Below are 57,671 nucleotides of genomic sequence, written 5' to 3'. Positions count from 1 at the left end.
GCGATAAGCCATGTGGGTACGGCGATGGCGCAGTTTGGCAAGGGATCGGATCGCTATGGTCTGATCCACGCCGATCTTCGACTGACCAATCTGCTGCTGCACAAGGGCGAAACGCGGGTGATCGATTTCGATGACTGCGGGCTCGGCTGGTATCTGCACGATCTGGCGGCAGCGATCAGTTTTGTGGAGCATCATCCGCGCGCGCCAGAGTGGATCGATCACTGGCTTCGCGGTTACGAGCAGGTGGCGCATATCAGTGATGCGGAGATGGCCATGCTGCCGGCACTGCTGATCCAGCGTCGCATCCAGCTCACCGCATGGGTAGGATCGCATGCCGAAACCGAAATGGCGCACAGTCTGGGTCCGGAGTGGGCCAGCCATTCGGTGCGCCTCTGCCGCCGGTATCTGGAAGGTCAGCAACTGCCGGTCGGCGTCTGATGCACCAGCGGCGGGCGTTGCTGCGCCGCCGCAGTGCCCGATGCCATGCCCGTGCGCAGCCTGACCTGCCCGCAGGCGGCGCGGCAGGCATCGGGGACCTGGTATGGAATTTGCTCTGATCTCAGGGACGGGTGATCCACCTGAATTCTGACTGAGGCGACCATGAATCCGACACTGATAAAGCCTGATGCATTTGCGGCCTGTTCTGCAGCGGCGGGAGCAGGCAATCACGGCGTGCTGGCAGCGGCGGCGACCGGCTTAAGCGACTTTATTCATACCCAGGGCGGCGATGTTGATCGCATCTTCGGCATCAGCGGTATCGATCCGGAGCGCCTGTCCAGCCCGACGCTGAGCCTGGGGCTGGTTAACTACTGTCGGGTACTGGAAGAGGCGGCGCGTCACTCCGGTTTTGATAACTTCGGTTTGCACTACGGCAGGCAGTTTAAACCGCAGTCATTAGGCCTGATCGGCTACATCGGCTTGTGCTCCGACACGCTGGAGCAGGCGCTACACAATGTGGTCAATGCCTTTCCCTGGCATCAGCACGACACCTTAACCCGGCTGGTGGATAAGGGAGAGTGCTGGCGGCTCGACTATCAGGTGCGACATGGGGCTATTCTGTCGCGCCGTCAGGATGCAGAGCTGACGCTGGGGATGTTTATGAATCTGATCCGCCATGTAGCGGGCAGGCACTGGGCACCGCGCGAAGTGCATTTTGAGCATCCGCGTCCCGGCCAGTGGCACGATCACTGCAAAGTGTTTGATGCGCCGGTCTGGTTCGATCAGCCGTTTAATTCGCTGGTGATCCCGAAGCGCGATCTGCTGCGCGCGATGCCGGAGAGCGATCCGATCCTGTTGATGGTGATGCAGGATGCGATCCGGCGGCTTAACCGTGGAACGTCGCAGCAAAGCATGATTGAGCAGGCGCGTTCTCAGGTCAATTTATCGCTGATGCAGGGTGAGCCGGTGCTGGAGGAGGTGGCTGATAAACTCGGGCTATCGAGCTGGTCACTGCAGCGGCGGCTGCGCGAGGAGGGCAGCAGCTTTACCGCGCTGGTGGATCAGGTGCGCTGCGAAATGGCGACGCACTATCTGCAGCAGAAGCAGCTGCCGATCTCAGAGATGGCGCTGCTGCTGGGCTACTCTGAAGTCAGTGCGTTCTCACGCGCATTTCGCCGCTGGTTTGGCATCAGTCCACGCCAGTGGCGCCAGGAAGGACTGGCCAGCTAACCGCGCGGCGCAAAGCCGAACCACGCCGGTTGCCCAGGCTCCGGTGGCGGCGGCAGATCGCGGGTCTGCGCCACCAGCTGCCAGGCACGCAGGCAGAGCGCTTCATCACCCTGAGTCTGAGTCACCGCATAACGTCTGCTGTGTTCCTGCCACTCCATCCGTACCAGACATTGCTGACCGGCATAACGCGTCGCATCCGTGAACTGCCTGTTAAGCACCGGCTGCATTTGATAAGTCCAGTGACAGGATTTGCTGTCCGGATCTTTTGCAGGCTGACACAGGTTTGCCACGCTACCCCGTTGCTTTATAACAGATTGCTGACAGGCGCTGAGCGATATTGCAATAATCACCCCCAGCAATATTCTCATATTTATATTAATTAAATTCATTTAACTGGCCAACTTTCCTTAAAGATCTTCCGGTCTGCTGCTGACAGTCTACAGACCGGCATCATGAATGCTATGGCATTACTCCGACTGTCGACAGAACCAGAATTTGCCGCCCCAGCGCCCGTTATCCCTGCGGCAGTTCCAGCTGGCTGTAACCTAATCCATTCATCTTGCGCACTTTAATCTGCACCGGAATACGCTCTTTCATCGCTTCCACGTGGCTGATTACCCCAATGGTTTTGCCGCTGGCGTTAAGCGCGTCGAGAGCATCCAGCGCGGTGTCCAGCGTCTGGGCATCCAGCGTGCCGAACCCCTCATCCAGAAACAGCGATTCGATGCGCGTTTTGTGGCTGACCAGATCCGATAACGCCAGCGCCAGCGCCAGACTCACCAGGAAGCTCTCGCCTCCCGACAGCGTGCGGGTATCGCGCGCTGCATCGGCCTGCCAGGTATCGACCACATCCAGCTCCAGCAAATCCTGCGCCCGGCGTTGCAGCAGATAGCGGCCATGCAGCCGATCGAGCTGACGGTTAGCCAGCGCCACCAGGTGATCCAGCGTTAAGCCCTGGGCGAAGCGCCGGAACTTATCGCCGGTCGCAGAGCCGATCAGGTCGTTGAGCCGGCTCCACTGCGCCAGCACCACACCATCCTGTTCAATCTGCGTTATCAGGCTCTGCTGCCGCGCGCGCAGACTGGCATCGCTGTGTAGCTGCTGCTGAATCTGACCCTGCTTGCTGGCGTTGTCGCGCAGTGCCAGCCGACACTGCTCCAGCTGCTGCGCCAGCGCTTCGGCGGATTCCGGCATCGCATCGGGCTTCGCCTGCTGATGAACGCTGAGCCGCTGACGCAGATCTGCCAGTCGCGCCTGCTGCTGCTGGCATTGCTGGTCGAGCTGCTGCAGGTGCTGACGCAGTTGCAACGCGGTCTGCTCATCCAGTAGCGCTGCACGCAGGCTGGCTTCGTCGGCGAATCCGGCGCTCTCCAGTGCCTGCTGAAGGGCACTTTCCGCCTCTGCCAGTTTGCCGCTGAGTGTCTGACGCTGATTTTCCAGCCCTGAAAGCTCACCCTGCAGGCGACTGACCTCGGCCTGGGCCTGCTGCAGGGCAGTGAGCTGCTGCGCCAGCTGTTCATCAGACTGCTGAACGCGAGTCTGCATCTGCTGACGGGCGAGGGTGACGTCGCGATCGCCGAACAGCGCCTGACGCTGCTGACGCATGTCACTGAGCTGCATCTGGCTCTGCTGTTGCTGCTGCTGACGGGTCGCGAGCTGCTGCTGTTCCAGGTCTGCCTGCTGTTGCAGGGCGGTGAGCTGGGTTTCGCCCTTTAACAGCTGCGGCTGCAGGTTAGCGAGCAATTGCTCACTCTCCTGCCAGCGCTGCCAGCGCCGCTGCTGTTTAGCCAGCCACGCATCGCGATCGGCGGCGTCCGGCAAAGTCAGGTTATGGGCGCTGAACTGCTGTTCCAGACGACTCTGCAATTGCGCCATGGCCTGCTGTTCCTGCTGCTGACGCTGTTGCAGCGCATCCAGCGCCTGCTGCAGGCTGGCCAGCGACTGCTGCGCCAGTTGCTCCGCCTGCAGATGTTGCTGCCAGGCCTGCAACTGCTGAAGATGGTGATCTTTTGCGGCCTGACGCGCCTGTTCGGCGGCTTCCTGCGCCTGTCGCTGCTGCTCAAGCTGGCTTTCACGTTCGCTTTGCTGCTGCTGCCACGCGGCTAAGGCCTCGCGATCGGCAAGCGGGAAGGTAAGTGCCAGCTCACCGCTCAGCGCCTGCCATTGCTGCTCAAGCTGGTCGAGCTGACGCTGATTCTCCGCGATTTCATCGTGCAGAGTCTGCTGCTGCAGTGCGGACTGCTTCAACTGTTCGCTTTTTGCCGTGCCCGCTTCGCGCAATGCCTCGGTTTGTTGCTGCAGTGCAGCCCGGCGCTGCTGGTTAGCACTCACTTCCAGTGTGCTGTAGGCCTCGACGGCAGGATGAGTGCAGGAGCCGCACAGCGGGCAGGGCTGATCGGCAGTGAGACGAGCGCGGTAATCACTGAGATCGACAATCTGCTGCTCCAGCGCGCAGATTTTTTCGACGTCATCCAACTGCTGCTTTTCACGTTTCCACGTCTCGCGCAGGGTCTGGAGTTCCGCTTCACTCTGCTGATGCGCTTTTTCCAGCGCGCTTAGCCGCTGCTGACGCTGCCCCAGCTGCTGGTGCAGCGGCTGCCACTGCGCAGAGAGCAGCAGCAGTTGCTGACGCGCCGGACGGCTGTTCTGCAACTGGCTTAATGCCAGCCGCAGTGCGGCTGGCGGATGCTGTTCCTGAAGCGAAGTTAGTGCTTGCTCCGCCTGCAACAGTGCCTGGCGGGCCTGTTGCTCCGCCTGCTGGCGAGGTTGCGCCTGTTGTGCCTGCTGTTGCTGCTTTGCAAGCTGTGCGTCGATCTGTTGCCGCTGCTGCTCGCGTTGCTGTGTCAGTCCCGCCAGCGTCGCCTCACGCTGTGTCAGCAGAGCAAAGTTCTCCTGCCATACTGGCAGTGAAGCGCCCCAATGCGCCAGATCGGCAAGCTGCTCACGTAACTGATGCTGATCAGCAATAGCCTGCTGCACTGACGTGACCTGCCGCTTCTGCTCCGTCAGGCTGGCCTGGGTCTGGTCGGCATGTTGCTGCAGACGGCTATTTTCCTGCTGCAGCTCCGCAAGATGCTGCTGCAGCGTGCTGATCCGCTGATCCAGCGGCAGAACCTGTTCCGTCAGCAGGTTCTCTTGCTGCTGCTGTTCCTGCAGCGCCTGCTGGCGGGCCATCTGGCTGGCCGCGTAATTCTGCTGATGCTGCTGCTGTTGGGTCTGCGCCTGTTGCTGCGCCGCTGTAAGTTGCTGACAGCGGCTCTCAATCTGCTGCTGTTCGGTGCGTAATGCGTCGCGCTGCTGCAGTTTTACCCGCAGCTTTTCAGCCGGTTCGCTGCGAGCCAGCCGCAGGCGGTCCGTCTCAGCCGCCTGGGATGCGGCCTGGGCCTGCTGTACTGCCACTTCAGCCTGCTCACTCTCCTGCTGTAACTGCTGCGCCTGCTGCTGCCACTGTTGCTGTTGCTGCGCCTGTTGATAGTGGGTGCTAAGCCGCTGTTCCGCGTCGGTCAGATCGGTGAGCTGCTGTTGCAGCGCGTCGCGTGCGTCGCTATCCAGCAGCGCCATCGCACCCGCCTGGCTGCGTAGCAGATCCAACTGAGTTTTCGCCTCTTTATGGCGCTCGTAGATAGCGGCGGAAATCAGGCCGTAAATTTCTGTGCCGGTCAGCTCCTCCAGCAGTTCGGCGCGCTCACTGGCTTTGGCGTTGAGGAAGGCGGCGAACTGGCCCTGTGACAGCATCATCGAGCGGGTAAAGCGTTCGAAATCAAGACCGGAGAGGGTTTCGATCATCTTCAGCTTGTCACCGACTTTATCGGCAACAATGATGTTGTCGGCGCAGCGCGCCAGCTCAACGCGCGGTGCCTGCAGCTTGCCGTCGGCGGTGCCGCGCGCACGGTTCTGGCTCCAGAAGGCGCGCCAGGCTTCGCCTTTGATCTCAAACTCTACTTCAGCCAGACATTCGGCACAGTCGCGCGTCATCAGCGCATTCTGGCTCTGGGAAATCGCGCCCAGGCGCGGCGTCTGGTGATAGAGCGCCAGGCAGATCGCGTCCAGCAGCGTGGTTTTACCCGCCCCGGTTGCCCCGGTTATGGCGAACAGGCCGTTGCTGGCAAAGGGTTCGGCGCGGAAGTCGATGAACCATTCACCGCGCAGAGCATTGAGGTTTTTAAAACGTAGGGTGAGGATCTTCATTGGGGCTCTTCCATGGCGGCCAGCGTCTGGCGGAACAGGGTGGTCATCTCGTCGATTTGCGCCGGCTGCAGCTCTTCATCCAGCGCCAGGCGGCGGGCAAAGACCTCCTCCACCTTCAGCTCACTCAGGGTTTCATTGTCGAGCCGCGCCAGGCTCTGCTGCCGTTGTTCACGGCTGCGGCGCAGCAGCAATACCTCGACCGGCAGCGTGGCGGTCAGGGTTTCGACCTGACGTTGCAGATCGCTGAGGTACTCCTGCGTGGTGACTTCGATGTCGAGCCAGGTGGGCTTCTCCTGCTCTGCCGTACTGAAGGCGTTTAACTGCTCCGCAATCTGCGCCAGCGATCCTTTCAGTACCTGCATTGGCTGCGCCTGCGGCACGACCAGCGGCGTGACCGATTTCAGGCCGCTGGCCGCCAGTTCCAGCAGGAAGACGCTCTTTTCAGTCCCCAGCTCATCAAAGCTCAGTGGAATCGGCGAGCCGCTGTAGCGGATATGCTCGCTGCCCGCGACGCGCTGGGCGCGGTGAATATGGCCCAGCGCAATGTAATCAGCCGCCGGAAAGGCGCTAGCCGGGAAGGCATCCAGCGTGCCGATATAGATGTCACGCACCGAATCGCTCTGGCTGACGCCGACGGTGGTGAGGTGGCCGGTGGCGATGATCGGCAGCGCATAACCCAGCGCCTGGGCAGCGGCGAAACGCTGCTGATAGTGATGGGCGATCGCCTCCAGCAGCAAGGTCTGTTTGTCACGTCCCGACTGACCCGCCCGGCTGCGCAGGATATCGCGCGGCCGCAGATAGGGTATGGCACACATCAGCGCCCCCGGTTCGCCCTGACGGGTGTTGAGCAGCAGCACATCCGCCTGCTCCTGCGGCGTGGCGATCACCCGGGTGTTGAGACAGGCGAGCAGCTCGCGCGACTCATTCAGCGTCGCCACGGAATCGTGGTTGCCCGCCAGCACAATCAGCTGACAGCCGGTGGGCTGCAGCGCCACCACAAATCGGTTAAACATCTCGCGGGCGTAGCTGGGCGGCGTGCCGGTATCAAACAGATCGCCTGCAATAATCAACGCATCCACCTGATGTTGTTCAATCTGGATCAACAGCCAGTCGAGAAACGCCTGATGTTCGGCTGCCCGACTTTTGTTGTAAAAGAACTGCCCCAGATGCCAGTCCGCAGTATGAATGATGCGCATGATGAGTCCCTGCCGTTGTGATTCGCCCGGCGATTATACTGGCTCTGCAGCCAAAGCAAAAAATTGTCGCTGCGCTGTCATAAATGATTACCAACGGCGTTACAGGCAGGTTATGTTTTTCATAAAAGTGTCACAAATCTGACGCATAATGGCGCCGCGAATCTCAGTGACAGCCGTCATAATCAGCAGGAGTAATAATGGCTAAGCGCATTTTGGTTGTGGAGGATGAAGCCCCCATCCGTGAAATGTTGTGTTTTGTTCTGGAGCAGAACGACTATCAGCCAATCGAGGCGGAAGATTATGACAGCGCCGTTGGCAAGCTGATTGAACCCTGGCCCGATCTGATTTTACTGGACTGGATGTTACCCGGTGGCAGCGGTATTCAGTTTATCAAGCATCTGAAACGTGAGGCGATGACGCGCGATATTCCGGTGATGATGCTCACCGCGCGTGGCGAAGAGGAAGATCGGGTGCGCGGCCTGGAAGTGGGCGCCGATGATTACATTACCAAACCGTTTTCACCCAAAGAGCTGATGGCGCGAATTAAAGCGGTGATGCGCCGTATTTCACCGATGGCGGTGGAAGAGGTGATTGAGATGCAGGGACTGAGTCTGGATCCCTCTTCACATCGCGTGATGTCCGAAACCACGCCGCTGGAGATGGGCCCCACCGAATATAAGCTGCTGCACTTCTTTATGACTCACCCGGAACGCGTTTACAGCCGCGAACAGCTGCTGAACCACGTCTGGGGCACCAATGTGTATGTGGAAGATCGCACTGTCGATGTTCACATTCGCCGTTTACGTAAAGCGCTGGAAGTCTCCGGCCACGATCGCATGGTACAAACCGTCCGTGGAACAGGCTATCGTTTCTCTGCCCGCTATTAAACGGAGCCTTTACCGTGCTGGAACGCCTCTCCTGGAAGAGATTACTGACAGAACTGCTGCTGGCCTGTCTGCCTGCGGCGCTGCTGGGCCTGCTGTTTGGCGGCTTGCCCTGGTGGCTGCTGCTGAGCGTGGTCATGGTGCTGTTATGGCATTTCCACAATCTGATGCGATTGTCGCACTGGCTGTGGCTCGACCGCACAATGACGCCACCGGCCGGGCGTGCCAGCTGGGAACCGCTGTTTTATGGCCTTTACCAGATGCAACTGCGCAACCGGCGGCGGCGACGTGAACTTGGTAATCTGATTAAGCGTTTCCGCAGCGGTGCCGAGTCGCTGCCGGATGCGGTGATCCTGACCACGGAAGAGGGCACCATTTTCTGGTGTAACGGCCTGGCGCAGCAGCACCTGGGGCTGCGCTGGCCGGAAGATAATGGCCAGAACATCCTCAATCTGCTGCGTTATCCGGAGTTCTCCCGCTATCTTCGCCAGCGCGATTTCGACAAGCCGCTGACGCTGGTGCTGAACAACAAACTTCATATGGAATTCCGCGTCATGCCCTACAGCGAGGGGCAGTGGCTGCTGGTAGCGCGTGATGTGACGCAGATGCATCAGCTGGAAGGGGCGCGCCGCAACTTCTTTGCCAACGTCAGCCATGAATTACGCACGCCGCTCACGGTGCTGCAGGGCTATCTGGAGATGATGAACGACTCGGTGATGAGCGAGCCTTCGCGCAGTAAAGCGCTGCACACCATGTCGGAGCAGACGCGCCGCATGGACAGCCTGGTCAAACAACTGCTGACGCTGTCGCGTATTGAAGCCGCGCCGGCGATCGATCTGAAAGAGAAGGTCGATGTGCCGGTGATGCTGAAGCTGCTGCAGCATGAGGCGGCGACGCTGAGTGGTGGTCGTCACGATATCCATTTCCATACCGATCCCCATCTGAAAGTGTTCGGCAACGATGAACAGCTGCGCAGCGCTATCTCCAATCTGGTTTACAACGCGGTCAATCATACGCCGGACGGTACGCGGATTGATATCAGCTGGCTGCGCGGCAAACAGGGCGCCACCTTCCGGGTGTGCGACAACGGGCCGGGTATCGCCTCAGAACATATTCCACGCCTGACCGAGCGTTTCTACCGGGTTGATAAAGCACGTTCGCGCGCCACTGGCGGCAGCGGGCTGGGGCTGGCGATTGTGAAACATGCTCTGAGCCACCATAACGCGCGACTCGATATCACCAGCGTGCCGAATAAAGAGACCTGTTTTACCTTTACACTGCCCGCGAGGTTGATTGTCAGCAGCGTGATGCAGGAGAATGCCGTTCATTAATCGCTGCCGGATCTCCCTGATGCGCCTCCTTCTTTTGTTGATCGTTACTCTGCTGCCGGGCCTGGCACTGGCCCAGCCCGTTACGCTATCCGGCAATCTCAGCAGCGTCGGATCCGATACGCTCGGCTATCTGATGACCCTGTGGGGTGAAGATTTCAGTCGCCAGGCGCCGGGCGTCAATGTGCAGGTTCAGGCCTCCGGTTCTTCTACCGCGCCGACTGCGCTGGCGGCGGGCGCCGCACAGCTCGGGCCGATGAGCCGCCCGATGCAGGCCGATGAGCGCCAGGCTTTTGAGGCGCGCTACGGTTATCTGCCTCTGGCGGTGCCGGTAGCGATGGATGCGCTGGTAGTGGTGGTGAATCAGCGTAACCCGCTGCAGCAGATTGAACCGCGTCAGCTCGACGCCATCTTCTCCGTTACCCGCCTGTGTGGTGCACACAGCGTGCCGCTGCGCTGGGGCGATCTCGGTTTAACCGGCGCGCAGTGGAACCAACGACCCATTCAGCGCTATGGTCGTAACTCTGCCTCCGGCACCTGGGGTTTCTTCAAACAGCAGGTGCTGTGCAAAGGCGATTTTCGCAGCGACGTGGCGGAATTCCCTGGCTCGGCCGCGGTGGTGCAGGCAGTGGCCGGTAATTCGCGCAGCATCGGCTACGCCAGTTTTGGCTTTCACCTCAGCGGCGTAAAAATGCTGGCGGTGATGAATGATCAGGGGCAGGCGATTGCCCCGGATGCTGATGCCATCCGCAGCGGCCGCTATCCCTGGGCACGTCCCCTCTATCTCTATGTTAATAAAGCGCCCGGCAAACCGCTGCCACCGCTGATAGCCGCGTTTCTGCAGCAGGTGCTCTCTCCGCAAGGTCAGCGGCGGGTCAGCGAAGCGGGCTATCTGCCGCTTTCAGACAGTCAGATGGCGCAGGCGCGTGCCGCGCTGCGTTAACCCCGCAAGTTGAATTTTTTTCATCATCACTGAATTTTCTTCAGTTGCAGATGAGCGCGCCTCATGCCACTCTGTATTCAGACATGTAGCCATCCAGATGGCTATTTATATCAGGATGCAATTATTTCCTGCCGTCATTACCGGCAGGAGAGACAGGAGTGATCATGCAAAGAGAAACCGCCCCTTTCCGTGCCGATACCGTTGGCAGCTTCCTGCGTCCCGCTGCGATTAAGCAGGCGCGCGAACAGTTTGCTGCCGGAGAGATTGATGCGGCAGCCCTGCAGCAGGTCGAAGATGATGCGATTCGCGATGTGGTAGCGAAGCAGCGTGAAAATGGCCTGAAAGTGGTCACTGATGGTGAGTTTCGTCGCGGCTGGTGGCACTTCGATTTCTTCTATGGCCTTGACGGCGTCGAGAGCTATGAAGCGGAGCAGGGTATCCAGTTTAATGGCGTGCAGACCAAAGCGCATGGTGTGAAAGTGGTTAGCAAACTCGGTTTCCCGGCGGATCACCCGATGCTGGCGCATTTTCGCTTCCTGCAGAGTATTGCCGGGGATGCGGTGCCGAAAATGACCATTCCCAGCCCCAGCGTTTTACACTTTCGCGGTGGCCGCAAAGTGATTGATGCAGAGGTCTATCCCGATCTGGCGGACTACTTCGAGGATCTGGCGCAGACCTACAAAGCGGCGATTAAGGCATTTTATGATGCGGGTTGCCGCTATCTCCAGCTGGATGACACCGTCTGGGCTTACCTCTGCTCTGAAGATCAGAAGCGCGATATCCGCGCACGCGGCGACGATCCGGATCAGCTGGCACAGACTTACGCGCAGGTGCTGAATAAAGCGCTGGAGGATAAACCTGCTGATCTGACCGTGGGTCTGCATGTCTGTCGCGGGAACTTCCGCTCAACCTGGATCTCAGAGGGTGGCTACGGGCCGGTGGCAGAAATCCTGTTCGGCAGCGTCAACGTGGATGCGTTCTTCCTGGAGTATGACAACGCCCGTTCCGGCGGTTTTGAACCACTGCGTTATATTAAGCCGGGCCATCAGCAGGTGGTGCTGGGCCTCATCACCACGAAAGTGGGTGAACTGGAAGATCCGGCGCAGGTGAAAACCCGGCTGGAAGAGGCGGCGCAGTATGTCAGCCTGGAACAGATCTGCCTCAGCCCGCAGTGCGGTTTTGCGTCAACTGAAGAGGGCAACAGCCTGAGCGAAGCGCAGCAGTGGCAAAAAATTCGCCTGGTCGTCGATATCGCGAATCAGGTCTGGTAGTGCTGTAACGTTGTGCAGACAGGCGCGTAAAACGCGCCTTTTGTGTATCTTCAGCCCCGTTTATGCGGGGATTTCTCACGCTCTGTCTATTATTTAGGCACATCATCTTGTGTGCCTGCAGAAAAAATTAATGCTATCCACTGCCTTTTAGAAAAATGGCGGTATAACCTTCTGGTTTTCCGATCCCGTATTGCCTTTCGCCGCTATAAACGTTTTACTTAGCGCCGTTGTCGATCCATCCCTCTGTGAACAGAATAAAAGCAGCTTAAATCACCTGCGCTTTACCCTGCGACGAGCATAATGCGCTGACATTGTCAGCCAGATCGCGGTTTACACGCAGCGAGGGGACAACACTAACCCAACTTCCACCGCAACATCAGTGACAGGCCGTATGACACATCGTTTAAATTCGAAGGACATTCTCGCGCTGGGCTTTATGACATTTGCCCTGTTTGTTGGTGCGGGTAACATCATTTTCCCGCCAATGGTCGGTATTCAGTCTGGCGAACACGTCTGGACTGCCGCGATTGGTTTTCTTATTACCGCAGTCGGTCTTCCTGTGATGACCGTGATCGCGCTGGCCCGCGTCGGCGGCGGCGTCGATGCGCTCAGCACCCCGATTGGCAAGGTCGCTGGCATCGTGCTGGCTACCGTGTGCTATCTGGCTGTCGGACCGCTGTTTGCCACCCCGCGCACGGCAACGGTCTCGTTTGAGATGGGCATTGCACCGATGACCGGTGATGGCGCGTTGCCGCTGTTCATCTATAGCCTGATTTATTTCGTGCTGGTGATTGGTGTGTCGCTCTATCCGGGCAAGCTCCTCGACACGGTAGGGCACTTCCTTGCGCCACTAAAAATTATCGCGCTGACTGTGCTGGGCGTGGCTGCGTTGGTGTGGCCTGCAGGTGGGACCATTCCGGCAACGGCTGATTATCAGCGTGCGGCGTTCTCCAGCGGTTTCGTTAATGGCTATCTGACCATGGATACGCTGGGCGCGCTGGTATTTGGCATCGTGATTGTCAACGCCGCCCGTTCGCGCGGCGTCGATAATGCCGCGCTGCTGACCCGTTACACCGTCCTGGCAGGCTTGATTGCCGGTCTGGGCCTGACGCTGGTCTACCTCTGCCTGTTTAAACTGGGCGCGGGCAGTGGGGCGCTGGTGGATCAAAATGCCAACGGCGCAGCGATTCTGCATGCGTATGTTCAGCACACTTTTGGCAACATGGGCAGCTTCTTCCTGGCCACGCTGATCTTCATCGCCTGTATGGTGACTGCTGTAGGCCTGACCTGTGCCTGTGCGGAATTTTTTGCGCAATACCTGCCATTATCGTATAAAACGCTGGTGTTTATTCTGGGTCTCTTCTCGATGGTGGTGTCGAACCTCGGACTGAGCCACCTGATTCAGATCTCCATTCCGGTACTGACGGCGATTTATCCGCCTTGTATCGTGCTGGTGGTGCTGAGTTTCACCCTTAACTGGTGGAATAAGAGCAGCCGGATTGTCGCACCAGCCATGCTGGTAAGCCTGCTGTTTGGTATTGTTGATGCGATTAAAACCACCGGGTTTAAAGATTTGCTGCCCGCTTTCAGTCAGCATCTGCCGCTGGCCGATCAGGGTCTTGCCTGGTTGCCGCCGTCGCTGGTGATGCTGCTAATTGCCGCTGTTGTTGATCGGGTGAAAGGGCCGGAACAGGTTGCCGTTCACTCGTAACAGAGAGCACTGATTTTTCTTTAACCACGGGCTTGCCCGTGGTTTTTTCATTTCACAGGTACAGGTTGTTATGCAAGAAACCAACAAGCTCAAACGCGGACTGAGCACGCGCCACATCCGCTTTATGGCGCTGGGATCGGCGATTGGCACCGGGCTGTTTTACGGTTCCGCCGATGCGATAAAAATGGCCGGACCGAGCGTGCTGCTCGCCTATATCATCGGCGGGGCAGTGGCTTATATCATCATGCGCGCGCTGGGTGAGATGTCCGTTAATAATCCTCAGGCCAGCTCCTTCTCACGCTACGCGCAGGACTATCTTGGGCCGATGGCGGGTTACATCACCGGCTGGACCTACTGTTTTGAAATTCTGATTGTAGCGATTGCGGATGTCACCGCGTTCGGCATCTATATGGGCGTCTGGTTCCCCGAGGTGCCGCACTGGATTTGGGTGCTGAGCGTGGTGCTGATTATCGGTGCCGTCAATCTGATGAGTGTGAAGGTGTTCGGCGAAGTGGAGTTCTGGTTCTCCTTCTTCAAAGTCGCCACCATTATCGTGATGATTCTGGCCGGTTTCGGCATGATCATCTGGGGGCTTGGCAACGGCGGTCAGCCGACCGGCATCCATAATCTGTGGACCAACGGCGGCTTCTTTGCGCACGGCGTGGTCGGTATGCTGCTGTCGCTGCAGATGGTGATGTTTGCCTATGGCGGCATCGAGATCATTGGTATCACCGCCGGTGAAGCGAAAGATCCCGAGAAGTCGATTCCGCGCGCCATCAACTCGGTGCCGTGGCGCATTCTGGTGTTCTACGTCGGCACGCTGTTTGTGATTATGTCGATCTATCCGTGGAATCAGGTGGGGACGTCGGGAAGCCCGTTTGTGCTGACCTTCCAGCATCTGGGTATTGCGGCAGCCGCCTCTATTCTCAATTTCGTGGTGCTGACCGCGTCACTCTCGGCGATTAACAGCGATGTGTTTGGCGTGGGCCGCATGCTGCACGGGATGGCGCAGCAGGGACATGCTCCGAAGGTCTTTATGAAGGTCTCTTCGCGCGGGATTCCGTGGGTGACGGTAGTAGTGATGATGTTCGCCATGCTGATTGCGGTTTATCTCAACTATCTGATGCCCGAAAAAGTCTTCCTGGTGATCGCCTCGCTGGCGACCTTTGCAACGGTGTGGGTCTGGATCATGATTCTGCTGTCGCAGATCGCGTTCCGTCGCAAAATTGGCAAAGAGGCGGCGAGTAAGCTGCAGTTTGCGCTGCCAGGCGGCAGCTGGACTGCCGGTGTCGGCGTTGCCTTTCTCTGCTTTATTATCGGCCTGATTGGTTATTTCCCCGATACCCGCATTTCACTCTATGTCGGTATGGTGTGGATTGTGGTGCTGCTGCTGGGCTATAAGCTGGTGCGTAAAACCCGCTAATTTCCTGTTCTGCTCTCCCGATTTACGGGAGAGCAGAACACGCTATTTCCCTCTGTTATTTCCTCATATCTGATTATTTGTGTGATCCACGCCACAACACGAAGTCCTTTTATCCGACGTTAATTTCCTGTCTGCGGAATAAGATCATGCATCACATTATTTCAGCCAATAATTCCGGGAATGATTATTTCAAATAACAATGAATATCGCTGAGGCGTATAACGTGCAACGCGCGACAATCGGGCTTCTGGTAAGAGAGTTCGCGGACGTACAGGCACTTTGGTGCTGGAGGAATCAGAGAGGAAAAAATAAAAAACGGCGAAGCAAGTCGCCGAAATACTCAAGGATTACAGGAAAATAGTTAATAAAGGGATGATTGACGGGACTATCGTAAAACAAAATGCGTGGCACTGATAGTCAGATGATTTAATTAAGAAAAGGTCGGAATGACGTTAATTAACAGCGGTTAACATTATTAAGGCCGCATTGCGGCTACGGCCTTAATTTGATTAGCCACAGGCTCAGGGCAATATAACTGAAACCGGCAGCACAGCGCTGTTATCCAGGTTTTTACGCAGCTGAGTCAGCGTGGATTGATAAGGGCAGAGCAGGCCGACCTCGGTGACTCTGCAGTCTGGCTGATGCCATTCCTGACGTAATAACGGATGTTTATCATCAATGGGTTGCAGCTGGCGGATGCCATCCAGACTCTGCGCCTGAAAATAGATCCGCAAAAAACGATTGCCGCTGCGGGTGTCGCGCCAGCGCTCCAGAACCAGACTGCTGCCCGGCGGAATATTGCCGCGTGAATAGCCGGGTAACTGCCAGCTAAAGTCCATCAGGGTGCGCACCATGGCAATGTTGGTGTCATGCGCCACCAGAATCAGCCAGCGGGTTGGCGAGCTATCAGAAGCAATTTCCTCCAGCAGGGTGTTAAGCAATATTGAGCCACGGCGCTGTGCCTGATAGAGGATGTCGTTGCTGAGATCGTAGTTTGCGGTCAGCAACGGAAGCAGCGAGGTGATCTGCGCGGCCGAGGTGATGTGTCCCCAGGCAAGCTGATCAAACGGCAGATTTTCGCTGTAACCCAGCCGCAGCGTCTCCACCATACTCGCCATCACACTCAGCCCGTAAACGTAAGTGTTGCCGTTGCGGGTCTGCCGGAATGCCCAGGGCGCATCAAATAAGGGGCACTCTGTTGCTGCCGGGCAGACGGCGGCTTTCAATTGCCGAATCGCCGGTTGCAGCTGCTGTTGGAGCTGCGCCAGATTGCCCGCTTTCTGCTGTTTCGCGGCCAGCGCCTGAGCGGGGTCTATCTGGGTAACCGTCAGCTTTTCAGTCTGAAACAGGGGATCGGCATCGCCCTCGACGTGATGCACCGTCACGCCGCAGCCGGGAAACGCTCCGTCCGTCAGCGCCGCGGCCGTGGCGCGGGTGCGCTGCAGCGGACTGGCTCGCACGTAAACCTGGGACGCTTCAGGACAGCCCGCATTCAGCAGGCCGAGCTGGCGATAGTGCTCGCCTTCCCAGCGTCCTTTATTCGCCACGGCGCTGTAGCCGTGGCCAGTCAGCTCGCCATCGGCAGTGGTCCACTGCGTCCAGGGTTGCTGGCTGGCGGCTTCTATCTCTTTGCGATTGCCGGGCGTGGGCGGACGTACGCCGTGACGGCTCAGTTCGACCACTTTCTCCAACTGGTAATCCGCCGCCTGTGACGCCGGGCTTAGCAGCCAGAGAGAACTGAGGAGCAGTGCACAGCGGTACAGGACAGGCAGAGTCATTTACTCCTCCAGAGCGCGATTACCGGTCAGCGCTTTAATTTTTGGATAAAGGGCCGCATTTGCCAGCAACACCGGGTTGCCGTTTTTTAGTCCTTCGTTTCGCAGATAATCATTGGTAACACCGCCTGCTTCACGCATCAGGACGATGCCCGGCAGACTATCCCACGGATGCATATGCGCTTCGTAGTAGCCAATCAGTCGCCCGGCCGCTGCCCAGGCGCTGGTCAGCGCGCCGGAGCCGATGCGAATAAACATACCACCCTGTTCAATTAAGCCGCTAATCAGGCGCGAGGTACTTTCGCCCGGGGTCCGGCTGGAGTTGCTGATGCCGAGCAAACCTTCGTTAAGATGCTCAGCATCATGAACCTGCAGACGGCTCTCGTTGACCCACGCGCCCTGGCCTGCTCGTGCGTGAAACAGCTCCTGATGGTTGGGATCGCAGACCACGCCGATCACCGGTTCGCCATTACAGACGACAGCCAGCGAGACGCACCAGTTAGGCAGGCCATTGACGAAGCAGGCGGTGCCATCGATTGGATCGACGACCCAGATAAAAGGCGTGCCCTCAACCTCGCCGCCACTCTCTTCACCATAGACGGCATCCTCAGGAAAACGCTCAGCAATTAACGACTTAATCAATGCTTCAACGTTTCGATCAGCCTCGCTGACCACATCCTGCAAATCCCTTTTGTGTTCCACGACCAGTGTCTGACGCTGCTGATACCAAGATAAGGCCCGGCTGCCCGCCGCACGGGCGATGTCGCAGGCGTAACGATAACGCGCGTCTATTTCAGAATGCGAAGCGGATGACATCTTTTCCTCTTATGATTTTTTTGCCATAACGAACGGAAGGTGCGCCTGAACAGGCGGTCTGGCTGTGATGTTTTCTTAACTATTGTTAAGAAAGGCTTCATTAAGCCGCAGATAAGCAGCAATGGCAAGATGGCGCAGAGGGGGAGAGGGGCTTTTTATGCAGGCGAAAGCTGGCATCCGCCAGCCCGGCAGCAGAGGATCGGGTTTTACAGGGTTCTGCTGGATGCCAGCGCCATTAAACGCGGATAAAAAACAAAAAACAGCGCTTCCAGCTGATCATAGTGTTCGGTGAAATCGTGGTAAGAGTCGCGCAGTGCCGCCAGGCGTGGACGGCGGCTGGCCATGCCGTGCAGCACCCGTTCCAGCCGCGCTGGCTGGGCATAATGCTCAAACCAGCGCTCGCGCCACATCACCGCGTTGAGTTCCTGAAACTCCACGGGCGTGTCAGCCAGCTGCGGAATGATTTCGTGCTCGGCGGCGGCAGAAAAGGCGACCAGCGTCTGGTCCGGCGTGAATCGCTGCCAGTGACGAGCGAGAAAATGGTCCCATATGACGTCCAGCGTAATGGGTGCTACACGATAAGTCTCCGCACGGAACAACTGACGGGCGCTGCGCACTTCCGGCAGTGCATCGGTCATTACATCCAGACGACGATGCATCAGAATGCCGTCCGCGACAGGCGCAGACCAGTGCTGGTGCGGGTTGCCACGCACAAAGTCGGCCATTAAATTGCCGAGCAGGGAGCTGTCGGCCAGCCTGGCCAGATGGAGATGCGCAAGAAAGTTCATGCTGCATTATAGGCTGAACTGCCTTTGCGCAGCCAGTTGTTCAGAAATGGTCGTTTTTCCGCTAAACTGTGCCGCCTGTTTTTGCCTGAGAAAGAACATTTCAATGCGTGTCGCCGATTTTGCTTTTGAATTGCCCGAATCCCTGATTGCTCACTATCCCCAGGCGCAGCGCAGCGGCTGTCGCCTGCTGTCGCTGGATGGTCCCAGCGGGGCCTTGTCACACGGTGTTTTCACCGACGTGCTGGATAAGCTAAATCCGGGCGATCTGCTGGTGTTCAACAACACCCGTGTGATTCCGGCGCGCGTCTTTGGCCGTAAAGCCAGCGGCGGCAAAATTGAAATGCTGGTGGAGCGGATGCTCGACGACAAACGCGTACTGGCGCACGTACGTGCCTCGAAAGCGCCGAAGCCGGGTGCAGAACTGCTGCTGGGCGAAGATGAGAGCGTGAAAGCGACCATGGTGGCACGTCACGATGCGCTGTTTGAGATCGTTTTTGATGATGAGCGCGCCGTACTCGACATTCTCAACAGCGTCGGTCATATGCCACTGCCGCCATATATCGATCGTCCCGATGAAGAGGCGGATCGCGAGCTTTATCAGACGGTTTACAGCGTCCGTCCGGGTGCCGTCGCGGCTCCGACCGCTGGTCTGCACTTTGATGAACCGCTGCTGCAGGCGCTGAAAGAAAAGGGCATTGAGATGGCGTTTGTGACGCTGCATGTCGGTGCAGGTACCTTCCAGCCGGTGCGCGTCGAGACCATCGAAGAGCACCATATGCATGCTGAATATGCCGAAGTGCCGCAGGAGGTTGTCGACGCGGTGCTGGGCTGTAAAGCGCGTGGTAATAAAGTGGTCGCCGTCGGCACCACCTCCGTCCGTTCGCTGGAGAGCGCCGCCAAAGCGAGTCAGGATGCCCTGATTGCGCCGTTCTTCGACGATACCCAGATTTTTATCTATCCGGGCTATGAGTATCAGGTGATTGATGCGCTGATCACCAACTTCCATCTGCCCGAATCGACTCTGATTATGCTGGTCTCGGCGTTTGCCGGTTATCAGCACACCATGGCCGCGTACCGCGCAGCCGTGGCTGAGCAATATCGTTTCTTCAGTTATGGTGACGCGATGTTTATCAGCAAAAATCCGCAGGCGCCGCTGGAAAAAGTGGGCGACTGATTTATTAACCGATAGCCGGAATCGACTGAGAGCGACTGAAGGTTATCTGCATCGGACTGTTTCTCCGATGGAGGCTTTGTGAAATTTGAACTTGATACCACAGACGGGCGCGCACGCCGTGGCCGTCTGATTTTTGATCGCGGTGTGGTGGAAACCCCTGCATTTATGCCCGTTGGCACCTATGGCACCGTTAAAGGCATGACGCCGGAAGAAGTGCAGGAGACCGGCGCGCAGATCATTCTGGGCAATACCTTCCATCTCTGGCTGCGTCCGGGTCAGGAGATCATGAAACTGCATGGCGATCTGCATGACTTTATGCAGTGGAAAGGACCGATCCTGACCGACTCCGGCGGCTTCCAGGTCTTCAGCCTGGGTGACATCCGTAAAATCACCGAAGCGGGCGTGCATTTCCGTAACCCGATCAACGGCGACCCGATCTTCCTCGATCCGGAAAAATCGATGGAGATTCAGTACGACCTCGGTTCCGACATCGTAATGATTTTCGATGAATGTACGCCCTATCCGGCGGACTGGGACTATGCCAAACGCTCGATGGAGATGTCGCTGCGCTGGGCGCAACGCAGTCGTGACCGTTTTGACAGCCTGGGCAATAAAAATGCGCTATTTGGCATTATTCAGGGCTCGGTTTACGAAGATTTACGAGATGTCTCGGTGAAAGGTCTGGTAGAGATTGGCTTTGATGGGTACGCTGTGGGCGGCCTGGCGGTGGGTGAGCCTAAGCAGGACATGCACCGTATTCTTGAGCACGTCTGTCCGCAGCTTCCGCAGGATAAACCGCGTTATCTGATGGGTGTCGGCAAGCCAGAAGATCTGGTTGAGGGCGTCCGTCGCGGCGTCGACATGTTTGACTGCGTGATGCCGACCCGTAATGCCCGAAATGGTCATCTGTTTGTGACCGAGGGTGTGGTGAAAATCCGCAACGCCAGATACAAAGATGACACTGCGCCACTGGATGCGGAGTGTGATTGTTACACCTGTCGCAATTATAGCCGCGCCTACTTGTATCATCTCGACCGTTGTAACGAAATACTGGGCGCGCGTCTGAACACTATCCACAATTTGCGCTATTACCAGCGCCTGATGGCAGGTTTACGCCAGGCCATCGAAGAGGGTAAATTAGAGCGCTTTGTAAACGAGTTCTACCAACGGACGGGCAAAGAAGTTCCGCCTTTAACGTCTGATAATTCATCAATGAGGGAAATTTAATGAGCTTTTTCATTTCTGACGCCGTGGCCGCAGCAGGCGCACCGTCTCAGGGAAGTCCGTATTCTCTGGTGATCATGCTGGTGGTGTTTGGTCTGATTTTCTATTTCATGATCCTGCGTCCGCAGCAGAAACGTGCGAAAGAGCACAAGAAGCTGATGGATTCTATCTCTAAGGGTGATGAAGTGCTGACCAGCGGTGGCCTTGTAGGCCGCGTAACAAAAGTCTCTGACACGGGCTACGTAGCTATCGCGCTGAATGACACCAATGAAGTCGTCATTAAACGTGATTTCGTCGCCGCCGTGCTGCCTAAAGGCACTATCAAGGCGCTGTAATTCTTTCTTCCCTAAGGGAACTGCCGTGTTAAATCGTTATCCTTTGTGGAAGTACGTGATGCTGGTCGTCGTGATTCTCGTCGGCCTGCTCTATGCGCTTCCCAACCTGTATGGTGAGGATCCGGCCGTTCAAATCACTGGTGCGCGCGGAAGCGCCGCCAGTGAGCAGACGTTGGATCAAATTCAGTCCGCATTAAAACAAGACAATATCCAGAGCAAATCTGTTGCGCTGGAAAATGGTGCGATTACCGCGCGCTTCAATAATACGGATGTGCAGTTACGCGCCCGTGAAGCGATCATGAAAGCGTTGGGTGAAAACTACGTTGTTGCGCTGAACCTCGCGCCAGCCACGCCTCGCTGGCTGTCGATGCTGTCAGCAGAACCGATGAAACTCGGTCTCGATCTGCGTGGTGGTGTGCACTTCCTGATGGAAGTGGACATGGACACCGCACTCGGCAAACTGCAGGAGCAGAATGCTGACTCGCTGCGTAGCGACCTGCGCACCAAAAGTATCCCTTACACCACCGTCAACAAAATCGCGAACTACGGCGTGGAAATTCGTTTCCGTGACGCTGCCAGTCGTGATGCGGCGATCTCCTGGCTGGCCTCGCGTCATCAGGATCTGGTGATCAACAGCAGCGGCAGCGATGCTCTGCGTGCCACCATGAGCGATGCCCGTCTCAGCGAAGCGCGTGAATATGCGGTTCAGCAGAACATTACGATTCTGCGTAACCGTGTAAACCAACTGGGCGTGGCTGAACCGCTGGTTCAGCGTCAGGGCTCCGATCGCATCGTGGTTGAGCTGCCGGGTATTCAGGATACGGCGCGTGCCAAAGAGATTCTGGGCGCAACCGCGACGCTGGAATTCCGCCTGGTTAACACCAGCGTGGATCCCACTGCGGCGGCCAGTGGCCGTGTTCCGGGTGACTCAGAAGTTAAAGACATGCGTGATGGCCAGCCGGTCGTCCTCTATAAGCGGGTGATTCTGACCGGTGACCATATCACCGACTCAACCTCCAGCATGGATGAGTACAACCAGCCACAGGTGAACATTTCACTCGATGGCGCAGGCGGTAACATCATGTCCAACTTCACCAAGGACAACATCGGCAAGCCGATGGCGACCCTGTTTGTGGAGTACAAGGACAGCGGTAAAAAAGATGCCAACGGCCGTTCAATTCTGGTGAAACAGGAAGAGGTGATTAACGTCGCTAATATCCAGTCTCGCCTGGGGAACAGCTTCCGCATCACCGGTATCAACAACCCGAACGAAGCGCGTCAGCTGTCGCTGCTTCTGCGTGCCGGTGCGCTGATTGCGCCAATCCAGATTGTGGAAGAGCGTACTATCGGGCCGACCATGGGTCAGCAAAACATTACTCAGGGTCTGGAAGCCTGCCTGTGGGGTCTGCTCGCCTCGATCCTGTTTATGGTGGTGTTCTATAAGAAGTTTGGTCTGATTGCGACGAGTGCGCTGCTGGTTAACCTGGTGCTGATTGTCGGCGTCATGTCCCTGCTGCCTGGCGCGACCCTGACCATGCCGGGTATTGCCGGTATCGTGTTAACACTGGCGGTAGCAGTCGATGCTAACGTACTGATTAACGAACGTATTAAAGAAGAGCTGCGTAACGGGCGCTCGGTTCAGCAGGCAATTCATGAGGGCTACAAAGGCGCCTTCTCCAGTATTGTCGATGCGAACGTGACCACCCTGATCAAAGTTATCATTCTTTACGCGGTCGGCACCGGTTCGATCAAAGGCTTTGCTATTACCACCGCAATTGGTATCGCGACCTCAATGTTCACCGCGATTGTCGGTACCCGTGCCATTGTTAACCTGGTTTACGGTGGCAAACGCATCAACAAGCTGTCTATCTGAGGAGTGCGTTGTGGCACAGGAATATAACATTGAGCAGTTAAACCACGGGCGTAAAGTCGTCGACTTTATGCGCTGGGATAAGCTGGCCTTCATCATTTCAGGACTGCTGATTCTCGCCGCGATTGCTATCGTGGGTGTGCGTGGTTTTAACTGGGGCCTCGATTTCACCGGTGGTACGGTGATTGAGATCGCGCTGGAAAAACCGGCCGATCTTGAAGTCCTGCGTGGTGATCTGGTTAAAGCGGGCTTTGACGAGCCGCTGGTGCAGAACTTTGGTAGCAGCCGTGACGTCATGGTGCGTATGGCACCGGTTACCGGCCCGGCGGGTACTGAGTTAGGCAATAAAGTGGTGTCGGTGATCAACCAGACTACGCAGCAAAACGCGACCGTTAAGCGCATTGAGTTCGTTGGCCCGAGTGTGGGTAGCGACCTGGCGCAGGCGGGTGCGATGGCGCTGTTGTCTGCACTGATTGCGATTCTGATCTATATCGGTTTCCGCTTTGAGTGGCGTCTGGCGCTGGGTACCGTGCTGGCGCTGGCGCATGACGTGATCATCACCTGCGGCCTGCTGGCGCTGTTCCGCATTGAAATCGACCTGACGATTGTTGCCTCGCTGATGTCGGTGATTGGCTACTCGCTTAACGATAAAATCGTGGTCTCTGACCGTATTCGTGAAAACTTCCGCAAGATCCGTCGCGGCAGCTCTTATGATATTACGAACGTGTCACTGACCCAGACGTTAAGCCGTACGCTGATTACTTCACTGACTACGCTGGCGATGATCCTCATCCTGTTCGTGTTTGGTGGTGCGCTGCTGAAAGGCTTCTCACTGACCATGCTGATTGGTGTGACGATTGGTACGATTTCATCCATTTATGTCTCTTCGGCGCTGGCGCTGAAGCTGGGCATGAAGCGTGAACATATGCTGGTGCAGAAAGTCGAGAAAGAGGGTGCGGATCAGCCTTCTATCCTGCCTTAATCGCGCGTCAGAAATAAAAACGGGCAGCCTTTTGGCTGCCCGTTTTTTTTTGCACCCTCTGCTAAGGATTAGCGGGTGCAGCAGGGGAGGTCTGGGCCGGTCCGTCACCGGTTACGTTATGCACGCGGACATAACCCAGCTGCTCTGGTGTCAGGCCGCTGAGGCGGAGCGGGATGCTCGCCGAATGCTGCGGGAGCAGCGAGGCAGGCACCGCGACGGTCTGAGTCAGACTGTCGTTGTTCAGCGGTTTACCGGTCGCCGGGTCGAGTTCACCCCAGATCACCGTCGCGTGCAGGGCGGGCAGAGGCCGGTCATCCATTGAGCGCACAGTCAGGGTTGCCCGCGAGCCGCTGGCTTCGGCGGTGACAGGCGACAGCGTCAGTCGTAGCGTACCGAGTTGAGTCTGCAGCGCCACCGGCGTGTTCGCCTGCGGCACCAGCCAGGCACCTTGCTGCAACTGGCTGTTAAGCTGCCCCTGGATCTCCAGCGCGCTGGCCTGTGTAGTCAGGTGCTGCATCTGCTGATTCAGCTGACTCACTTCCTGATGCAACTCTCTGACCTGAGGATTACTGGCCGTGCTGCTGCAGCCGCTCAACGTGACAAGAGAGAGTGCCACCGGAATCCAAACCATCCTGCTCATAAGTTATCCTTGTCCGTTATTTTGGAATACGTAAAACCTGGCCAGGATAGATCTTATCAGGATGCGAGAGCATTGGCTTATTCGCTTCGAAAATCTTGTTATATTCGTTAGCGTTGCCATAAACCTGTTTTGAAATCGCGCTCAGCGTGTCGCCTTTTTTCACGGTGTAGAGCTCTGACTCGGCCGCGCTATCTGTCACGGTCACCTTGTCTTCGACTTTCGTGATACCTGCCACGTTACCTGCCGCGATCAGAATCTTCTCTTTCAGCTCCTGGGAAAGGCCATCGCCGGTCACGGTCACGGTATCGCCATTAACCTTCACGTCGACCTTGTCGCTGTCAGGCAAGCCGAGCTTATTGATGTGATCCTGCAGCTTTTTATTCTGGTCATCACCGCCGTTTACGGCGTCCCAAAGTTTTTCACCGGCTTCTTTCACAAAGTTAAACAGACCCATACAACCTCCCGTGTATTAGTGAAAAATTTTAATTGCAGCTCTTAAAGCGTAGTCCCTTTTGCCGCAGACGAAATTTAGCATCGTTTATCCTGCGATGAGAAGCCCAGGAAAGGCACGGAAGAGATTTTGTTGATTCGCAGTTCGCGCTACACTGTCAGACCCATCACTCTCGCGTCAGGAAACGTCATGCATTGCCCATTCTGCTCCGCTGTGGACACCAAAGTGATTGATTCTCGTCTGGTTAGTGAAGGCTCCTCGGTGCGCCGCCGCCGCCAGTGTCTGATGTGTCATGAACGCTTCACCACCTTTGAGGTGGCGGAACTGGTGATGCCGCGCGTGGTGAAAAGCAATGACGTGCGCGAACCCTTCAATGAAGACAAAATGGCCAGCGGGATGATGAAAGCGCTTGAGAAGCGTCCGGTCAGTGCCGACGCGGTTGAAAGCGCTGTGAACCATATTAAAACTCAGCTGCGCGCCACCGGCGAACGCGAGATCCCCAGTAAGCTGATTGGCAATCTGGTGATGGATGAGCTGAAAAAGCTCGATAAAGTCGCCTATATTCGCTTCGCCTCGGTTTACCGCAGCTTTGAAGATATTCGTGATTTTGGCGAAGAGATCGCCCGGTTACAGGATTAAAGTATGGATGAGCGCTATATGGCGCGCGCGCTGGAACTGGCGCGACGCGGTCGTTTTACGACCATGCCGAACCCGAATGTCGGCTGCGTGATTGTGCGCGATGGCGAAGTGGTCGGTGAGGGCTGGCATCAGCGCGCTGGTGAACCGCATGCCGAAGTTCACGCGCTGCGCATGGCTGGCGAAAAAGCGCGTGGCGCAACCGCCTATGTCACGCTGGAGCCCTGCAGCCATCATGGCCGCACGCCGCCCTGCTGTGATGCACTGATCGCTGCAGGCGTCACCCGTGTGGTAGCTGCCATGCAGGATCCTAATCCGCAGGTTGCGGGTCGTGGACTGCACCGTCTGCATCAGGCGGGCATTGAAGTCAGCCACGGCCTGATGATGCCGGAAGCGGAAGCGCTGAATCGCGGCTTCCTGAAGCGTATGCGCACCGGCTTCCCCTGGATTCAGCTTAAGCTGGGCGCGTCACTGGATGGTCGCACGGCAATGACCAGCGGCGAAAGCCAGTGGATCACCTCGGCGGCTGCCCGTCGTGATGTGCAACGTCTGCGTGCGCAGAGCGCCGCTATCCTTAGCAGCAGCGCCACGGTGCTGGCGGACAATCCCTCTCTGACGGTGCGCTGGTCTGAGCTCAATGCAGAGACCCGGTCTCTGCTTGATGAGCAGCAGCTGCGTCAGCCGGTGCGGGTGATTATCGACAGCCAGAATCGCGTGACACCGCAGCATCGGCTCATTTCGCAGCCGGGCGAAACCTGGCTGATGCGTCATGAGCCGGATCAGCAGAGCTGGCCCGCTGAGGTGACGCAGATTGCTGTTCCGCTGCGCGAACAGCAGTTGGATCTGGTGGCCATGATGATGCTGCTGGGAAGACGACAGATTAACAGCGTCTGGGTTGAAGCAGGGGCCTCGCTGGCCGGTGCCCTGTTGCAGGCCGGACTGGTCGATGAACTGATTGTTTATCTGGCACCTAAGCTGTTAGGTCACGAAGGACGCGGCCTGTGTCAGCTGCCGGGACTCAGCCAGCTGGCTGACGCGCCTGCCTTCCGATTCAGCGATGTCCGGCAGGTCGGTGACGATTTACGCCTGACCCTGACACCACAATAACACGGTCGGAAAAGCGAGAGCACGCCGCCCAAGAGTATGATAGAATCCGCCCCCCTGCGCGGGGCTAACCAAACCCCTGAAAGGATAAGTATGAAAGTTATCGAAGCTGCTGTTGCAACGCCTGAGGCCAATGTTGCCATCGTTATCGCGCGTTTTAACAACTTCATTAATGACAGCCTGCTGGATGGCGCAGTTGATGCCCTGAAACGTATCGGCCAGGTCAAAGATGACAATATCACCGTAGTCTGGGTGCCTGGTGCTTACGAACTGCCTCTGGCAGCCCGTGCGCTGGCAAACTCCGGCAAATATGATGCGATTATCGCACTCGGCACCGTCATTCGTGGTGGCACTGCCCACTTCGAATATGTGGCGGGTGAAGCCAGCTCCGGTATCGCCAGCGTTGCCATGAACAGCGACATTCCAGTCGCGTTTGGCGTGCTGACCACTGAAAGCATCGAGCAGGCCATTGAGCGTGCCGGCACCAAAGCGGGTAACAAAGGTGCTGAAGCGGCTCTGACTGCGCTCGAAATGATCAACGTATTGAAAGCCATTAAAGCCTGATTTTTGTAAGGGGAATTTTGTGAAACCTGCTGCTCGTCGTCGCGCCCGTGAGTGCGCTGTTCAGGCGCTTTACTCCTGGCAGTTGTCGAATAACGACATTGCCGATGTGGAATACCAGTTTCTGGCGGAACAGGACGTCAAAGACGTCGATATTACCTACTTCCGCGAACTGCTGTCCGGTGTGGCGACCAACAGTGCGTATCTGGATGGACTGATGAAGCCCTATCTGTCGCGTCAGCTCGAAGAGCTGGGCCAGGTAGAAAAAGCTATCCTGCGCATCTCGCTGTATGAGCTGAGCAAACGTAATGATGTGCCTTATAAAGTGGCCATCAACGAAGGGATTGAGCTGGCGAAAGTCTTCGGTGCCGAAGACAGTCATAAATTTGTTAACGGCGTGCTCGATAAAGCCGGTCCACAAATTCGACCCAATCGCAAATAAACAAAAAGGCCGGCTTGCCGGCCTTTTTTCATAAAGGGTTAAGCGGAACGCAATTATGTCTTGTGGTGAATTTGAACTCATCGCACGCTACTTCAACCGCAGAACACGCAGCCGCCGTGATGTCGAACTCGGCATCGGTGACGATTGTGCGTTACTTAGCGTGCCAGAAAAACAGACGCTGGCGATCAGCACCGATACACTGGTCGCGGGTGTGCACTTCTTACGGGATATCCATCCTGCCGATCTGGGTTACAAAGCCCTGGCTGTGAATCTCAGCGACCTTGCTGCTATGGGCGCCGATCCCGCATGGCTGACGCTGGCCCTGACGCTGCCGCAGGTTGATGAGAGCTGGCTCTCTGCCTTCAGTGAAAGCCTGTTTGAACTGCTGGAATATTACGATATGCAGCTGGTGGGCGGCGATACTACGCGTGGCCCGCTGAGTCTGACGCTGGCCATTCACGGTCTGGTGCCGCAGGGCCGCGCCCTGAAGCGTTCCGGCGCGAAGCCGGGCGACTGGATCTTCGTGACCGGCACGCTGGGTGACAGCGCGGCGGGTCTGGCACTGCTGCAGCATCACTGCCGCATCAGCGATCCGGCGGTGCATGAAGCGCTGATTAAACGTCATCTGCGTCCGATGCCGCGCATTCTGCAGGGTCAGGCACTGCGATCGCTGGCCTCCTCTGCGGTGGACATTTCCGATGGTCTGATTTCCGATCTCGGCCATGTGCTGAAAGCCAGCGGCTGCGGCGCACGGCTTAACCTGGATGCGTTGCCGCTATCGGCGGCGCTGCGCGACCACTTCGAGCCTGAGCAGGTACTGCGCTGGGCGCTGAGTGGCGGCGAAGACTACGAACTCTGCTTCACCGTGCCCGAAGTGAATCGCGGCGCGCTGGATGTGGCGCTGGGGCATCTGGGCGTGCCTTATACCTGCATCGGACAGATGGCACCGGAGTCGGAAGGCTTGACGCTGCTGGATAATGGCAAGCCCGCCACATTCCGTCATAAAGGGTTTGATCATTTTGATGCTAAATAACGACGTGGCGAAGAGTCGCCTGCGGATGAGTAATCCCTGGCATCTGCTGGCGACCGGTTTCGGCAGCGGATTAAGCCCGGTCGTGCCTGGTACTATGGGATCGCTGGCAGCCATCCCATTCTGGTGGCTGATGACCTTTCTGCCACAGGATCTCTATTCACTGGTCGTGCTGGTCGGTATCTGCGTCGGCGTTTATCTCTGCCATCGCACCGCCAAAGATATGGGCGTACACGATCACGGAAGTATTGTCTGGGATGAGTTTATCGGCATGTGGATTACGCTGATGGCGATTCCGGTCAACAGCTGGCAATGGGTATTGGGTGGCTTTGTGCTGTTCCGTATCCTGGATATGTGGAAGCCGTGGCCGATTCGCTGGTTTGACCGCAATGTGCATGGCGGTATGGGCATAATGGTTGATGATATTATTGCTGGCGTGATTTCCGCTGCCATGCTCTATGGCATTGGGGTCTGGCTGGCGGCTTAACCGCCGATGCTAAGCGCCTGATAAGAGGTGACGCCCTGGAAAGACGTCACCTCGGGTTTACTCGAATCCTACCGCCTGATGCTCCTGATAGCTCTCTTCCAGCAGTTTAATCTCTTCGTCATTCAGCGTGACATCCACCGCCTTCACCAGATCCTCAAACTGCTCAGCACGCGACGCGCCAATAATCGGTGCGGTAACGGCAGGCTTACTCAGCAGCCAGGCCAGCGCAACCTGCGCCCGCGTTACACCTTTACTTTCCGCCACCTGCGCCAGCCGCTCTGAAATCACCGCATCATTCTCTTCAGTCTTGTCATAGAGCTTCGCCATCACCTGGTCAGAGGCGGAACGCGCAGTGTTCTCACCCCACGGGCGGGTCAGCTTACCGCGCGCCAGCGGACTCCAGGGCAGCACGGCGATCTGCTCTTTCAGACAGAGCGGATGCATTTCACGCTCTTCTTCGCGCTGAATCAGGTTGTACTGATCCTGCATGCTGACAAAGCGATGCCAGCCCTGTTCCGACTGCATCTGTAACGCCTGAGCAAACTGGCTGGCGTGCATCGACGAGGCACCGATATAGCGGGCTTTGCCAGCCTTCACCACCTCATGCAGCGCTTCCAGCGTCTCTTCCAGCGGCGTGTCGTAGTCCCAGCGGTGAATCTGCAGCAGGTCGACATACTCCATGCCGAGACGCTGCAGGCTGTCATCAATCGATTGCAGGATATTCTTGCGCGACAGGCCCTGTGAAAGATTGGTCAGCGGGAAATAGACTTTAGTGGCGACCACAATCTCTTCACGGCGGGCGAAATATTTCAGCGCCCGGCCCAGGATCTCTTCACTGCTGCCATCTGAGTAGCTGTTCGCGGTATCAAAGAAGTTGATGCCCGCGTTCAGTGCCTGCTGGATCAGGGGACGGCTGCTCTCTTCCGGCAGCGTCCAGGCGTGATTACCGCGCGTTGGCTCGCCATAGGTCATACAACCCAGACAGAGGCGCGACACCTGCAGATCGGTGGTACCCAGTTGAATCGTTTTCATGGTGGAGGCTCCTGCGAAAGTGCAAAGGTTACAGCATAGCAGGATGTTGCGCTCCCCAGGGGGAGCGCACAGGGAGGAGGTTACTGCGCCAGCCAGCGGGCGATCTGTTGCTGAATGCCTTCGGCGTCCAGCAGATAGTCATGGCGCACTTCATCCTGCGTGCCCTGCGGGATGAACTCATCGGGCAGGCCGATGTTAAGCACATGAACCGTCAGGCGTTTTGCCATGATAAATTCATTTACGCCGCTACCCGCTCCGCCTTTGATTGCGCCTTCTTCCAGCGTAATGAGTGAGTCGTGCGTGGCGGCGAGCTCGGCGATCAGCGCCTCATCCAGCGGCTTCACAAAGCGCATATCCACCAGGGTCGCGTTCAGCGCTTCCGCCGTGGCGGCGGCTTCCGGTAGCAGGGTACCGAAGTTCAGAATCGCCAGCTTTTCACCCTGACGTTTCACAACCGCTTTACCCAGCGGCAGGCTCTGCAGCGGAGCCAGCGGCGTGCCGACACCCGTGCCGCGCGGATAGCGCACTGCACTTGGGCCAGCCTGATGGTGATAGCCGGTGTAGAGCATCTGCCGACACTCATTCTCATCGCTTGGGGTCATGATCACCATATCCGGCACGCAGCGCAGATAGGCGAGATCAAACGCGCCCTGGTGAGTCTGACCATCCGCACCAACAATACCACCGCGATCGATAGCAAACAGGACCGGCAGTTTCTGGATAGCGACGTCATGGATCAGCTGATCGTAGGCGCGCTGCAGGAAAGTGGAGTAGATAGCTACAATCGGTTTATAGCCGCCAATCGCCATACCGGCTGCGAAAGTCACCGCATGCTGCTCGGCGATCGCCACATCGAAATATTGTTTCGGGAATTCGCGTGAGAAGGCCACCATGCCGGAGCCTTCGCGCATTGCTGGCGTAATCGCCATCAGTTTCGGATCGTCGGCAGCCATTTCGCACAGCCAGTTACCGAAGATTTTAGAGTAGCTCGGCAGACCTTCCGCGCTTTTTGGCAGTTCGCCAATTGCAGGATCGAATTTAGGCACGGCGTGCCAGGCAATCGGATCTTCCTCTGCCGGCGCGTAGCCTTTGCCTTTTTTGGTCATGATATGCAGGAACTGCGGCCCTTTCAGGCTGCGCATATTGCTCAGCGTATTCACCAGCGTCAGCACATCGTGACCGTCAACCGGGCCGATGTAGTTAAAGCCCAGCTCTTCAAACAGGGTGCCCGGCACAACCATGCCTTTAAGATGCTCTTCGGTGCGTCTTACCAGTTCTTTAATCGGCGGCAGGCTGGTCAGCACACGCTTGCTGCCTTCGCGCAGTCGCGCGTAGGTTTTACCCGACAGGATCTGCGCCAGGCGGTTATTCAGCGCACCAACGTTTTCGGAGATCGACATCTCGTTGTCGTTGAGGATGACCAGCATGTCCGGCTTAATATCACCGGCATGGTTCATCGCTTCAAATGCCATACCCGCAGTGATGGCGCCATCGCCAATAATACAGGCGGTGCGACGGCCCTGACCTTCACGTTCTGCTGCTGCTGCCATGCCAAGACCGGCACTGATGGAGGTCGATGAGTGACCGACGCTTAAGACGTCATATTCACTTTCGCCGCGCCACGGAAAAGGGTGTACGCCATTTTTCTGACGAATGGTGCCGATGCGATCGCGGCGACCGGTCAGAATTTTGTGCGGATAAGCCTGATGACCCACATCCCATACCAGATGGTCAAAGGGGGTGTTATAGACATAATGTAGCGCGACCGTCAGTTCGACTACGCCCAGACCCGATGCAAAATGGCCGCTGGAGCGGCTCACACTGTCTAACAGATACTGACGCAGTTCATCACACAGCGCAGGCAACTTCTCTTTTGGCAGGGCGCGCAGCTCCTGGACCGTGTTTGCCAGCGCCAGTGTCGGGTATTTAGCAATATCAAAACTCATCAGAGACTCATTATGGAAGTTATTTGTCGCGTTCAATTATGAAGCTCGCCAGCGCCTGCAGTGCTGTAGTGTTATAAGAGTGCGCAGCGAGCAATTCTAAAGCATCAAGAGCTTCCTGATACAAATCCCGCGCTTTGGCACGGGCATTTTCAAGGCCCAATAGTGAAGGATAGGTGCTTTTTCCCAGATCCTGATCGGCTCCCTGACGTTTTCCGATCACCGCCGTATCACCCACGACATCCAGAATGTCGTCCTGCACCTGAAACGCGAGGCCGATAGCCTCTGCGTAGCGGTCGAGCAGCGGTAGCGCTTCGCGGCCTGCCTCGCCAGCCGATAAGGCGCCTAACCGCACGGCTGAGCGGATCAGCGCGCCGGTTTTATGGCGATGAATCTGTTCCAGCTGGTCGAGGTCCACGGATTTGCCTTCCGCCGCTAAATCCAGTGCCTGTCCGCCACACATCCCGGCTACGCCGCTGGCTTTAGCCAGTTCGGAGAGCATCATCAGACGATATTCGGCGCTGACACCGGGCATTGCTTCATCTGCCAGAATAGAGAAGGCCAGCGTCTGCAGGGCGTCGCCCGCCAGGATCGCCGTGTCTTCGCCATATTTAATGTGACAGGTTGGCTGCCCACGACGCAATGCATCATCGTCCATCGCAGGGAGATCGTCATGAATCAGAGAGTACGCATGAATGCATTCAACCGCAGCGGCGGGAGCATCCAGACTCGCCGGGTCGGCGTGGAGCATTTCACCGGTAGCGTAGACCAGAAAAGGACGCAGGCGTTTACCGCCTAATAATGCCCCATAATGCATGGCATTCACCAGAGGAGAACTCTGAAAAGGAAGTGGCTCTATAAAACGCGTCAGCGCGGCGTTCACCTGCTGCTGATAAACGTCGAGTAATCGGGCGAAATCCATTAGTCGTTTTCCGGCGTGAAAGCAGTGAGGTCGGCATCTTTATCATCGTTCAGCAGAATACGGACCCGCTGTTCAGCCTGCTGCAGCGTCTGCTGGCCATTCCGCGCCAGCTGCACGCCGCGCTCAAATTCGTTCAGGGCTTCTTCCAGCGGCAGTTCACCACTTTCCAGACGACTGACAATCTGCTCCAGCTGCTGCAATGACGTTTCAAAGCTGGCTGGCTGTTCGGCTTTTTTCGGCATATTTCGTGTCGACTCACGGTTGGGACATTATCTCGCAATCGGTCATGGTAGCTGAGACCCTATGATTAGCAAAATAATCAATGCGGCGGCTGATGAAGAAGCAGTCACCTGACAAAGGTGATATACTCCCGCGCCTCGGATGCGGTTGCGCCTTGCAGCCCGCAATTTTGTGATTTTACCAGCTAAGTGCTGCCTGTTTTAGCACTTATTTGCCCAACGAAGCTGTGTCGCCATGAAGTTTATCATCAAGTTATTTCCTGAAATCACCATCAAGAGTCCGTCGGTGCGTTTGCGCTTTATCAAGATTCTTGCCAGCAATATCCGCAACGTCCTGAAAACCGTTAGCGACGAAATCGCCGTTGTGCGTCACTGGGATCACATTGAAGTGCGGTCAAAAAATGCGGCGCTGGGAGAGATTATTCCCGATGAGCTCGCGCGCATTCCCGGTATCCATCACGTTTTAGCGGTTGAAGATCGCGAGTACACCGATATTCATCACATCTTTGAACAGACGTTAGCGCAGTATCGCGACAGTCTGGAAGGGAAGAGCTTCTGCGTGCGTGTTAAGCGCCGCGGTAAGCATAGCTTCAGTTCGCAGGATGTGGAGCGCTATGTTGGCGGCGGTCTGAATCAGCATATTGAAAGCGCCCGCGTGCAGCTTAAACATCCGGACGTGACGGTGAATCTTGAAGTTGAAGAGAATCGTCTGACGCTGGTGACTGCGCGCTACGAAGGCCTGGGCGGTTTCCCGATTGGCACGCAGGAAGATGTGCTGTCGCTGATTTCCGGTGGTTTCGACTCCGGCGTCTCCAGCTATATGCTCCTGCGTCGCGGCAGTCGCGTGCATTACTGCTTCTTTAATCTTGGCGGTGCCGCCCATGAAATTGGCGTCCGTCAGGTTGCGCACTATCTGTGGAATCGTTTTGGTCGTTCACACCGCGTACGCTTCGTGGCGATCAATTTTGAGCCGGTAGTGGGTGAGATCCTCGAAAAAGTGGATGACGGTCAGATGGGCGTGGTGCTGAAGCGTATGATGGTTCGCGCCGCCTCGACGATAGCTGAGCGCTACGGCGTGCAGGCGCTGGTCACCGGTGAAGCGGTAGGTCAGGTATCGAGCCAGACGCTGACCAACCTGCGTCTGATTGATAACGCGTCCGATACGCTGATTCTGCGTCCGCTGATCTCTCACGACAAAGAGCACATCATCCGGATTGCTCGTGAGATCGGCACCGAAGATTTCGCCAGCACCATGCCGGAATATTGCGGCGTGATCTCAAAAAGCCCTACCGTGAAGGCTGTAAAAGAGAAGATCGAGGCGGAAGAGCAGCATTTCGACTTCACGATTCTGGATCGGGTCATCGAAGAAGCGACCAACGTTGATATCCGTACCATCGCTGAGCAGACAGAAGAGGAGGTGATGGAAGTTGAGACCGTCGCCCTGCTGAGCGAGAATGACGTGGTGCTGGATATCCGCTCTATCGATGAGCAGGAAGAGAAGCCACTGACGCTGAAAGCCACGGAAGTGAAATCGCTGCCGTTCTACAAACTCAGCACCCAGTTTGGCGATCTCGATCAGAACCGCACCTGGCTACTCTACTGCGATCGCGGTGTGATGAGCCGTCTTCAGGCGCTCTATCTGCATGAGCAGGGCTTTAAGAACGTTAAAGTTTACCGCCCGTAGTCTCGTCTCAGAGCCAGTCAGCACCTGTTCAGGACTGACTGGCTTTCTCGTTTTAAGCCTTAGTATTTAATCCTGATAGTCATAAATGCCTGGAGCCAGCACCAGCTGTGCGGCAACCTCGCGCGCCATCTCTTTTCCTGCCAGTAAATCAATCAGCTTCAGCGCAAAATCCATTGCCGTGCCAGGCCCCTGGCTGGTCAGAAGCTTGACACGCGGATCCCAGACGACACGTCGCTCCATCCATTTATCTGCCGGGATGGTCTCTTTTAAGCCGGGAAAGCCGGTCATGTTGCCAACCGGGAAGAGATCGTGGGGGATCAATACCGTGCCTGCTGCTGCGCATATCGCGGCGACAATCTTCTCATTGAGGTGAAACTGACGCACCGTCTCGACCAGCAGCGGGCTGTCACGGAAGGTTTCAGCCCCTTTCAGGCCACCAGGCAGGACGATGGCGGCGAAATCATTGTCAGCGACTTCGACCAGTGTGACGTCAGCCAGCAGACGAACACCGCGTGAGCAGACGATCTCACGGCTGCCATCGCTTTCGGCGCTGGCGGTAACAACTTTCAGCCCGGCCCGTACCAGCAGGTCGATGGTGGTGACAGCTTCGGTTTCTTCACTGCCATGTGCCAGGCAAACCAGCACCGATGCGTTCGCGGTCATAATGGGACTCCTTGCGTTTTACAATGTCATACAGACGGGTATTCTCCGTCAGCACCATGCCGTGGGTCCGGGCGCGGCGCAGCAGAAAGCCGCTGATATAGTCGATTTCGGTGAGCCGCTGAGCGCGAACGTCCTGTAGCATCGAAGAGGTGTTGGCGGCAGTACTTTCAATCACGTCGAAGATGATGTCCTGCAGGCTGTCGCTGGCAACGTTCTGGCCTTCGCGCTCCATGACCCAGCTGATTTCTTCGCACAGTTGCGCGATCTGCTCTGGATAAGCGCGCAGTGCACCGTTCTGGCACTCATACTCCACGCTGAGAGGATTGATGACGCAGTTGACGGCCAGTTTTCGCCAGCAGGCCGCCCGGATGTTGTCATGCCAGGCTACATCGGGCATCGCATGGTGCAGGATGTCGGCGAGATCGCTGTAAGCAGCGCTTTTGCGGTTACCGGGGCCGATGTGGGTGATGCCACTGGCTATGTGTTTGATGACGGTGCCATCGCGCATCGCCGCATGGGTAGTGACACCGCGCAGCAGTGGCTGAGTCAGCCCTTTCAACTCCTCCAGCGTCCCCATACCATTGTGCAGCAGCAGCACCGGGCAGTTTTTTGGCAGTACGCTTTCCAGATTTTTCACCGCAGGCGAGACCTGCGGAGCTTTGAGCGTGACCAGCAGCAACTGGCTTTCTGCCAGGAACAGCGGATCGTTGGCAATAAAGGTGCGGTTCGAGATGTTGCCCTGAGGATCAACCACATTGGCTGAACAGTAGGGCTGCGGCACACGCAACCATCCCTGCACCTCATGTCCCTGGCGGGCCAGCGCTGTCAGCCAGACCTGACCCAGAGCACCGCAACCTAAAACGGTAATTTTCATGCTGCCTCCCGCTGGCAGGCTATCCATCTATTATTTACTGTCACACCTTTATTATAGCGTCGTGTGCAGCCTGATTTTATTTAGCACCTTAAGACGCGTATTATGCATGTCACTTTAGCGTCAGGAGAAGAAGAGATGCCATCTTTCGATATCGTTTCAGAAGTCGATCTGCAGGAAATTCGCAATGCGGTGGAGAATGCCAACCGTGAAGTGTCTACCCGCTTTGATTTCCGCAACGTGAGCGCCGAGTTTGAGCTCAACGAAAAGAATGAAACCATCAAGATCACCAGCGAGTCTGATTTTCAGGTTAAGCAGCTGGTCGATATTTTGCGTGAGAAGTTGCTGAAGCGCGGGATTGAAGGCGGTGCCTTAGAGGTACCGGAAGAGATTGAACACAGCGGCAAAAGCTGGGCGGTTGATGCCAAACTGAAGAAAGGCATTGAAAGCGACGTGGCGAAGAAGCTGGTGAAGCTGATCAAAGACAGCAAGCTGAAAGTGCAGACCCAGATTCAGGGTGAAGCGTTGCGTGTGACCGGCAAAGCGCGTGATGATTTACAGGGTGCGATGGCGGTCGTTCGCGGCAGCAATCTGGGGCAGCCGTTCCAGTTTAAGAACTTCCGCGACTAAGCGGGGGAGGCTGAGTTTTTTTAGTCTGAATGCTGTGACAAGAGACCCGGCTAAGGCCGGGTTTTTTGTTGTAGTTAAGTCGGGCTATTGCCTTGAAGAGGGGCGAGCATCTGGAGCAGGTTGTGAGTCAATACGCCTGCGAGATCGTGCGCTTGCTCAGGAAGCCTGTGCCTTTCGCAAAGACGCAAAAGCGCCATCCCTGGCGGCTCAGCGCGGGCGATTACGCACCTCATCCCTGAGCCAGCTCGATCCAATAGCGAAAGGGGCTAACGTTATCTGGTCGAGCAAGCTGGTTTCCTCTACACGCAAGATCCCACCGCTAATCGACCAGATTTAACCAGCAGAACCCATTTTAAACTAGCAGCTACCCAGCAGAGCTTCCAGCTCAGGGCGACTGGTTACCTTGCTATCAATTTTGATATACGCGCTTTTCTCTTCCGGCACGATAAACACGGAGTTAACGCCCGGCTGCGCTTTCAGGCGCTGCTCCAGATTCGGCACAGCCAGTGCAGCATCACTCAGCACGATGCGCAGGCTGCTGACATAGGGCGGCTCCTGCATTGTCATGCTGACAAACAGCCAGGCTGCAGCCACCATCGCGCCAACCAGAAATACGGTTTGTGCATCGAAATGACCAAAGACCCAGCCACCCATGCTGCCGCCAACGGCTACACCCAGGAACTGGCTGGTGGAGTAAATTCCCATCGCCGTACCTTTATAGCCTGCGGGCGACTCTTTACTGATCAGCGAAGGCAGAATGGCTTCCATCAGATTGAAGGCGAAGAAGAAGAGCTGAACACCCACTACCAGCGTCCAGAAATGGCCTTCCGCGCCCCACAGCACGATTTCAGCAATGACAATCATCCCGACGCAGCCGACAAAAACGCGCTTCATGCGCCGCTTCACTTCGGCATAAATAATAAATGGCACCACGCCTGCAAAGGCGATTAGCATAGTGGAGAGATAGACTTTCCAGTGCTCGGGGGCCGGGAAACCGGCCTGTTCAAACTGCCCTGGCAAGGCGACAAAGCTCGACATCAGCAGGACGTGCAGGCAGAAAATACCGATATTGAGCTTCACCAGACGCGGGTTAGCCATCACTTTGCGGAAGCTGCCCTTCACCATACCCGATTCACGGTTCAGTACATGATGGGAAGCGGACGGCACCACCAGCAGTGTAATCACGATACCCAGCGACGCCAGAATCGCAATCATCCAGAACAGCGCATGCAGACCCAGCGCATGAGTGACAATCGGGCCGACTACCATCGCAATCGCGAAGGTCACGCCAAAGCTGATGCCGATAAACGCCATCGCTTTGGTACGGTTCTGCTCACGGGTTAAATCAGATAGCAGGGCCATCACGGCAGCGGCTATCGCCCCTGAACCCTGCAGCGCACGGCCCAGAATAATGCCCCAGATGGAGTCGGTGCAGGCAGCGATAATGCTGCCCAGAACAAACAGCAACAGTCCGCCGACGATCAACGGCTTACGGCCGATGCGATCGGAAAGCAGACCAAAAGGAATCTGAAATACTGCCTGGGCAAGGCCATAGATGCCAATCGCCAGACCGATTAAGGTTTCACTTGCGCCCTGTAATGCCATGCCATAAGTGGTCAGTACCGGCAGGACCATAAACATTCCCAGCATGCGCAGGGAAAAGACCGTACCGAGGCCCCATGTGGCGCGCAGCTCCACCGGAGTCATTTTGTTATCGTTCATTCCAACCTCTATTAATGTGCTGCACTTATTCTAGGTGGCGGGGCAGGGCGGGTAAAACAATAGTTTTTAAGCAGTGGTAACAAAAAGAAAGGGCGCGAAAATCGCGCCCTTTTCATGCTGTATCGGTGCCGGTTACCAGACGTAAGTCAGCAAGTCCTTCGAGGCCGGAGCCAGCGAATCTACCGACATCATCACGCTCAGCGCGGTGATAGTCACGATAGAGAAGACGAACACTTTACGTGCCCAGACACGGTCATCCGCAGTTTTGTAACCCGATAACGCCATGCCCAGCCACCAGACGCTGACCGCAGCGGCCACCACCAGATATTTGTAGCCCGCGTAACCTCCCAGCGTCAGCATCAGCGTGGCAATCATAAACGCCAGGATATAGAGCGTAATATGATTCTTAGCCACGGAAATGCCTTTCACCACCGGCAGAACCGGGATGTTCGCTGCCTGATAATCTTTAAAGCGGAAGATCGCAATCGCGTACGAATGCGGCATCTGCCACAGGCTAAAGATCGCCAGCAGGATTAACGCGCCAGCATCAAACTGGTTTGAGACTGCGCAGTAGCCGATAACCGGCGGCGCGGCACCCGACAGACTTCCAATCAGCGTTCCGTAAACGGAATTGCGCTTCATGTAGAGACTGTAGATGCCCACGTACACCACGAAGCCCATCACCGCCAGCCACATGGCCAGCGGATTAGCACCGAAGTAGAGCAACGCAAAGCCAGCAATACCCAGCACAGTCGCATAAACCAGGCTTACTTTCGCGGAGATGAGGCCTTTTACCAGCACCCGATTCCTGGTTCTCTCCATCTTGATGTCAATGTCGCGGTCAATCACGTTGTTGAAAACACAACCCGATGCAACCACCAGTGACACGCCCACCAGGGTGAAGAGAAACAGGGCGTAATCCGTGTTGCCTTTGGAAGCCAACAGGAATCCGCCGATCACAGAAATTAAATTCCCGAAGATAATTCCTGGTTTTGTAACTTGCAGGTATTGCTTAAACATTACGCGTGACTCTTTAGTGAGGCATCATGTTGTAGTTGAGGTTCCACATGATCCACAGTGAGCCTACTACGACAATCAGGATGATGATGGCCGAGAAAACAATGGCTACCATGTTCCAGCCACCCTCAGATTTGCTGTCTAAGTGCAGGAAGTAAACCAGGTGAACCAGCACCTGGATTACCGCACAAACCAGAACAACACCGAGGATAGTACCGTGAGATGCACTGCCATCCATTACCATCCAGAACGGGATTGCCGTCAGGATGATAGAGAGGATGAAGCCGATCATGTAGGACTTCACGCTACCGTGTGAAGCGCCATGTTCGTTAACAGAATGACTCATTACATGGCTCCCATCAGGTAAACAACGGTGAAGACGCAAATCCAGACCACGTCCAGGAAGTGCCAGAACAGGCTCAGACACATGATACGGGTGCGGTTAGTCGCGTTCAGGCCACGTTTGGAAACCTGGAACATCAGAACCAGCATCCAGACCAGACCTGAGGTCACGTGCAGACCGTGGGTACCGACCAGCGTAAAGAAGCCAGACAGGAAGCCACTGCGATCCGGACCAAAGCCTTCAGCAATCAGGTGGTGGAATTCATAGATTTCCATCCCGATGAAGCCCAGACCGAACAGGAAGGTCAGCGCCAGCCAGCCGATAACGGCACCTTTTTGCTCCTTGTTCATGGAGATAACAGCCATACCGTAAGTGATCGAACTCAACAGCAGCAGGGCGGTTTCTACCAGAACAAACGGCAGCTCAAAGATATCTTTACCTGCCGGGCCACCGGCAGTGTTGTTGACCATGACAGCATAGGTCGCAAACAGGGTTGCGAAGATAATGCAGTCACTCATCAGGTAGATCCAGAAGCCAAAGACTTTATTGGCTCCTGCATCGTGATGCCCATGCTCCGCATGGGCGTCGTGGTGATGTTTAATCAGAGTTTCAGTTGACATTATTTCAGACCTGCTTTGCTGATTTCGTCAAAGTGCTGGTTTTCAATCTTCTGAACTTCAGCAACCGGAACGTAGTAATCCACGTCTTCGTCGAAGCTCTTCACGATCCAGGTAACGATCATGCCGAGGAATGAAAGACCAGCCATCCACCAGATATGCCAGATCAGCGCGAAGCCCATTACGGTGGCGAATGCGCAGATGATGATTGCAGCACCGCTGTTTTTCGGCATATGAATCTCTTCATAGGATGCCGGCTGTTTGTACGCTTCGCCTTTCTCTTTCATTTCCCAGAACGCATCACGCTCATGCACATGTGGGATGACAGCAAAGTTATAGAACGGTGGTGGTGAAGAGGTTGCCCACTCCAGCGTACGACCGCCCCACGGGTCACCTGTCACATCACGGTTCTGATCACGGTCACGTACTGAAACGTAGAACATGGTCAGCTGACACAGGATACCCATTGCAATCAGACCAGCACCGACCGCAGCAACCACCAGAAGAGGGTGGAACTGTGGATCAATATCCTGGCTCAGACGACGGGTCATACCCATGAAGCCCAGTGCGTACAGCGGCATAAAGGCAACGAAGAAGCCAATGATCCAGAACCAGAATGCGCGCTTACCCCAGGTTTCGTTCAGAGTGAAGCCGAATGCTTTCGGGAACCAGTAGGTCACGCCCGCCATACAACCGAAGACAACACCACCGATGATAACGTTATGGAAGTGTGCAATCAGGAACAGGCTGTTGTGCAGAATAAAGTCAGCGCCCGGAACGGCCAGCAGTACGCCGGTCATACCCCCTACAGAGAAGGTTACCAGGAAGCCAACGGTCCACAGCATGGCAGAGTGCATCTGAATGCGGCCCTGATACATGGTGAACAGCCAGTTAAAGATTTTAACCCCGGTCGGAATCGCGATGATCATCGTCATGATACCGAAGAAGGCGTTAACGTTGGCACCTGCACCCATGGTGAAGAAGTGGTGCAACCAGACGATAAACGACAGCACGGTAATGGCGATGGTCGCCCACACCAGAGAGGTATAACCAAACAGACGTTTTTTGGAGAAGGTCGCGGTAATTTCTGCGAACACACCAAACACCGGCAGTACCAGGATATACACTTCCGGATGGCCCCAGACCCAGATCAGGTTGACGTACATCATCATGTTCCCGCCCATTTCATTAGTGAAGAAATGGAAGCCGAGATAACGATCAAGGGTCAACAGCGCCAGAGTCACGGTCAGAACCGGGAACGCAGCGATGATCAGGACGTTGGTGCACAGCGCAGTCCAGGTAAAGACCGGCATTTTGAACAGGCTCATGCCCGGTGCGCGCATCTTCAGGATGGTCACGAAGAAGTTAATACCGGTTAAGGTCGTACCAATACCTGAGAGCTGAAGGCTCCAGATCCAGTAATCGACCCCGACCCCGGGACTGTACTCCGCGCCGGAGAGCGGCGGATATGCCAGCCAGCCGGTCTGTGCGAACTCGCCCACACCCAGAGACAGGTTAACCAGGATCACACCGACCGCAGTAAACCAGAAACTCAGGTTGTTCAGGAACGGGAACGCAACGTCACGTGCACCAATCTGCAACGGAACCGCGATGTTCATCAGGCCAACCACGAAAGGCATCGCCACGAAGAAGATCATAATCACGCCATGCGCGGTAAAGATCTGGTCGTAGTGGTGCGGTGGCAGAATGCCCGCTTCACCGGCCGAAGCCATAACCTGCTGGGTACGCATCATAATGGCATCAGCGAAACCACGAATCAGCATGACGAACGCCATGATGATGTACATGATACCCAGGCGTTTGTGGTCGACTGACGTCAGCCATTCAGACCACAGATATTTCCACTTACCAAAATAGGTCAGCGCAGCGACCAGCGCAGCACCACCTATCAGGATAGCGGCAACCGTAACCATGATAATCGGCTCATGGTACGGCACTGCATCAAGTGTTAATTTTCCGAACATCGTATTATTCCTCGGCTCCCGCGGAAGCGGCGTGACTCATGTCCATACCTTCATGCTGTGGCATGTCCATTTTCCCGTGGCTCATCTTGAACTTGTCGATGACTTGCATGAACAGTTTCGGATCAGCTGAAGAGAAATATTCCACCGGGTGATTTTCGCTTGGCACAGCCACTTTCTCTAAATCATCCATAGTAGTCAGCGTGTTAGGGGCTGCTTTAACTTTAGCCACCCACTGCTGGAATTCCGCATCGTCTTTGGTTGCAATGGCTTTAAACTTCATGCCAGAGAAACCACGACCACTGAAGTTCGCAGAGATACCGTCGAAAGTTCCCGGCTCATTCGCAATCAGATGCAGCTTGGTCTGCATACCAGCCATCGCATAAATCTGGCTGCCGAGCGTTGGGATGAAGAAAGAGTTCATGACGGAGTTAGAGGTAATTTTGAAGTTCACCGGAGTATTTGCCGGGAAGGCAATCTGGTTCACAGTCGCAATACCCTGCTCCGGGTAAATGAACAACCATTTCCAGTCCAGTGCAACCACATCGATCTCAACCGGTTTCACATCAGATTGCAGCGGTTTGCTGGGCTCCAGTGCGTGGGTCGATTTCCAGGTCAGTACGCTAAGGAAGAGAATGATCAGGATCGGAATGGTCCAGACCACGGCTTCCACTTTGTTAGAGTGTGACCAGTTAGGGCTGTACTTCGCATTCGTGTTGGATGCCCGATACTTCCAGGCAAACACCACGGCCATCAGGACTGCGGGGATCACGACGATCAACATCAGGCCAAAGGCAGTCAGTATCAGCGAACGTTGCTCCAGTGCAATCTGTCCTTTGGGATTTAACAATGCACTATCGCAGCCACTCATTAATAAAGTGCCTGCAATTAATGACAAAATCCCCAAACTTTTATTGTATTTACTGAGTCTCATTTAACGACCTCAATGACAAAGGGCTCTATTGTCGTTTAAGTGTGCGCGCATTTTACGGGAAGGTTTATGCAGTGTAAACCAGCTTAAGGATGTGTCAGATACGTGTTGACACCTTTTGCTAAGGGTGTCACAGATGTTGCGCCAGGTGACAAAAAATTAACGCAGACAAGCAGTTGCCACCAATATAACAAAAACCAATGGAAGTAACCGTAAAAAAATCAGGGAAAGGAATAACCCTTACTTTTAACCCCCAATTATTTAACAAGTCCGTATCATTTGTGCGATGAAATTTAAACAAAGTAATTGCTCACCGGTTTTTAGTATTTTCATTACACCTCCTCAGGTCATATTGTTATTTTTTAAAAATAACACGCGATGATAAATGACAGCGACTTATCCGGTTGCCGGAAAATAAGCCGCAGCCCGTTAACCTATCGGTTTCGCTTAAGCGTCTGACGCGGGCAGCACCGGCGTTTTCTTCAGCGCCCGGTAGTCCAGCAACACCCCCGCAAGCACCGCCAGTAAGGAGAGGGTCATGCCCAGTTCAAACAGGCGGGTGAGCAGCGATGCCAGCGCAGTCAGTCCCAGTGCAGTGAGTGCCAGCGCCACCAGCCAGAGAGCCAGCACGCCGCATCCTGCTGCAAACAGACGATTAGTCCAGCGATAACCATGAGGATAGTAGCTTCGTGTGAGGAAATTGCCACTCTGCTCGACCTGATTAAGTGTCTGCCGGCAAAAAGCCAGCAGCACCAGGCCCGGCAGACCCGCGAACACCGTAAAGGCATAGAAGGTCGGCCAGCCCCAGAGTTCAACCAGCCAGCCCGCCGCCGGGCCGACATAGACCCGACCAACGGCTGACAGTGCCGAGAGCAGGGCAAACTGCGTCGCTGAAAACGATTTGTTACATAGCGTCATTAACAGCGCGACAAATGCCGCAGTGCCCATTCCGCCGCAGAGGTTTTCCACAAAGACGGCGCTGGCCATGCTCCACAACTGTTTATCGGTCACCGCCAGCAGCCAGTAGCCAAAGTTTGATACTGCCTGCAGCACGCCGAAAATCAGCAGCGCCCGGAACAGGCTCAGGCGCTGCATCAGCACGCCGCCATAGAGCGCCCCAATAATGGTCGCCAGCAGGCCCAGCGTCTTGTTGACCAGGCCAACATCACCGGCATTAAAGCCGACGCCGCGAATCAGAAAGGTGGTGGTCAGCGAGGCGGCAAAGGCATCGCCCAGCTTGTAAAGAATGATCAGGGTAATCAGAAGCCAGGCGTTGTTGCGCTGAAAGAAATCTTTAAGCGGATCGACAACCGCCTGGCGCAACGAATGAGGGGTTGAGATGCGCGTGTCCGGCTCGCTGGCCATTAGCGTCGCGATAATGCCCGGCACCATCATCAATGCCATCAGCCAGTAGGTCGCCTGCCAGCCCAGATAGCGGTCAGCCAGCCACAGAGCCAGCCCGCCTGAAATCAGCATCGCCAGCCGATAACCCAGCACGGTGATCGCCGCACCGCTGCCGCGCTCTTCAGGCGGCAGAATGTCGGTTTTCCAGGCGTCAAAAACGATGTCCTGCGAGGCGGAGCAGAAAGCGATCAGCACCGCCAGCGCGGCCATCAGGGTCAGATCGCGGCCCGGCTGCAGAAAGCCCATCGCAAAAATTGCGCCTACCAGCGCCAGCTGACTAAGCAGTAACCAGCCGCGACGCCGGCCCAGAAAAGGCGGCGTATAACGGTCCATCATCGGCGACCAGAGAAACTTAAAGACGTAGGCCTGGCCGACCAGCGAAAAGAAGCCGATGGTTTTCAGATCGACATTTTCCACTGTCATCCACGCCTGCAACGTGCCCGATGTTAGTGCCAGCGGCAGACCGGAAGCAAAACCGAGGAGCAGTAAGACGGCGGCGTTTTTCTGGCTGAAGAGGCGAAGATAGTGGTTCATGCGGATCCTGCAGATAACAAAAAGCCCTGCGCAAGGCAGGGCAGAGGATAGACGGTATTAACGGGCGTTCTGCTTGATGAAGTCGTTGACGCTGGTGTCCTGTGCCATATCCGCGATCACATCGCTCATGGTGGCGTTCACCGCGTTGGTAATCTTCTGGTTATTAGCGTTGAACGCACCCTCTACGCTGTAAGTCTGGCGGTAGTTTTTAACCTGTTTGTTGCCGTTTTTCGCTGTCGCGATGATCGAAATGTCCGCTTTGGTGGTAATGCTGTAGCGCACATTACCCTGCGTTACGTCGGCATAGAGATTGTTAACCACAATCTGCAGATCGACTGCGCCATTAGGACCAACCATATAGCCGCGAGCGGTCATCTGCTTCTCCAGCACTTCCTGCAGCAGGAAACGCAGATCGCGCGATGGCGTCAGGGTCACTAACTGACCATCACGGTTTACTTTTGCCAGCGCCTGATCTTTACGCTGGTCGGCACCGTTGATGCTGACAGTCACACCCATCAGGCCTGGATCCTGCTGTGGCAACTGAATTTTAGGCTGAATAGTCAGGGTATTATCGCTGGTTGCACAGCCGGCTAAAATGAACGCAGCCAACAGTGGGAATAACAGTTTTTTCAACATACTTTTTCTCGTTGGTGTCAGGGGGTTGGTTTGCAAAAACTGGGGGCATCATAGCATTGCCCGGCAGTGAAAAAAGCCCTGTTGCCGGGGAAATTGTGTCTGAAACCGTTTTAAGCTCCTTCTCTGACAGGTCGGTTTGCTGTTCGTTTCAGCTGCGTTATTATGCGCGCCGAAAGCGGGCTGACATAAAATGCAATATTTAGCGTCAGCTGACGGGTATGCGCACTAAAAGCGACTAAGATTGAATGAGATGGGGCACCGCGCTCGCCATTGAGGAGTAATAGCCATGATCCGCGAACAAATAGAAGAAAAGTTGCGTCTGGCGTTTCAGCCAGCTCATCTGGAAGTGCATGACGAGAGCTACCGGCACAACGTTCCTGCCGGATCCGAAAGTCACTTCAAAGTGGTCATTGTCAGCGACTGCTTTGCGGGTCAGCGATTTCTTGCGCGTCACCGCCTGATTTATGGCGAACTGGCGGCTGAACTCGCGGGCAGCGTCCATGCCTTAGCCTTGCATACATACACCCTGAAAGAGTGGGAAGGGTTGCAGGATACCGTACTGGCTTCGCCTAACTGCCGCGGTGCCGGAACACTCGCCTGATTTGCCTTCTGTGAAACGGTCTGCGGGCCGTTTTATTATATTGCGGCGTTAAGCGACGTCAAAAGCGCGTAAGCAGTGAGGGTGCAGTAAATGGGCCTTTGCTTGCACATGACATCTATTAAAATAAGAGTGAATAAAGCTAAACTCACTATCCGTAACAATCAATATACATTCAGTTCAATCAGAAACTCTCTATTCAGCATCAGAATTTTTATTCAGCTGCTGACTCAGTCATGTTGCGGTTTTTACACTCTGCCGATGTTAATTCACTCTGATAATGTGTCTGAGTATATTTACCTCTGGCGTGATAAGACATTACTGTATTTAAGCCTATCCCGGACTTCCTCTCCTTGTTGTAAAAACCTTACGGCTTATTTAAAATAAATTCCTTACTCAAGCAGAGATATTTCTCTTTCAGACAGAGCTTATTCCCAGGTAACTGGCGTGTATTCTTTTCACACAATCAACAACAATAGTGGACTTAATTTCATCTTGATTACAACGGAATATAATTATGTCTACGATCCCTTTGCACAATATGTGCATCAGGGTAACGCTGCCCCCGTTACTGTTGGCTCTCTCGTGTGCTGCAGCATGTCCGGCGGCGGCAGAGCAGGTAATGACCGTAACCGCGCCGGTAAACAATCCGGGCCATCTGGTGACCTCCACTCAAACGCCGCGCCAGCCTGTTCCGGCCAGTGACGGTGCAGATTTACTGAAAACAATTCCGGGCTTCTCGATATTGCGTAGCGGCGGCAGCAATGGCGATCCTGTATTGCGCGGCATGTTCGGCTCCCGGCTGAATATTCTGAACGATGGCGCCAGTATGCAGGGGGGGTGTGGCTCCAGAATGGATACCCCGACTGCCTACATTACACCAAAAAGTTACGATACGCTGACGGTTGTCAAAGGGCCACAAAGCGTTACCCACGGGCCGATGGCCTCGGCGGGCACGCTGCTGTTTGAGCGTCAGCCCGAGCTGTTCAGTGAGCCGGGGATTAAAGGCTCGGTTAACCTTCTTCAGGGGGCGAATGGTCGCTCAGATCAGAATGTAAATACGGTGTTTGGTAATCGCTCGGGCTATATCCGTTTAGATGGCAACCGTTCGGAGGCGGAGGATTATCGGGACGGCGACGGCAATCGGGTGCCAGGCAAGTGGCGTAAATGGAACAGCGGCGTCACCCTGGGACTGACACCGGATGACGATACGCTGGCTGAACTCAGCGTGGGTGCCAGTGACGGCGAAGCCCGCTATGCGGGACGCATGATGGACGGCAGCCGTTTTGCGCGCAAAAGCGCCGCGCTGAAGCTGGAAAAATATGCATTAAGCGATCACCTGAGAAAAGTCAGTTGGCAAAGTTACTATAACGACACCGACCACATCATGGACAACTACAGTCTGCGCCAGCCTGCTGGGGAAAAACGCAAAAGTGAAGTCGGTGGGGTTACGATGGGAAGCCGGCTGAGCACCGTCTGGGAGTCTGACGCTAACCAGCTAATGACCGGCACCGATGTGATGCGTAAGACTCACCGCAAGAAGAGTGCTGCAGGCTGGCGCGATGATGCGCAGTTTATCCAGGCAGGCATTTTCAGTGAGCTTCAAACTGAATTAAATAATGACAATAAGTTCATCACCGGCGCACGTCTGGATCATGTACAGGTTGACGACAAGCGCTCACCACAGTCCGCATCACGCAGTGACGTGCTGCCCGGTGCCTTTATGCGCTTTGAGCATACGTTGCCGGATGTCCCGCTTACACTCTACAGTGGCGTGGGTTATACCGAACGTTTCCCGGACTACTGGGAATTTTTTTCCGGCAAAGCCGGACAGGCCAGTTTCAAAGAACTGAAAAGCGAAAAAACGCTCCAGTGGGACAATGGTCTGAGCTTTAATGGCGAGAACGTCAGCGCCTGGCTCTCCGCTTATGTCGGACGGATTTCCGACTATATCCTGTTCGATTACAGCCAGACGCCGTCGCAGGCAAGCAACACCAACGCTGTCATTATGGGAGGGGAAACCGGAGCGCGCTGGAAGATTGCACCGAACTGGTTGCTGGAAAGTAGCCTTAATTACGCCTGGGGAGAAAATCGTTCCGACAGTCAGCCGCTGCCGCAGATGCCACCACTGGAAGGACGCGTCATGCTTAATTACCAGCAGGAAGACTGGAGCACAGGCGTGATGTGGCGAGCCGTCGCTCCTCAGCATCGCACCGCTAAGCAAAAAGGGAACGTAACCGGGCAGGACCTGAGCCGCAGCGCAGGGTTTGGTACCCTGGCCTGGAATGCAGATTATAAGTTTAGTCAGCAGCTAAAGATGAGTACGGGTATTGATAACCTGCTTAACAAAGCCTACAGCGAACACCTTAATATGGCCGGTGTCAGCGAATTCGGTTATTCCACTGGTCAGCAGATCGCTGAACCCGGTCGCACGTGGTGGCTGGAAATGGAATATGTTTTCTAGGTGGCGACAGGCAACGCTGTTGCTTTAATTTATCCGGACGTGACCTGGGGCGGTTTTTCCCGCGCCGCCTGCCCCAGGAAAGTTTGATGATCTCCCCCGGTCAGCGTAGGGCAGATAATATGGCAGTCGTTCCTTAGTGCAAAAATCATTCTGCCATACCGCAGTCTCTTAATGGTGAATAAGTCTCTGCTGGTCATGCCGTAAGAAACTTATTAATAGTGATGTTCAAATGGCAATATCAAACGCCTGAGTTTTTGCCAGCACACAATATAGCTGGCAATCGTTACTGACGTTGAGTTTCTCCATAGCTCTCAGCTTATGGGCGCTGACGGTCTTATTACTCAGATTCATCTGCTGAGCGATCTGCGTCAGATTAAGCCCCTGACACATCATCCGCAGCACGTCAATTTCGCGCGGAGATAGCTCCCTGTTGGCTTGATTATTGTTCTGAAACAGGGAGTTCATTAGTTCGCGTTCAATGTAAACCTCATCGTTGATGACTGAACTCAGCGTCCGGCTCAGCGTTTTCTCGCAGGTATCCCGGCTGATATAGGCTTTAGCCCCGGCTTCCAGCGTCATACGGATGAGTTGGGTATTTTTATAAGGAGAAAGGACAATCATTTTTAACTTTGGATACTTGCGGTTGAGCCACTTAATCAGCAGCACGCCATCCATGCCACTAATGGGATTCGGGCCTGGACTGGTAGCCAGCGAGAAGCCAAGAAAAAGAATATCAACAGTCTGCTCAGTTAGCAGTGACATGAGTCCGGAAGGCGAGGCTGTATCCCCTGTGACTTTAATTTCGGGGCGGGAAAAGCTGTCACTGGGCAGGGCCGGCGCATTCATGATCATCGACATAACGCCGCGACGAATAATCGTATGCTCATGAGCGATAGCAATATTGATACTCATAGTGGTTTCTCCGAAATAATGATGGCGCTCTGGATTACGTCGCCTGATGTGAAGAAATATACTGTTCCCACCGAGAGTATTCTTTAGTACTTGTCAGATAATTCCTCTTGCGCGCTGTCCAGGCGTAGCAGGCTCTCCTGCATTAATGCCACGAAACGTTCTGCGATCGTGGAAAGCTGTAACTCATCGACAAGACCCACCCGGAGGAGTTCAGGGAGAGCCTCCATTGCCTGGCAGAAACGGGTTGCTTCTCTCATGGAAAGCAGGCTCCATGATGCCTTGAAACGGTGCGCCAGCTTACTCAGCGCTTCGGCTGAATGGGCGGAACATCTGAGCTGCCGCAGGTCCTGCTCAAGCGCTTCCCGCATCTGATCGCGCATCAGGATAATCACATCATGTTGTCCCTCTGCAAGTTGGTAAAGGCCTGTAAGATCACAGGTCTCCACGAGGGGACTGGCGTGCTGCGTCAGTGCCTGCTGCAGTTCACCTACGGTGAGGGGTTTGCGCAACAGGCCGTCCATGCCGGCATGGCGTGCCCGGTCATTCTCTTCCAGCAGCGCATTGGCGGTGCAGCCAAGCAGAATAGCTGGTGCAGGGGCTAACCCCGCGATATCTCTTACCAGCAGCAATATCGAGAGTTGATAGCCATCTATTTCCGGCATCTGGCAGTCAGTAATCAGTACCTCTACTGGATCGGTAGCCAGTCGGGCAAGGGCATCGCTGGCATTGGTACACTCAATTACTTCCTGTCCCAGTTTTTCCAGCTGCAGTCTCAGCACGGTTAAGTTAGCGGGGTAATCATCGACAATCATGATGCGGCGGCGTGGCAGCGGCGTAGACTCTGATTCGGTGATCACTCTGGCTTGTTCATCGACAGGCTGCAGAGGCAGCGAAACGATCACTTCAGTCCCCTGAGTTGGCACACTGCTCAGGGTGAGTTTACCGGCCATCAGCTCAATTAACTGATAGCAAATTGCAAGTCCAAGTCCGCTGCTTTGCGGCGTGGCAGAATCACACTGGAACCACGGCGCGCCGATTGATGGCATGGCATCTGGCGATATGCCTATTCCGGTATCCGTGATACGTAATTCAAGTTCCTGACCCTCAAGTCTGGCGCTGAACGTCACCTTTCCCTCAGGGGTGTATTTGATGGCGTTACTGAGCAGGTTAGCAATTACCTGGCTAAGCCGGGACTTATCGATATAAAACAGTTGATGGCGAGGAACATCCAGCACGGCCTGCCACTGCAGCATTTTAGCTGAGGCGCTATGAGCGAAGATCTCCTCGTTGGTGTGGAGTAGTTGCCAGAGAGAGTGTTGCGCCAGCTCAAGCCGCAACTCTCCCGCTTCGATGCGAGAGAGGTCAAGAATATCGCCAATCACATCCCGCAGTGAGCCTGCGCTCTGCCATGCCACCATGAGACTATTGCTGCGCTCTTTTTCCAGCTCCAGCAGCCCAAGCAGGGCATTAAGCGGTGTACGGATGTCATGGCTCATACGGGCAAGAAAGTTTGATTTTTCCTGGCTGGCGCGTTCGGCCTGACTAAGCGCAAAATTCAGCGCGGCAGTCAGCTCGGCTTTTTCGCTGATATCAACCCAGCCGCCAATAATACCCTGCGGTCGTCCAACATTATCGGTATAGCTGCACAGCCACCAATAAAGTGTGGCGCTTGCCTGGACGATACGCGTTTCTCCTGTAAGGGGCTCTGGTGAGTTAAGTAGCATCAGTCGTCTGGGGAGAGCGAATTGCTCTGCGAGTTCACTCAGCGGCAGGTTGACAAAGAGGCTGCCTTCTTCCGGCTTGTTCGCCAGAAGCGGGGATTTCACAAACGCATCGTTATAGCGAGTCAGGCGACCAGAGGGATCGCAGACAAACAGCGGCACCGGGACGTTGTTCATGAGTGTTTGCCACAACGACAGGGCGTTGTGCAATGCGAAAGTATCCTGTTCCCGCTGACTGCGCCGACGTTGTACAATCTTCCAGATAACCAGCAGCAGAAGCGCGACACAAAATAAGACCACGGCCAGCACTGCAGCCCACAACGTGCGGTTTAAAGAAGGTTGGCGTTTGTTAAGGGCAGCCAGCGGTTTGGCCCGCTCGCTAAACACGCTGGCGTGCGTTACGGATGCCAGTATTGCGTTGACCCGTTCCATATTAACCGGGTCTGAACTCTCTGCGATAAACCATAATGGCGTACCCCGCAGATCGAGCGGCATAAGCTGCAGTGAGGTATCTTCACGTTGCCGCAGAGCATAGTTCAGCGTATAAGCATCCCCCGCCAGCCCGTTAGCACCTCCCGCGTTAATTAATTCAAAACCCTGAGAAAGCGTCTTCACCAGTACCAGGTTTTCCGACGGCAGCTTCTGCCGCAGTAGAGGAAGGAGGGGGGAATCCTGGAGCACCGCGATGCGCCGATGTTTCAGCGCGGGCAAAACGGCAGGCAGCGCCTGCTGCGTGGGGCTGACCAGACCCCAGGCGAGTTCGTCAAAATTAATCGCGCCTGGAGCTGGCGACGTCTGGCTGGCCACGATCTTTATACGAACTTGCTTACTCTGCGCAAGCGGGGGGAGTGATGCCGGGTTCATCTCAAACGCAAGGCTGAAGTGATTGGCGGGGAACAATTTCGATACGAGATCGTACCAGACGCCGCGAATCTGCCCATCGGCCGTGAGCTGTACAAAAGGGACGGGGGCCAAGGGAAGTACCACCTGTAGCGACAGGCGAGGCGCCTTTTCGCTGGTTGGCGAGTTTCTTGCATTGAATACGGTGCCATTCGGGAGGAGCCATTTCTCCTCAAGCCAGTGTGCATCTTCAGGAACCATGGTCCGAATATGCGCATTGATTTCTTCCAGCGCATCGGTGCGATCGGGCATTGCCCAGGCATAAAAATACAGTGCGGGCAGTTCCTCCTCTGTATCCAGTGACAACGTGGTTGCTGGCGCATGAGCCATCCAGCTGCGCAGAATAAATTCCGGGGCGATAAAGCGGCTGGCTTCGCCACGAATCAGTCGCTGAATATTTTCTTCCGTAGAGGCGTTAGTCGCTGACAGCGAGCAGAATGCTGTGATGTTAATCGGAAGATTGTGAAAGCACAGCGTACCACCAGTACCGTTTTGCAGAGTCACAGAGGCCAGAGAAAAAGTGACAATAGGTTCACTGGCTCGCAAAGCGCTCTCTGGCGGCTGGCTGGCAATGACGATATCAACGATGCCCTGCTTCAGGGCTTTCACACTCTCATCCGCAGAGACAAAACGGTGAACTTCCGGCCTGGGGCTATGAATGAACAGAATTTCGAGTTCATCATCCAGCAGACTGCTGGCTTTATTTTGTGAGACGAACGGCGGCGCAATAATCAAGCCGATCTTCAGCCCAGCCGTCGCGGAAGGCGTGTTGACCAGTATCAGCAGCAGCAGAAGTAGAATCCACACGCCCTGGCGCATGTTAAGTGCTTAGCCCAAGACTCTGAGCAAACTGGAACAACTCAAAGTCGCTTGAGGCGCCGAGCTTGCGCATAGCGCTGATTTTTTGTGTGCTGATGGTTTGCTTAGTGCGCTTAAGCTGACCACTAATCTGGTTCACGGTTAAGCCACGAAGCAGCAGGCGCAGGACTTCGATTTCTCGCTGCGTAAGCTGAACCTCCGTTTTTACGGGGGCCATAAGTCCCTGGCTCGTACTGTGTAAACTCTGAATCAGATTTGTCGACAGACTCGTTTTGTTCAGCACGGCGTGCACGCCGCAGCGGCGCAGTGAGGCAAGGAGTTCAGGGTTGGTTATCATTGTGACAACGACAACCATACTTTCCGGATAACGACGGGTAAGCGTCTGGATCATGGTCAATCCGTCCGGGAAGCGCTCACCGGGCATACTTAAGTCAGTAACGATAATATCCACAGGAGATTGTGCAAGCTTATCCATTACTTCGTCAGCGCTCAGCGCTTCATGAACAATATGATAGCGATCATGGCGTGTTTGCAGGAGGGTACGTAACCCTAATAAATAGACGGGGTGATCATCAGCAATCAGGACGGTTTTTTTCATCATATTTCAGTCATGGAAAGGACATGAGTCCTGAGAGGGAAAGCGTCAGCCGGATTCGGGTTTAACGACGAGTGAATTAGAGCGTAAAGCAAGGTAGATTCCTCTACACCGGTGGCCTCTTTGCCTGTAACGCCAGATACTTTTAAGAAGAATACTATGTCTGCGGCTGAGCGAGAATGGCGCAGAATAAATTAATTAGTCTCTTTTGGCATTCATTCTTTTGGTCATCTCCTGATAAACATGAGATGCATGACATTCATTGATAATCGAAATTCGTCAGGTACTGTCTGGTTGAGAGGCAGGGATACTAATAAGCGATTAACCGCAAACTGGTTAAGACTTTTCCAGCCTATAACGCTTAATATCTGATGAATGATACAGTTATTCCACTGTTTTATTCAAGATGAATGACATACTCTTAAAAGCCGAATGTTCACTGAAATATTACAGAGCGATTATCGCCTGCGATACAGCCAATAATTTGTTTCCTCTGGGGCTGCCTGTTACGGTGACCATTCCTCAAACGGATGACGAGAATGGCAAACAGCACCGCAGCTTTTACGCCGGGTAAGGCTTGTGCGTCAGGCGATAAGGTCTTTTACGGCGGCCACGTTTACCGCTTCCTGAGTATCCATACCGCAGCCAGCCATCGGGCACCGGATGCGGCGCTTAACCTGTTGTCTGCAAATTAATTATTAATTTATTTCTGGCTCTGCTGGCAGGTCTGTTTTTTGATAAAACTGGATTTTATAAGGTAAATATTATGATATCCAATTCTGTGAAAGTTTTGCGCTACGATCGCTTCACGCGCATTCTTCATTGGGTTGTGGCGGTGATCATCATTTATGCGATATGCGTGAGATACATTCTGCATGCGCTGGAAGGAACAAGATGGTTTAACTTCTTCTCTGAATTAAATATGTCGCTGGCCACTATTGCTACGACTGTCATGCTGATGTGTTTGCCTGGCGTTTTTTCCGTCCGTCGATCGACCGGCCTGCAGGTATATCTTTGCGTAAAAACAGAGGATGGCTTTTGTACGCGGGGTGTTTTATCTGACCATTCTTGCCGTGCTGGTGAGCGGGGTCCTGATGCTGCAAAAGGATTATTACCTGTTTGGTCTGCTACATATCACGCGTCCTGTAGACGTTCTGGTCATCAACCCGTTCTATTTTCACGATTCATCGCTATAGCTGCATTGTGTTAGGCATCATTCTGGTGATGCTCGTAGCTGCCGTACTGAAATATACCGTTAGTGGTAAGCCGGAGATCCTGCGGCGTATATTGTAAGCCTTCGGTTTGTTACTGGCGATCAAGAGAGGGAGCGAACGTACTTATCCCGCCGGTGAGTGAAGGATCGCCGGGAAGTCGCATTATGGTCAACAGACAGCACGCCTGTTGACCATTGAGTCGTTGTATCATCAGCTTTTTTTCGAACAGCGGTTCTTCACTTCGGGTGTACCAGTCAATAAATGCTGGCATAAAGGGGACATCACAATGGGCCTCAAGCAGATCGAGAGTACTGATGCTCTGATGTTCTTCGGGAAAAAACGTCTCAGTATTACCCTGCCAGTGCAGCGTGCGTTGCGGCACATCCAGCCGGAAAAAAAGACTGCTGCCGGTAAGAGCAAAGCGGGAAAGTATCATCTCCGTGTTTTTCGCCTGCTGCTGCTGCTGCTGTGTCCGGCGCTTATACTGATGCAGGCAGCCAGCCAGTATCGACGAAAAGACGAGGTAACAGTAAGCCTGCCATATCGCAGGCAGTCGTACTGGCATCAGCTCGAAAAAGATTCCCTCACGCTGCTGGGTAGCCAGTACCACGATCAGGTATTGAAGCAACAGTAACAGGCCTAAGCCGCGTCCTGACAGCATGAATACACTTAACAGCAACAGCATAAGCTGGATAAACAGCATGTTAAGCCCCTGCTGCAGATGCTCAAGTGGAGAAAAAAACAGCCCAAGCTGCAATAATGTATTTGCACCAACCACTATCCATGTCTGCACATTACCCACCGACTGCCGTAGTGAGATGGGAGACTCATCCTGTTCGTTCAGGAAGGGGAGTATGGCCAGTATACCGGCGAGGGTGGATAGCGACCAGTAGAGTAAATGCAGGGTTGAAACGGGGTATCCAGCCATGAGCAGACAAAGGCTGAGTACCGCGCCGCCGCATAAGGTAAACAGGGTAAGCAGCATTACCCATACCAGCTCACGCGCAATCGGGCGATGGCTCAGGGGCTGCCACAGCAGGGGAGCGCTGTAGCGAAAAACGAGTATGGCCAGTGGGTATGCAGTGATTTCGAACAGGGTGAAAAGGCCGACAAGTGCCAGTGGGTGACCAATCCAGAAGTCGATAAAAAGATGCAATAACCCGGTTGTGACAAGCCACACCGGCCAATCACGAACGGAGGTTAACCAAAGTACAGCAAACAGCAGCGAAGTGGGAAACCAGCAGGTTGTAGAAAGACTCCAGACGTCCTGACTCCGCAGACTTAACAGCGCCAGCAGACTATAGAGGCCTGAAAAAAGCATCCAGCTAAAGATAGTGCGGGTCATCAATGTTTTACCCCTGCCGTTATCATATCGTTCATTAAATCGAGCAATATTCGCAGGATACCCGGCTTCTCGCGGGTGTGGTCAGCAAATTCGATTTAACCATTCCTAAATGCTGCGTAAAAAGGAATCTATGCAAATTATTTTCTTTATTTTAACTGGTGCCATATTTGGCAGCTTCAGTAACGTTATCATTTACCGTCTTCCGCGAATACTTAACGGTGAGGCGATGTCGTTATCCTGGCCAGGCTCACATTGCCCGGGCTGTAAACAACCGGTAAAGGTTTATCACAACATTCCGCTGCTAGGCTGGTTACTGCTACGTGGTCGTTGTGCCGGATGCGGCCAGGCCATTTCACTGCGCTACCCTCTGGTCGAGGCCGTGATGGCAATTTTATACGGCACGATTATCTGGCAGCAAGGCGTGACGCCACAAAGCGTCGTTGACCTCTTTATGGTTACAATGCTGGTGCCGCTTTTCTTTATTGATTTGCAGACCATGCTGCTGCCGGACAGGCTCACACTGCCGTTGCTTGTTGCGGCCCTGCTGTTTGCGGCCAGCGGCTACGGCGCCGTGACACTTCCCCAGGCGCTTATTGCGGCAGGTCTGGGATTTGGTGTCCCCTGGCTGCTCTCTCTGTTATTCAGTCTGTTGCGCGGGCATGAGGGAATGGGGCGAGGAGATATGAAGCTGCTGGCGGGATTAGGTGCGTGGCTGGGGCCCCTGCCGCTGCTGGACATTGTGACGGCCTCCAGCTTACTGGCTCTGGTGGCAGCCGTGGTTTTGCTGCGGATTAAACCCGGCTTACCCTTTCCCTTTGGGCCTTATCCTATCATCGCGGCAATAGGCTGGTTGCTGATAGTACGCTGAAATATCAGATAAAAAAAGACACCGGCAGAGCGCTGCCGGTGTCAAAAGAGGGTATTAAAATGTTATATTCCGCCCGTCACGCGGACGGTGTTTATGCCTTTATTGCTCTCTCCAGGCAGGGGCCGTGCCTGGTGCATT

52 protein-coding genes (1 of these 52 running past the window's edge) are annotated in these 57,671 nt (G+C 55.2%); 26 read left to right on the top strand and 26 right to left on the bottom strand.

The window, feature by feature from the left end:
- Positions 1-438, top strand: partial view of a phosphotransferase enzyme family protein gene (locus AC2LB6_RS08495; RefSeq protein ID WP_490093168.1) — the end only. It extends 567 nt beyond the left edge of the window; only the last 438 of its 1,005 coding nucleotides appear in the window; the start codon falls outside the window, past its left edge; it ends in the stop codon at positions 436-438.
- Between the two features lie 162 nt (positions 439-600).
- A complete protein-coding gene (qhpR, locus tag AC2LB6_RS08490; RefSeq protein ID WP_490093167.1) occupies positions 601-1,668 on the top strand; it encodes an AraC-like transcriptional regulator QhpR in 1,068 nt (355 codons plus the stop codon).
- On the opposite strand, the gene AC2LB6_RS08485 is transcribed toward qhpR, so the two are convergent.
- The 3 genes from AC2LB6_RS08485 to sbcD form a co-directional block, all read right to left on the bottom strand.
- Entirely contained in the window at positions 1,665-1,958 is a 294-nt protein-coding gene (locus AC2LB6_RS08485; RefSeq protein ID WP_490093166.1) for a cell envelope integrity TolA C-terminal domain-containing protein, read from the bottom strand. The two genes, qhpR and AC2LB6_RS08485, sit on opposite strands and share 4 nt — an antisense overlap.
- A gap of 223 nt (positions 1,959-2,181) precedes the next feature.
- Positions 2,182-5,856: an AAA family ATPase gene (locus AC2LB6_RS08480; protein WP_490093165.1), complete on the bottom strand. Its 3,675-nt coding sequence runs from the start codon at positions 5,854-5,856 to the stop codon at positions 2,182-2,184.
- Positions 5,853-7,052: an exonuclease subunit SbcD gene (sbcD, locus tag AC2LB6_RS08475; protein WP_490093164.1), complete on the bottom strand. Its 1,200-nt coding sequence runs from the start codon at positions 7,050-7,052 to the stop codon at positions 5,853-5,855. The genes AC2LB6_RS08480 and sbcD overlap by 4 nt, the downstream gene beginning before the upstream one ends.
- Before the next feature lie 197 nt (positions 7,053-7,249).
- On the opposite strand from sbcD, the gene phoB reads away from it, so the two are divergent.
- The 6 genes from phoB to proY all read left to right on the top strand — a co-directional run bounded on the left by phoB (position 7,250) and on the right by proY (position 14,612).
- On the top strand, positions 7,250-7,939 hold the full coding sequence (gene phoB, locus AC2LB6_RS08470) for a phosphate response regulator transcription factor PhoB (protein ID WP_003852491.1): 690 nt from the start codon (positions 7,250-7,252) through the stop codon (positions 7,937-7,939).
- A 14-nt stretch (positions 7,940-7,953) separates the two neighbouring features.
- Positions 7,954-9,267: a phosphate regulon sensor histidine kinase PhoR gene (gene phoR / locus AC2LB6_RS08465; RefSeq protein ID WP_419136867.1), complete on the top strand. Its 1,314-nt coding sequence runs from the start codon at positions 7,954-7,956 to the stop codon at positions 9,265-9,267.
- 19 nt (positions 9,268-9,286) lie between these two features.
- The gene (locus tag AC2LB6_RS08460; RefSeq protein ID WP_490093163.1) at positions 9,287-10,207 is read left to right on the top strand and encodes a PstS family phosphate ABC transporter substrate-binding protein; all 921 of its coding nucleotides are present in this window, start codon (positions 9,287-9,289) and stop codon (positions 10,205-10,207) included.
- A gap of 164 nt (positions 10,208-10,371) precedes the next feature.
- On the top strand, positions 10,372-11,478 hold the full coding sequence (locus AC2LB6_RS08455) for a cobalamin-independent methionine synthase II family protein (protein ID WP_490093162.1): 1,107 nt from the start codon (positions 10,372-10,374) through the stop codon (positions 11,476-11,478).
- Between the two features lie 391 nt (positions 11,479-11,869).
- On the top strand, positions 11,870-13,189 hold the full coding sequence (gene brnQ, locus AC2LB6_RS08450; protein ID WP_434150807.1) for a branched-chain amino acid transporter carrier protein BrnQ: 1,320 nt from the start codon (positions 11,870-11,872) through the stop codon (positions 13,187-13,189).
- A gap of 70 nt (positions 13,190-13,259) precedes the next feature.
- The gene (gene proY / locus AC2LB6_RS08445) at positions 13,260-14,612 is read left to right on the top strand and encodes a proline-specific permease ProY (RefSeq protein WP_090963294.1); all 1,353 of its coding nucleotides are present in this window, start codon (positions 13,260-13,262) and stop codon (positions 14,610-14,612) included.
- Between the two features lie 521 nt (positions 14,613-15,133).
- On the opposite strand, the gene AC2LB6_RS08440 is transcribed toward proY, so the two are convergent.
- From AC2LB6_RS08440 to AC2LB6_RS08430, 3 genes are all read right to left on the bottom strand, one after another.
- Positions 15,134-16,390 carry a histidine-type phosphatase gene (locus AC2LB6_RS08440; RefSeq protein ID WP_490093161.1) on the bottom strand — a complete coding sequence of 419 codons (1,257 nt, stop codon included), beginning with the start codon at positions 16,388-16,390 and terminating at the stop codon, positions 15,134-15,136.
- A complete protein-coding gene (locus AC2LB6_RS08435) occupies positions 16,391-17,203 on the bottom strand; it encodes an inositol monophosphatase family protein (protein ID WP_090963290.1) in 813 nt (270 codons plus the stop codon).
- 206 nt (positions 17,204-17,409) lie between these two features.
- Positions 17,410-17,991 carry an ACP phosphodiesterase gene (locus tag AC2LB6_RS08430; protein ID WP_090963288.1) on the bottom strand — a complete coding sequence of 194 codons (582 nt, stop codon included), beginning with the start codon at positions 17,989-17,991 and terminating at the stop codon, positions 17,410-17,412.
- A gap of 103 nt (positions 17,992-18,094) precedes the next feature.
- Here AC2LB6_RS08430 and queA point away from each other — a divergent pair, with 103 nt between their 5' ends.
- The 5 genes from queA to secF all read left to right on the top strand — a co-directional run bounded on the left by queA (position 18,095) and on the right by secF (position 23,576).
- Positions 18,095-19,165 carry a tRNA preQ1(34) S-adenosylmethionine ribosyltransferase-isomerase QueA gene (queA, locus tag AC2LB6_RS08425; RefSeq protein WP_490093160.1) on the top strand — a complete coding sequence of 357 codons (1,071 nt, stop codon included), beginning with the start codon at positions 18,095-18,097 and terminating at the stop codon, positions 19,163-19,165.
- Positions 19,166-19,243: 78 nt separating this feature from the next.
- Positions 19,244-20,392 (top strand): tRNA guanosine(34) transglycosylase Tgt, encoded by a 1,149-nt coding sequence (gene tgt, locus AC2LB6_RS08420; protein WP_010255351.1) that lies wholly within the window; start codon positions 19,244-19,246, stop codon positions 20,390-20,392.
- Positions 20,392-20,724 (top strand): preprotein translocase subunit YajC, encoded by a 333-nt coding sequence (gene yajC / locus AC2LB6_RS08415; RefSeq protein ID WP_010255353.1) that lies wholly within the window; start codon positions 20,392-20,394, stop codon positions 20,722-20,724. Before tgt ends, yajC begins: the two co-directional genes overlap by 1 nt.
- Positions 20,725-20,749: 25 nt before the next feature.
- Positions 20,750-22,597 (top strand): protein translocase subunit SecD, encoded by a 1,848-nt coding sequence (secD, locus tag AC2LB6_RS08410; protein ID WP_490093159.1) that lies wholly within the window; start codon positions 20,750-20,752, stop codon positions 22,595-22,597.
- 10 nt (positions 22,598-22,607) lie between these two features.
- Positions 22,608-23,576 carry a protein translocase subunit SecF gene (gene secF / locus AC2LB6_RS08405; RefSeq protein ID WP_010255357.1) on the top strand — a complete coding sequence of 323 codons (969 nt, stop codon included), beginning with the start codon at positions 22,608-22,610 and terminating at the stop codon, positions 23,574-23,576.
- Between the two features lie 61 nt (positions 23,577-23,637).
- On the opposite strand, the gene AC2LB6_RS08400 is transcribed toward secF, so the two are convergent.
- Together AC2LB6_RS08400 and lysM are read right to left on the bottom strand one after the other, a co-directional pair.
- Positions 23,638-24,216, bottom strand: a complete 579-nt coding sequence (locus AC2LB6_RS08400; protein ID WP_490093158.1) for a SadB/YajI family lipoprotein — start codon at positions 24,214-24,216, stop codon at positions 23,638-23,640.
- 16 nt (positions 24,217-24,232) lie between these two features.
- The gene (lysM, locus tag AC2LB6_RS08395) at positions 24,233-24,670 is read right to left on the bottom strand and encodes a peptidoglycan-binding protein LysM (protein ID WP_010671197.1); all 438 of its coding nucleotides are present in this window, start codon (positions 24,668-24,670) and stop codon (positions 24,233-24,235) included.
- A gap of 186 nt (positions 24,671-24,856) precedes the next feature.
- Here lysM and nrdR point away from each other — a divergent pair, with 186 nt between their 5' ends.
- The 6 genes from nrdR to pgpA all read left to right on the top strand — a co-directional run bounded on the left by nrdR (position 24,857) and on the right by pgpA (position 28,927).
- Complete coding sequence (gene nrdR, locus AC2LB6_RS08390; protein WP_009091750.1) at positions 24,857-25,306, top strand: transcriptional regulator NrdR; 450 nt, start codon at positions 24,857-24,859, stop codon at positions 25,304-25,306.
- 3 nt (positions 25,307-25,309) lie between these two features.
- A complete protein-coding gene (gene ribD, locus AC2LB6_RS08385; protein ID WP_490093157.1) occupies positions 25,310-26,410 on the top strand; it encodes a bifunctional diaminohydroxyphosphoribosylaminopyrimidine deaminase/5-amino-6-(5-phosphoribosylamino)uracil reductase RibD in 1,101 nt (366 codons plus the stop codon).
- A gap of 90 nt (positions 26,411-26,500) precedes the next feature.
- Entirely contained in the window at positions 26,501-26,971 is a 471-nt protein-coding gene (ribH, locus tag AC2LB6_RS08380; protein ID WP_136196561.1) for a 6,7-dimethyl-8-ribityllumazine synthase, read from the top strand.
- A 19-nt stretch (positions 26,972-26,990) separates the two neighbouring features.
- The gene (gene nusB / locus AC2LB6_RS08375; protein WP_010255372.1) at positions 26,991-27,410 is read left to right on the top strand and encodes a transcription antitermination factor NusB; all 420 of its coding nucleotides are present in this window, start codon (positions 26,991-26,993) and stop codon (positions 27,408-27,410) included.
- Between the two features lie 55 nt (positions 27,411-27,465).
- Positions 27,466-28,443 carry a thiamine-phosphate kinase gene (thiL, locus tag AC2LB6_RS08370; RefSeq protein ID WP_090963273.1) on the top strand — a complete coding sequence of 326 codons (978 nt, stop codon included), beginning with the start codon at positions 27,466-27,468 and terminating at the stop codon, positions 28,441-28,443.
- Positions 28,433-28,927 carry a phosphatidylglycerophosphatase A gene (gene pgpA, locus AC2LB6_RS08365; RefSeq protein ID WP_090963271.1) on the top strand — a complete coding sequence of 165 codons (495 nt, stop codon included), beginning with the start codon at positions 28,433-28,435 and terminating at the stop codon, positions 28,925-28,927. Before thiL ends, pgpA begins: the two co-directional genes overlap by 11 nt.
- Positions 28,928-28,984: 57 nt before the next feature.
- Here the strand turns inward: pgpA and AC2LB6_RS08360 are convergent, their stop codons facing one another.
- The 4 genes from AC2LB6_RS08360 to xseB all read right to left on the bottom strand — a co-directional run bounded on the left by AC2LB6_RS08360 (position 28,985) and on the right by xseB (position 33,066).
- The gene (locus tag AC2LB6_RS08360; RefSeq protein ID WP_490093156.1) at positions 28,985-29,959 is read right to left on the bottom strand and encodes an aldo/keto reductase; all 975 of its coding nucleotides are present in this window, start codon (positions 29,957-29,959) and stop codon (positions 28,985-28,987) included.
- An 80-nt stretch (positions 29,960-30,039) separates the two neighbouring features.
- A complete protein-coding gene (dxs, locus tag AC2LB6_RS08355) occupies positions 30,040-31,905 on the bottom strand; it encodes a 1-deoxy-D-xylulose-5-phosphate synthase (protein WP_490093155.1) in 1,866 nt (621 codons plus the stop codon).
- Positions 31,906-31,924: 19 nt separating this feature from the next.
- On the bottom strand, positions 31,925-32,824 hold the full coding sequence (ispA, locus tag AC2LB6_RS08350) for a (2E,6E)-farnesyl diphosphate synthase (RefSeq protein WP_490093154.1): 900 nt from the start codon (positions 32,822-32,824) through the stop codon (positions 31,925-31,927).
- A complete protein-coding gene (gene xseB, locus AC2LB6_RS08345; protein ID WP_013356982.1) occupies positions 32,824-33,066 on the bottom strand; it encodes an exodeoxyribonuclease VII small subunit in 243 nt (80 codons plus the stop codon). Before xseB ends, ispA begins: the two co-directional genes overlap by 1 nt.
- A 232-nt stretch (positions 33,067-33,298) precedes the next feature.
- On the opposite strand from xseB, the gene thiI reads away from it, so the two are divergent.
- Positions 33,299-34,747 (top strand): tRNA uracil 4-sulfurtransferase ThiI, encoded by a 1,449-nt coding sequence (thiI, locus tag AC2LB6_RS08340; RefSeq protein WP_490093153.1) that lies wholly within the window; start codon positions 33,299-33,301, stop codon positions 34,745-34,747.
- A 66-nt stretch (positions 34,748-34,813) separates the two neighbouring features.
- Here the strand turns inward: thiI and yajL are convergent, their stop codons facing one another.
- The gene (yajL, locus tag AC2LB6_RS08335) at positions 34,814-35,410 is read right to left on the bottom strand and encodes a protein deglycase YajL (protein ID WP_490093152.1); all 597 of its coding nucleotides are present in this window, start codon (positions 35,408-35,410) and stop codon (positions 34,814-34,816) included.
- Entirely contained in the window at positions 35,364-36,284 is a 921-nt protein-coding gene (panE, locus tag AC2LB6_RS08330; protein ID WP_490093151.1) for a 2-dehydropantoate 2-reductase, read from the bottom strand. Before panE ends, yajL begins: the two co-directional genes overlap by 47 nt.
- A gap of 135 nt (positions 36,285-36,419) precedes the next feature.
- On the opposite strand from panE, the gene AC2LB6_RS08325 reads away from it, so the two are divergent.
- Complete coding sequence (locus AC2LB6_RS08325; RefSeq protein ID WP_337008071.1) at positions 36,420-36,911, top strand: YajQ family cyclic di-GMP-binding protein; 492 nt, start codon at positions 36,420-36,422, stop codon at positions 36,909-36,911.
- A 357-nt stretch (positions 36,912-37,268) separates the two neighbouring features.
- Here the strand turns inward: AC2LB6_RS08325 and AC2LB6_RS08320 are convergent, their stop codons facing one another.
- The 8 genes from AC2LB6_RS08320 to AC2LB6_RS08285 all read right to left on the bottom strand — a co-directional run bounded on the left by AC2LB6_RS08320 (position 37,269) and on the right by AC2LB6_RS08285 (position 46,097).
- Positions 37,269-38,633 (bottom strand): MFS transporter, encoded by a 1,365-nt coding sequence (locus tag AC2LB6_RS08320; protein WP_490093150.1) that lies wholly within the window; start codon positions 38,631-38,633, stop codon positions 37,269-37,271.
- 132 nt (positions 38,634-38,765) lie between these two features.
- Positions 38,766-39,653 (bottom strand): heme o synthase, encoded by an 888-nt coding sequence (gene cyoE, locus AC2LB6_RS08315; RefSeq protein WP_090963256.1) that lies wholly within the window; start codon positions 39,651-39,653, stop codon positions 38,766-38,768.
- 13 nt (positions 39,654-39,666) lie between these two features.
- On the bottom strand, positions 39,667-39,996 hold the full coding sequence (locus AC2LB6_RS08310; protein ID WP_008924889.1) for a cytochrome o ubiquinol oxidase subunit IV: 330 nt from the start codon (positions 39,994-39,996) through the stop codon (positions 39,667-39,669).
- Complete coding sequence (locus AC2LB6_RS08305; protein WP_490093149.1) at positions 39,996-40,613, bottom strand: cytochrome o ubiquinol oxidase subunit III; 618 nt, start codon at positions 40,611-40,613, stop codon at positions 39,996-39,998. The genes AC2LB6_RS08310 and AC2LB6_RS08305 overlap by 1 nt, the downstream gene beginning before the upstream one ends.
- Positions 40,613-42,595 carry a cytochrome o ubiquinol oxidase subunit I gene (cyoB, locus tag AC2LB6_RS08300; RefSeq protein ID WP_490093148.1) on the bottom strand — a complete coding sequence of 661 codons (1,983 nt, stop codon included), beginning with the start codon at positions 42,593-42,595 and terminating at the stop codon, positions 40,613-40,615. Before cyoB ends, AC2LB6_RS08305 begins: the two co-directional genes overlap by 1 nt.
- A 4-nt stretch (positions 42,596-42,599) precedes the next feature.
- The gene (cyoA, locus tag AC2LB6_RS08295) at positions 42,600-43,526 is read right to left on the bottom strand and encodes a cytochrome o ubiquinol oxidase subunit II (RefSeq protein WP_490093147.1); all 927 of its coding nucleotides are present in this window, start codon (positions 43,524-43,526) and stop codon (positions 42,600-42,602) included.
- Positions 43,527-43,970: 444 nt separating this feature from the next.
- The gene (ampG, locus tag AC2LB6_RS08290; RefSeq protein WP_490093146.1) at positions 43,971-45,461 is read right to left on the bottom strand and encodes a muropeptide MFS transporter AmpG; all 1,491 of its coding nucleotides are present in this window, start codon (positions 45,459-45,461) and stop codon (positions 43,971-43,973) included.
- Between the two features lie 57 nt (positions 45,462-45,518).
- On the bottom strand, positions 45,519-46,097 hold the full coding sequence (locus AC2LB6_RS08285) for a lipoprotein (protein ID WP_490093145.1): 579 nt from the start codon (positions 46,095-46,097) through the stop codon (positions 45,519-45,521).
- Positions 46,098-46,383: 286 nt separating this feature from the next.
- On the opposite strand from AC2LB6_RS08285, the gene bolA reads away from it, so the two are divergent.
- Both bolA and AC2LB6_RS08275 read left to right on the top strand, forming a co-directional pair.
- Positions 46,384-46,698, top strand: coding sequence for a transcriptional regulator BolA (gene bolA, locus AC2LB6_RS08280; protein ID WP_490093144.1), 315 nt, complete (start codon positions 46,384-46,386; stop codon positions 46,696-46,698).
- Between the two features lie 619 nt (positions 46,699-47,317).
- Positions 47,318-49,159, top strand: coding sequence for a TonB-dependent copper receptor (locus tag AC2LB6_RS08275; RefSeq protein WP_490093143.1), 1,842 nt, complete (start codon positions 47,318-47,320; stop codon positions 49,157-49,159).
- Positions 49,160-49,384: 225 nt separating this feature from the next.
- Here the strand turns inward: AC2LB6_RS08275 and AC2LB6_RS08270 are convergent, their stop codons facing one another.
- From AC2LB6_RS08270 to AC2LB6_RS08260, 3 genes are all read right to left on the bottom strand, one after another.
- Entirely contained in the window at positions 49,385-50,071 is a 687-nt protein-coding gene (locus AC2LB6_RS08270; protein ID WP_490093142.1) for a LuxR C-terminal-related transcriptional regulator, read from the bottom strand.
- Between the two features lie 83 nt (positions 50,072-50,154).
- On the bottom strand, positions 50,155-53,499 hold the full coding sequence (locus AC2LB6_RS08265; RefSeq protein ID WP_490093141.1) for an ATP-binding protein: 3,345 nt from the start codon (positions 53,497-53,499) through the stop codon (positions 50,155-50,157).
- A gap of 13 nt (positions 53,500-53,512) precedes the next feature.
- Positions 53,513-54,112 carry a response regulator gene (locus tag AC2LB6_RS08260; RefSeq protein WP_490093140.1) on the bottom strand — a complete coding sequence of 200 codons (600 nt, stop codon included), beginning with the start codon at positions 54,110-54,112 and terminating at the stop codon, positions 53,513-53,515.
- 533 nt (positions 54,113-54,645) lie between these two features.
- On the opposite strand from AC2LB6_RS08260, the gene AC2LB6_RS08255 reads away from it, so the two are divergent.
- On the top strand, positions 54,646-54,801 hold the full coding sequence (locus tag AC2LB6_RS08255) for a hypothetical protein (RefSeq protein WP_490093139.1): 156 nt from the start codon (positions 54,646-54,648) through the stop codon (positions 54,799-54,801).
- Positions 54,802-55,137: 336 nt separating this feature from the next.
- A complete protein-coding gene (locus AC2LB6_RS08250; protein WP_490093138.1) occupies positions 55,138-55,302 on the top strand; it encodes a hypothetical protein in 165 nt (54 codons plus the stop codon).
- A 109-nt stretch (positions 55,303-55,411) separates the two neighbouring features.
- On the opposite strand, the gene AC2LB6_RS08245 is transcribed toward AC2LB6_RS08250, so the two are convergent.
- On the bottom strand, positions 55,412-56,665 hold the full coding sequence (locus AC2LB6_RS08245; RefSeq protein ID WP_490093137.1) for a hypothetical protein: 1,254 nt from the start codon (positions 56,663-56,665) through the stop codon (positions 55,412-55,414).
- A 109-nt stretch (positions 56,666-56,774) separates the two neighbouring features.
- On the opposite strand from AC2LB6_RS08245, the gene AC2LB6_RS08240 reads away from it, so the two are divergent.
- Entirely contained in the window at positions 56,775-57,533 is a 759-nt protein-coding gene (locus AC2LB6_RS08240) for a prepilin peptidase (protein WP_490093136.1), read from the top strand.
- Positions 57,534-57,671: the final 138 nt, after the last annotated feature.

This window comes from Pantoea sp. RCC30.1, assembly GCF_058148845.1.
The sequence above is the reverse complement of the archived record's forward strand: the minus strand, read 5'-3'. Positions and strand labels throughout refer to the sequence as shown.

Bases quoted from the DNA above. Each gene is read 5' to 3' on its own strand.
- qhpR (WP_490093167.1), top strand. From the start codon at position 601: ATGAATCCGACACTGATAAAGCCTGATGCATTTGCGGCCTGTTCTGCA.
- AC2LB6_RS08440 (WP_490093161.1), bottom strand. From the start codon at position 16,390: ATGACTCTGCCTGTCCTGTACCGCTGTGCACTGCTCCTCAGTTCTCTC.
- AC2LB6_RS08240 (WP_490093136.1), top strand. From the start codon at position 56,775: ATGCTGCGTAAAAAGGAATCTATGCAAATTATTTTCTTTATTTTAACT.
- sbcD (WP_490093164.1), bottom strand. From the start codon at position 7,052: ATGCGCATCATTCATACTGCGGACTGGCATCTGGGGCAGTTCTTTTAC.
- AC2LB6_RS08460 (WP_490093163.1), top strand. From the start codon at position 9,287: ATGCGCCTCCTTCTTTTGTTGATCGTTACTCTGCTGCCGGGCCTGGCA.
- AC2LB6_RS08245 (WP_490093137.1), bottom strand. From the start codon at position 56,665: ATGACCCGCACTATCTTTAGCTGGATGCTTTTTTCAGGCCTCTATAGT.
- thiI (WP_490093153.1), top strand. From the start codon at position 33,299: ATGAAGTTTATCATCAAGTTATTTCCTGAAATCACCATCAAGAGTCCG.
- AC2LB6_RS08360 (WP_490093156.1), bottom strand. From the start codon at position 29,959: ATGAAAACGATTCAACTGGGTACCACCGATCTGCAGGTGTCGCGCCTC.
- AC2LB6_RS08305 (WP_490093149.1), bottom strand. From the start codon at position 40,613: ATGTCAACTGAAACTCTGATTAAACATCACCACGACGCCCATGCGGAG.
- ribH (WP_136196561.1), top strand. From the start codon at position 26,501: ATGAAAGTTATCGAAGCTGCTGTTGCAACGCCTGAGGCCAATGTTGCC.
- AC2LB6_RS08400 (WP_490093158.1), bottom strand. From the start codon at position 24,216: ATGAGCAGGATGGTTTGGATTCCGGTGGCACTCTCTCTTGTCACGTTG.
- lysM (WP_010671197.1), bottom strand. From the start codon at position 24,670: ATGGGTCTGTTTAACTTTGTGAAAGAAGCCGGTGAAAAACTTTGGGAC.
- cyoB (WP_490093148.1), bottom strand. From the start codon at position 42,595: ATGTTCGGAAAATTAACACTTGATGCAGTGCCGTACCATGAGCCGATT.
- AC2LB6_RS08275 (WP_490093143.1), top strand. From the start codon at position 47,318: ATGACCGTAACCGCGCCGGTAAACAATCCGGGCCATCTGGTGACCTCC.
- AC2LB6_RS08250 (WP_490093138.1), top strand. From the start codon at position 55,138: ATGGCTTTTGTACGCGGGGTGTTTTATCTGACCATTCTTGCCGTGCTG.
- proY (WP_090963294.1), top strand. From the start codon at position 13,260: ATGCAAGAAACCAACAAGCTCAAACGCGGACTGAGCACGCGCCACATC.
- AC2LB6_RS08260 (WP_490093140.1), bottom strand. From the start codon at position 54,112: ATGATGAAAAAAACCGTCCTGATTGCTGATGATCACCCCGTCTATTTA.
- brnQ (WP_434150807.1), top strand. From the start codon at position 11,870: ATGACACATCGTTTAAATTCGAAGGACATTCTCGCGCTGGGCTTTATG.
- yajL (WP_490093152.1), bottom strand. From the start codon at position 35,410: ATGACCGCGAACGCATCGGTGCTGGTTTGCCTGGCACATGGCAGTGAA.
- AC2LB6_RS08325 (WP_337008071.1), top strand. From the start codon at position 36,420: ATGCCATCTTTCGATATCGTTTCAGAAGTCGATCTGCAGGAAATTCGC.
- panE (WP_490093151.1), bottom strand. From the start codon at position 36,284: ATGAAAATTACCGTTTTAGGTTGCGGTGCTCTGGGTCAGGTCTGGCTG.
- queA (WP_490093160.1), top strand. From the start codon at position 18,095: ATGCGTGTCGCCGATTTTGCTTTTGAATTGCCCGAATCCCTGATTGCT.
- AC2LB6_RS08455 (WP_490093162.1), top strand. From the start codon at position 10,372: ATGCAAAGAGAAACCGCCCCTTTCCGTGCCGATACCGTTGGCAGCTTC.
- nrdR (WP_009091750.1), top strand. From the start codon at position 24,857: ATGCATTGCCCATTCTGCTCCGCTGTGGACACCAAAGTGATTGATTCT.
- ribD (WP_490093157.1), top strand. From the start codon at position 25,310: ATGGATGAGCGCTATATGGCGCGCGCGCTGGAACTGGCGCGACGCGGT.
- AC2LB6_RS08480 (WP_490093165.1), bottom strand. From the start codon at position 5,856: ATGAAGATCCTCACCCTACGTTTTAAAAACCTCAATGCTCTGCGCGGT.
- AC2LB6_RS08435 (WP_090963290.1), bottom strand. From the start codon at position 17,203: ATGTCATCCGCTTCGCATTCTGAAATAGACGCGCGTTATCGTTACGCC.
- cyoA (WP_490093147.1), bottom strand. From the start codon at position 43,526: ATGAGACTCAGTAAATACAATAAAAGTTTGGGGATTTTGTCATTAATT.
- bolA (WP_490093144.1), top strand. From the start codon at position 46,384: ATGATCCGCGAACAAATAGAAGAAAAGTTGCGTCTGGCGTTTCAGCCA.
- AC2LB6_RS08255 (WP_490093139.1), top strand. From the start codon at position 54,646: ATGGCAAACAGCACCGCAGCTTTTACGCCGGGTAAGGCTTGTGCGTCA.
- AC2LB6_RS08320 (WP_490093150.1), bottom strand. From the start codon at position 38,633: ATGAACGATAACAAAATGACTCCGGTGGAGCTGCGCGCCACATGGGGC.
- phoB (WP_003852491.1), top strand. From the start codon at position 7,250: ATGGCTAAGCGCATTTTGGTTGTGGAGGATGAAGCCCCCATCCGTGAA.
- yajC (WP_010255353.1), top strand. From the start codon at position 20,392: ATGAGCTTTTTCATTTCTGACGCCGTGGCCGCAGCAGGCGCACCGTCT.
- dxs (WP_490093155.1), bottom strand. From the start codon at position 31,905: ATGAGTTTTGATATTGCTAAATACCCGACACTGGCGCTGGCAAACACG.
- thiL (WP_090963273.1), top strand. From the start codon at position 27,466: ATGTCTTGTGGTGAATTTGAACTCATCGCACGCTACTTCAACCGCAGA.
- xseB (WP_013356982.1), bottom strand. From the start codon at position 33,066: ATGCCGAAAAAAGCCGAACAGCCAGCCAGCTTTGAAACGTCATTGCAG.
- AC2LB6_RS08285 (WP_490093145.1), bottom strand. From the start codon at position 46,097: ATGTTGAAAAAACTGTTATTCCCACTGTTGGCTGCGTTCATTTTAGCC.
- pgpA (WP_090963271.1), top strand. From the start codon at position 28,433: ATGCTAAATAACGACGTGGCGAAGAGTCGCCTGCGGATGAGTAATCCC.
- AC2LB6_RS08430 (WP_090963288.1), bottom strand. From the start codon at position 17,991: ATGAACTTTCTTGCGCATCTCCATCTGGCCAGGCTGGCCGACAGCTCC.
- cyoE (WP_090963256.1), bottom strand. From the start codon at position 39,653: ATGTTTAAGCAATACCTGCAAGTTACAAAACCAGGAATTATCTTCGGG.
- AC2LB6_RS08270 (WP_490093142.1), bottom strand. From the start codon at position 50,071: ATGAGTATCAATATTGCTATCGCTCATGAGCATACGATTATTCGTCGC.
- ampG (WP_490093146.1), bottom strand. From the start codon at position 45,461: ATGAACCACTATCTTCGCCTCTTCAGCCAGAAAAACGCCGCCGTCTTA.
- ispA (WP_490093154.1), bottom strand. From the start codon at position 32,824: ATGGATTTCGCCCGATTACTCGACGTTTATCAGCAGCAGGTGAACGCC.
- AC2LB6_RS08310 (WP_008924889.1), bottom strand. From the start codon at position 39,996: ATGAGTCATTCTGTTAACGAACATGGCGCTTCACACGGTAGCGTGAAG.